The organism is Sphingobium sp. KCTC 72723 (assembly GCF_014280435.1).
Classification (GTDB): domain Bacteria; phylum Pseudomonadota; class Alphaproteobacteria; order Sphingomonadales; family Sphingomonadaceae; genus Sphingobium.
Genome location: NZ_CP060388.1, coordinates 3,746,324 through 3,801,812 on the forward strand (window position 1 = coordinate 3,746,324; position 55,489 = coordinate 3,801,812).

The following is a 55,489-nucleotide window of genomic DNA, read 5'->3' on the forward strand; positions in this document are numbered from 1 at the left end:
ACAAGGTTGGCTGCGTCAGCGGGCTTGGCGCCTATGCTACGCACCGGATCGTCGCGGCCGACCGGCTGGTCCGCATAGCCGATGGCGTATCGACGCAGGAAGCCGCCGCGATGATGCTGAAAGGCATGACCGCCTGCTATCTGGCGGAGGACACAGCCACGCTGCGCCCCGGTCAGGTGGCGCTGGTTCATGCGGCGGCGGGCGGGGTCGGGTCCGTTCTGGTGCCATGGCTGCGCGACAAGGGCGTGATCGTCATCGCCCATTGCGGGTCGGCGGAAAAGGCGTCGCGCGTCGATGCCGACCATAGCCTGCATGGCAGCTTTGACGGACTGGCCGAAACCGTGCGCGGACTGACCGGCGGCAGGGGCGTGGATATCGTCTATGACGGAGTCGGCAAGGATAGCTGGTCCGCGTCGTTGGCCAGCCTGAAACGGCGCGGGCTGATGGTCAGTTTCGGCAATGCATCGGGCGCGGTGCCGCCAGTCAGCCTGCTCGACCTGAGCAAGGGCGGGTCGCTGTTCGTGACGCGCCCTACCCTGTTCGATTATATCGCAACGGCCGACGAACTGGCGCACACGGCCGACCGCCTGTTCGACCGGATGCAGCGCGGCGTGGTGAAGGCCGTGATCGGGCAGCGGTTCGCGCTGAGCGACGCGGCCCAGGCGCATCGCGCGCTGGAAGCGCGGGCCACGACCGGGGCGACGGTGCTGGTGGTATAGTCCCGAAGGGCAAAGCCGCCTGACAGCAAAAAAAGGGGGCGGAACCTGTGTGGTTCCGCCCCCTTTTTTGTCGTGCGATGCGGCCCGGATCAGCCGAACAGCGTCAATATCCCGACATTATGATCCACAAAGCCCTCATAGATCATCTTGACCGCGACATAGACGATGACGGCCAAGCCGATATAGGCGATCCAGCGGAACCGTTCGATATATTTGGCGATGATGTTGGCCGCGATGCCCATCAGAGCGACCGACAGGATCAGCCCGATGATGAGGATGCCCGGATGGTCTTTCGCCGCACCAGCGACCGCCAGGACGTTGTCCAGGCTCATGCTGACGTCGGCGACGGCGACGGCCCATGCGGCGGCGGCAAAGCTCTTGGCCGGGCGCAGGCCCGACACATCATCATCGCTGGTGTCGCCCGGCGTTTCCCCGCCCCGCTTGGGGTGCAGCTCGCGCCACATCTTGAAGCTGACCCACAGCAGCAGCAGGCCACCGGCCAGAATCAGGCCGACAATCTGCATCAACTGGCTGACCACCAGCGCAAAGGCGATGCGCAGGACCAGCGCAGCGATGATGCCGATCAGGATCACCTTCTGACGCTGCGCAGCGGGCAGGCCCGCCGCCAGCGCGCCGACGACGATGGCGTTGTCACCGGCCAGCAATATGTCGATCATCAGCACCTGCCCAAAGGCGGCAAGCGCGCTGGGCGAGGTTATATTGCTGAAATCATTGACGATGTGGCCCCAGATATCGGCGGGCGAACCCAGCCCCTGAGCGGCAGCGGCGGCGGTTGTGAGAAGGTCGAACATAGAGGCGCAGTCCCGCTTACTGGTTCATCGAATCGAAGAAATCTTCGTTGGTCTTGGAATCCTTCATCTTGTCGAGCAGGAATTCCATCGCGTCGATCGTACCCATCTGCATCAGGATACGGCGCAGCACCCACATCTTGGACAGCTTGGCCTTGTCGACCAGCAATTCTTCCTTGCGGGTGCCGGATTTGCCAACGTCCAGCGCCGGGAAGATGCGCTTGTCCGCGACCTTGCGGTCCAGCACGATTTCCGAATTGCCGGTGCCTTTGAACTCTTCGAAGATGACTTCGTCCATGCGGCTGCCCGTGTCGATCAGGGCTGTGGCGATGATCGAGAGCGAACCGCCTTCCTCGATATTGCGCGCCGCGCCGAAGAAGCGCTTGGGCCGCTGGAGCGCGTTGGCGTCCACACCGCCGGTCAGCACCTTGCCCGACGAAGGGACGACAGTGTTGTAGGCGCGGCCAAGGCGCGTGATCGAATCGAGCAGGATGACGACATCCTTCTTATGCTCGACCAAACGCTTGGCCTTTTCGATCACCATTTCGGCGACCTGGACGTGGCGGGTGGCCGGTTCGTCGAAGGTGGAGGAGACGACTTCGCCCTTCACGCTGCGCTGCATGTCGGTAACTTCTTCGGGCCGCTCGTCGATCAACAGGACGATCAGGAACACTTCAGGATGATTGTCGGTGATGGCCTTGGCGATGTTTTGCAGCATCACCGTCTTGCCGACGCGCGGCGGCGCGACGATCAGCGTGCGCTGGCCCTTGCCCTGCGGCGACACGATATCGATGACGCGCGCCGACTTGTCCTTCTGGGTCGGATCATAGGGGTCCAGCGTCAGCTTCTGCTCAGGATAGAGCGGCGTCAGATTGTCGAAATTCACGCGATGGCGGACCACATCGGGATCGTCGAAATTGACCGTGTTGAGCTTTACCAGCGCGAAATAGCGCTCGCCATCCTTGGGCGCGCGGATTTCACCGTCCACCGTGTCGCCGGTGCGCAGGCCAAAGCGGCGCACCTGATTGGGCGAAACATAAATATCGTCGGGACCGGCCAGGAAGTTGGCCTCCGGGCTGCGCAGGAAGCCGAAGCCGTCGGGCAGCACCTCGATCGTGCCTTCGCCCATGATCTGTTCGCCATTTTCGGCCTCCGCCTTCAAAATCGCGAACATCAGATCCTGTTTGCGCAGGGTCGATGCACCCTCCACGCCCAGTTCTTCGGCAAGCTGCACGAGGTCTGCGGGCGCTGTCTTTTTAAGATCTTTCAGGTGCATTGCGAGTCGGTCCGATGGCGAGAGGAGGAGAATAGCCGGAAAAGGAATATATTGCCCGGTCAGGATACCGGGAAAGCCTTGGCCCAGGACGGGCTAGGGTTGATTATTTGGCGTTTAGCGATCCGCAACCCGCCAAGTCAAGGCGTGACAGGCAATATCGGGCAGTAAAAGGCCGGTTTCCGGGCGATATGGGACGATGCGCGGCATTGATGCGGCAGGACAAGCTTCATGATATAAGGATCGCCATAATATAGGAAGGATGCGGATATGGGACGGGCGCGCGCGCTGCTGGGCATGGCCCTGATGCTGCCTGCCGTCATGGCCCATCCCCCCGGCGTGGCGCAGGATGCGCTGGACCCTGCGACCCCGCCGGTGGTGGTGCGCACCGGCCCCGACCCCGATGATCGCGTGACGATCCCCATCCGCATCGGCGGCAAGGGACCATGGCATTTCATCATCGACACCGGATCACAACGCACCGTCATCGCCAGCGATCTGGCGCGTGAGCTGGCGCTGGTGCCGGGGCGCAGCGTGACGATAGTGTCGATGACCGGGCGCAGCGAGGCAGGGACCGTGGCCGTCCCCCGGCTGGATTTCGCCGGCAGCGCGATCGACGATATCGAAGCGCCGGTGCTGGACGGCGAACATCTGGGCGCGCCGGGGTTGCTGGGGCTGGACAGCCTGCACGCCAAACGGGTGACGCTGGATTTCCGCAAAGGCCAGATGGCGATCAGCGACAGCCGCCCCAACCGCCGCGCCGCGACCGATCCCGATGCGATCGTGGTGGAAGCGCGTCGGCGTAAAGGGCAGTTGATCCTGCTCGATTCCGAAGTGAACGGGATGCGAGTCGCCATCATGCTGGATACCGGCAGCAATATCAGCATCGGCAATCTGGCGCTGCGCGACCGGCTGACCGCGAAAAAGCGCGCGCCCGCGATGGTGGAAGCGACGCTGACCAGCGTGACCGGCGGGCAGTTGACGGGACAGGTCGGGCGGATCGGGTCGGTGCGGATGGGCCGGGTCAACCTGACGCAGGTGCCGGTATTGTTCGCCGACGCCAGCCCCTTTGCCGAACTGGGGATGCAGGACAAACCGGCGCTGCTGCTGGGAATCAGCGCGCTGCGCATTTTCGACCGGGTGGCGATCGACTTCGGGCGGGGCAAGGTGGACTTCCTGCTGCCCGATGCCAGCGCGGGGGCAATGACGCAGCTGGCAGCGCTCCCCTAAGGGCTTGCCCTTCACGGCGTGGGGCGTGTCGCCGGGGGCTGGCGCTGGCGGTCGCGGCCCAGCACATTGTCGATCCACTGCTGGTCGATCCGCTGCGGCGGCGCACGTTCCTCAGGATCGACTTCCAGTTCCGGGTCGTCCTGGCCCTGCGGCTCCTCAGCGCGGGGCCGTTCGATCGGCAGGCCGTTTTCATCGACCATCATGCCGCCCTCGCTCGTGCCGTCGGGGGTGCCATAATAGGCTTCCTCGTCCGGTTCCAACTGCCATTCGGGCAGAGTCACTTGCGTTTCAAACTGTTCCACCGGGCGTTTGGCGACCGCGACCTTCATATAATCGGCAAAGGCGCGGGCGGGCGCGCGACCACCCTGTAGCACGCCGACGGCGCGCGCATCGTCGCGGCCCATCCAGACGCCTGTGGTGATGCCGCTGGAAAAGCCCAGGAACCAGCCATCCTTGTTGCTGCTGGTCGTGCCGGTCTTGCCCGCCACGGGGCGGCCGATCTGCGCCGCCTTGCCAGTGCCAGTGGACACAGCGGTCTGCATCAGGTCAGTCATCCCCGCCGCGACCCATGGGGCGACGAGGACGCGGCTGGTATCGTCCTGATGCTCATAAAGCAGGCGACCGTCCGCCGTCGTTACCTTGGTAATGCCATAAGGCACAACGGCGATCCCCTTGCGCGCGATCGAGGCGAAAGCGCGCGTCATGTCGATCAGGCGGACGTCCGACGTCCCCAGCACCATCGACGGATGCGTGTTGATAGGCGTGGTCACGCCGAAACGGCGGGCCATGTCGGCAACGGTGGGGAAGCCCACTTCCACACCCAGCTTCGCTGCGACCGTGTTGATCGAATAGGCAAAGGCCGTGCGGATATCGATATCGCCCGAAAAACGCCCCGAACTGTTGCGCGGTTTCCAACCGTTGATGTCGACCGGCTCGTCGGTAACGCCGGTATCGGGCGTATAGCCCCCCTCCAGCGCGGCCATGTAGACGAAGATTTTCCACGCCGATCCCGGCTGGCGCGTGGCGGTGGTGGCGCGGTTATAGTTGGAACTGACATAGTCCAGCCCGCCGACCATCGCGCGCACTGCCCCATCACGGTCGAGCGACACCAGCGCACCCTGCGTATTGGATGGCACATTGGCCTGAATCGCCGCCGTCGCCGCCTTCTGCATGTTGAGGTCGATGGTGGTATAGACTTCCAGCGGTTCGTTGGGTTCATCGACCAGCACATCGATCTGCGGCAATGCCCAGTCCGTGAAATAACGCACGCTGTTCTGCGGCGGTTCGGGGGCCAGCTTGACGCCTTGCACATCGGCAGCGGCGCGATCCGCCGCGCTGATGACGCCATTGTCGCGCATCAGGTCCAGCACCACGCCCGCCCGACCCAACGCTGCTTCGGCGTCGGCGGTGGGCGAGTAGCTGGATGGTGCCTTGACCAGTCCCGCGATAATCGCAGCTTCGGGCAGGTCCAGCGTGGTCGCGCTATGGCCGAAAAATTTGCGGCTGGCCGCGTCGATGCCATAGGCACCGCCGCCGAAATACACCTTGTTGAGGTAGAGTTCGAGGATCTGCCGCTTGGAGAATTTACGCTCCAGCGCCATTGCCAGCACCATTTCACGGACCTTGCGGCCCCAGCTATAGCTGTTGTTGAGGAAGATGTTGCGCGTCACCTGCTGGGTGATGGTCGATGCGCCCTGCCAGCGACGCCCCTTGCCCCGGTTTTCCAGCGCGACCCAGGCCGCTCGCGCCATGCCGACCGGATCGACGCCGGGATGCAGGTAGAAACGCTTGTCCTCGGTCGAAACCATCGCATCGACCATGACGGTCGGAATCTGGCCATAGTCCAGCCAGCGCCCGAAACTTGGCCCCAGCGATACGATGACGCTGCCGTCAGCGGCATGAACGCGGATCATCTGGCCGTTCGGGGAGGATTTGAGGGAGGCATAGTCAGGCAAAGACTGCATCGCCACCACCACGGCGATGACGACCGCGATCAGCCCCGCGACGCTTGCCGCCACGCCGATCTTCAGACCGCGCATCAGCCACTTCTTCACCCCGACGGGCTTGTCCTTGCTCTTGCCTGATCGTGCCATCTGTGCCGCCCCGGATACCCGCTAATCCCGGCGCGGGCCAGCGCAAATACTGCGCGGCCCCGTCAAAAAGCCGGGATAGCCTCCATGATGATCAGCGGTTTACCGGCGATGAACGCGGGCTTTCATTCCGCTTCGTCGCGCGGCTTGAAATCGAGCGAGGCACTGTTCATGCAATAACGCAGGCCGCCGACGCCCGGACCATCGGGGAAGACATGGCCCAGATGCCCTTCGCAGGTGGCACAGCGCACTTCGGTACGGACCATGCCATGGCTGGCGTCGCGGATTTCCTCCACCGCGTCGATGTCCACCGGCGCGGTGAAGCTAGGCCAGCCCGAACCGCTGTCATATTTTTCGTCGGCGTCGAACAATTCCGTGCCGCACCCGGCGCAAAAATAGACGCCGTCGGCCTTATTGGCGTTATATTTGCCGGTGAAAGCGCGTTCGGTGCCGGCTTCACGCAGCATATGATATTGTTCGGGGGAAAGGCGGTCGCGCCATTCCGCGTCGGTCAGGTTGATCTTGTCCATGGCCGCAATATGGGCGCGCATGGCCCGCCGATCAAGCGTCCGCAATGCGCGTCAGCCGCATCGCCAGCCGCGCCGCCCCCGGTGTCGCCGCCAGCGCCCTAAGCAACCCCGGATAGCGTCCCAGCGCCCGGAACCCCGCCGCCGCACGCAGCGGCGATGCCGCCCGGCGGGCGAAATCGTGCTGATAACGCGCCGCGCCGTCGCGTCCGTGCGCCTGCCAGCGATCCACTGCCGCCGCCGCGCTGGCCAGCGCGATGCCGATCCCCTCCCCCGCCAGCGACGGGATGACGGCGGCCTGATCGCCCAGCCGGTAAAGCCCCGGCCATGTCGTCGTCGCGCGCCAGCCATAGGGTATATCGCCAATCGCATCGACATGCGCGTCGGCAGGCAGATCGCCCAGCCGGTCGGCCAGCGCAGGCGAACGATCCGCCAGCGCGGCGATCAGTGCCAGCGGACGGCCCCCCGCTGCGCTCAACGCACTTTTGCGCACCGCCATACACAGGTTCGCGCTGCCATCCTCCTGCAACAACAGGCCGACATAGCCACCATCGACCCAGTGCAGCTCGATCCGCCCGCCGATCAGGCGATGACGCGCAGCGCTGGCGGGCAGGCGCAGGCGCAGGCCCAGTTCCGGGTCGCCGCCGCCATGGGGACGCGCCACACCGCGCAGGTCATGCTTGCCCGTCGCCAGAAACAGCGCGTCCCAGTCGATCGCGTCGCCATCGTCCATCGTGACGGCGGTGGGGGAAAGGCTGCGCACGCTATGGCCCAGCCGGAACGCCACGCCCGCCTGTTCGGCGGCAGCGCGCAATACCGTGTCGAGCCGGTGTCGCGACAGGCCCATGCCCGGCGCGGGCAGCGGCAGGACAATCTCCCGCCCGCCCGCAAACAGCGCTAGGGTGTGAATCGCATGGCCACCCAGCGCCTGCACCTCGATGCCCAGCGCGCCAATCTGCGCCAGTGTCGCCCAGCTGAGGAAACCACCGCACAGCGCATCGCCCGGCTCGACCTGCCGGTCGATCAGCAACGGCTGCGCCCCGCCCTGTGCCAGCCGTAGCGCGGCGGCAGCACCCGCCGGCCCTGCGCCGATGATTATCGGCACCTTGAAACACACAGGCGAAACGGAAAAGCGCGTGCGATCCGCGCATCGCCGATCCCCGCCGCTGCCAGCATGTCACGCCATTCTTCGGCCACGAAACTGCGCGCGATCGACAATTGCCCGTCCTGCCGGACGATGCGATGCACACCCAGTAACCGCGCGAGTAGCGGATAGCCCCGATAGGCAAAACCATGCCGGTGCAAATCATTGACGAACCAGCCCATGCGCGCCCGATCCTCCATGAAGCGCAGGAACGCCAGCCGTTCCGCATCATCCATATGGTGGGTGACCAGGCTGGAAACGATGATGTCCCATGGTTCATGCACCAGCGCCGCATAGTCGCCGGTGCGATAGTCGATGCCCAGCGTCGGGTCAGTCCGCGCCTGCGCCACCGCTGCGCTACGGGCGTTCAGGTCGATACCCACGAGTTCGCAGGCAATGCCCCGACGCTGCGCCCAATGCGCGATCCGCCGCAACATTCCGCCATCGCCATAGCCCACATCCAGCAGCCGGAACGGTCCCGTTACTGCCCGGTCGAGAAAGGCCAGCGTGGGCCGCGCCGCCAGCGTCACCCGGTTGACCCGGTCGAGATCGTTCAGAACCCGCGCATAGACGGCGTCCGGCAGGTCGGCGGCATCCATCTGTTCTTGCGCCAGCGCACGTTTCATGGCGCGGCGCGGTGAAAGGCCAGCCCCTCCGCCGCCAGCCCCGGCCCGAACGCCATCGCAATGCCCTGCCCGCTCTGTTCCCCCGCCAATATCCGCGCCAGCACGAACATCAGCGTGGCAGAGGACATATTGCCGAACGCGCGCAGCACCGCCCGGCTATGGTCCAACGCATCCGGGGACAGATCAAGCGCGCGTGCCACCGCGTCCAAAATGGAGCGCCCCCCGGCATGAACCGCCCACAAGTCGACGCTGTCGGCCGGCACCGGCAGGCTGATCGTCCCCGCCAGTGCCTGCGCGATCGCGCCCGGCACTTCGCCCGACAAATGCATCGCAAAGCCATGATCGCCCAGATCCCAGCGAATGAGGTCCGCCGTGTCCGGCACCGTCATGGCAAAGGGCTGGCCCAATGCTATCCCGCCCGGCGCTCCGCTGACCAATGCCGCCGCCGCGCCATCACCAAATTGCAGCATCGCCAGCAGCGGCTCGACGCGCGCATCCTCCTGCAAATGCAGGCTGCTGAGTTCCACGCAGATCACCAGCACCCGCGCATCGGGTTCCGACCGCACGATATGGCGGGCGGATCGCAACGCGACGATCGCGGCATAGCAGCCCATATAACCGACCATCAGCCGCTCGACCGAGGGTGACAGTCCCAGCATCGTGACAAGCCGCTGGTCGATGCCCGGCGCGGTGAAGCCAGTGCAACTGGCCACTACCAGATGCGTGATGCCGTCGATGGCGGCCTGCTCCCCCAGCCCCGCAACGGCGCGCGCAGCCAGGATCGGCGCTTGCTCTGCATAGACGCCCATGCGCTGCGCCGTGGTGGGCCATGCCGCGCCATAAAATCCCGTTGGCGCGGTCGGCGCATCCAGCACCGACCAGCGGTGGTCGATGCCGCTGCGCTGCGCCATCCGGGTGAACAGCGCCCGGTCGCGCGGATCGGCGATGCGGGCGCTGGCCCAATCGACAAAGGCCGGATGAATATCCGTGTCGGGAACGGCAGTGCCGATGGCGTGGATGAAAGCGGTGGAAATGATGCGCTGCCTTTATTGCGACCTGTTTGGCGATGAAAGCGCGCGGGGCGGGATTATCGTTCCCGTGCCGCCTGCCGGGCGATGGTCAGCAATTCATGGCGGACCAGCAGCTCGCCGGTCCCCCGCCCCGACCGGGTGGCGCGTTCCGCCTGCGACAGCCGCTGGATCACGCGGGCCACGCCGGGCGCGTCCCACAACCGCACCTGCCGGGTGACGACGCCCTTGTCCTTCCAGAACACGGCCTTGCCCGCTGCCTCGACTGCCCCGTCCAGCCGCCCGCTGGCGTCGAATTCGGCGCGGATATTGGCGATCAGCATCGCACGGGTCAACAACGGGCGAATGACCGCCGCCATCGCCGTACCGCTTTGCGCCAGCGATCCCAGTTCATGATGCATGGATTTCAGGTCGCCACCCAGCACCGCATTGACCAGCGGGCCGACCTCCGTATCGGGATTGTCGGCGGACAGCGCATCCAAAGCCTCTGCCGTCGCGTCGCGCGGCCGGTCGAGCGCAGCGTCCAGATAGAGGATCAGCTTTTCGATCTCTCCCGCCATCAGCGCACGGTCGCCATTGGCCAGGTCCACGATCCGCCGGGCGAGGTCCGATGGCAGGCGCAAGCCCCCTTCCCGCGCGATGCCGACGGCAATCTGTTCCGATTCGCGCGCATCGGGCTGGTAGGAAATAAACGCCATGGCCCGCTTATGGTCCAGCGCCAGCTTCACCAGTTTCGACGTCGCCTTGAGCGCACCCGCCACCGCAATCACCGGATTGCCCGCCGCTTCCCCATCCAGCAGCGCGCTCAGTGCGGGCAGCGATTCATCGCCCATGCCATGAATGCGAATCCAGCGTTTGTCGCCGAACATGGAAAAGGACGCCGCTTCGTCCGACAGCCGGGCCGGGTCGTCGCGCAGCGTCGGCGCGTCCAGGTCGATGCGCTCCGCATCCGGTCCCATCGCCCGTTCCAGCCGCCTGGCCAGCGCGCTGCTGCCCGCTTCGTCGGGACCGTAGAGCAGGAAGAAACGCAGGTCAGCCGATGCCCCCTGCCCCGGCGCATCCAGCGCCTTTTCGATCTGGCCCCGATTAGCCTTCAAGGATTGCGGTCCGCGCTGGCGAACAGGGCCAGCCGCGCGACGATCTGATCCGCGACCGTCTGCGACAGCCGTTCGAGCGCGGTATCCTCCGCCGCGATCGTCGCAAATTCGCTGGACGTGACGTCGATGCCCGCGTCGGACCCGGCGCTGTCGTCCAGCACCTGCGCGCCAGTCGCTTCGTCGACCAGTTGATAGCGGGCGCGCAACGTGCGGCGTTCGCGGGTGATGGCGGCATCGGCGCGAAGGCCGAAACCGGCAATCTGGTCGTCCAGTTTCACCACCAGCTTGTAACGCGGACCCGACCCGCCCTTCATCGCGGCCAGCCGGTCGCTCAGCGCATTGTGCATCAGCCAGCCGGCCTTGCCCTCGATCGGCTGCACTTCGACATTGCCCAGCGCCTGGGCGACTGCGCCATGGCTGCCCCCGCCATAGACCGGGCGCAGGCCGCAGCCGGTCAGGATCAGCGAAAGGGCGATGATAGAAATTATGCGCTTCATGCCCAGACCCTTAAACCCTCCGTCGTTCCCGCGAAAGCAGGAACGACGATGGTGTCAGATAACGATATTCACCAGACGATCCGGCACGACGATGATCTTCTTGGGTGCCGCCCCGTCCAATATCCGAACCACATTGGGCGCGGCCAGCGCCAGCCGTTCCAGCTCGTCTTTCGCAGTTCCCTTGGCGACCGTGATGGTATCGCGCAGCTTGCCCATCACCTGACAGGCAATGGTGACTTCATCATCGACCAGCAACGCCGGATCGACCACCGGCCATGCCGCGTCGGCGATCAGGCCGGTTTCGCCCATATCGGCCCATGCCTCTTCTGCGAGATGCGGGGTCATCGGCGCGACCAGCAGCGCCAGCGCGCGGATGGCGGCGTTGCGCGATGCGGACGGCGCGGCCTTTTCCACGGCATTGGCCAGTTCGTAAATCTTGGCGACCGCCTTATTGAAGGACAGCGCCTCGATGTCCTTCGCAATCCCGTCGATCGTCTGGTGCAGCTTGCGGTCGAGCGGCTTGTCCTGCCCCTCCGCGCCTGCCTCGATCTGGCCGAACAGGCGCCAGAGCCGGTTGACGAAGCGCCACGACCCTTCGATCCCGCTTTCGGTCCAGGGCAGGTCGCGTTCGGGCGGGCTGTCCGACAGCATGAACCATCGCACCGCGTCCGCGCCATATTGGGCGATGATGTCATCGGGATCGACGACATTCTTCTTGGACTTGGACATTTTCTCGACCCGGCCGACTTTGACTTTAAGGCCAGTTTCGCGGTCGAACAAACCTCCGTCAGTTCTAACAACTTGATCTGGTGAGCGCCACTCGATGATACCGTCATCGCCGGGTGGATACCAACCAAAATGCTCTCGCTCTTGTTCGGTTGGCGGCCGTCGTACTGTATACGTCTCATGCGTCACCATCCCCTGCGTGAACAGGCCGGTGAAGGGTTCGGCAAAGCCCAATTGCCCCATATGCTGCAACGCGCGCGTCCAGAAACGGGCATAGAGCAGGTGCAGGATCGCATGTTCGACCCCGCCAATATATTGCCCGACCGGCAGCCATTTCTCCACCGTCTCCCGGTCGAATGGCTTGTCCTTGGGCTGGCTGGCGAAGCGGATGAAATACCAGCTTGAGTCCGCAAACGTATCGAGCGTATCGGTTTCCCGCACCGCCGCCTTGCCGCAGGACGGGCAGTCCACATGCTTCCATGTCGGATGGCGATCCAGCGGGTTGCCCGGAATGTCGAACGTCACGTCTTCGGGCAGAACGACCGGCAATTGCGCTTTTGGCACCGGCACCGGGCCGCAATCCGCGCAATGGATCACCGGGATCGGCGTTCCCCAATAACGCTGACGCGACACGCCCCAGTCGCGCAGGCGGAATACGGTCGTCCCGGTCCCCCATCCTTCCGCCTCGGCGCGGGCGATCACTTCCGCCTTGGCTTCTTCAACGGTCATGCCATCAAGGAAGCGCGAATTTACCAGCCGACCCGGCGCGCTATAGGCTTCGTTGTGGATCGGCGCGCTTTCATCGCCCTCCGCCGCAACCACCCGCTCGACCGGCAGCATATATTTGCGCGCAAAGTCCAGGTCGCGCTGGTCATGTGCAGGCACGCCCATGACCGCCCCGGTGCCATAGTCCATTAGCACGAAATTGGCGATGAACACGGGCAACTGCCATTCCGGGTCGAACGGATGAGTGACGGTCAGCCCGGTGTCGAAGCCCAGTTTCTCCGCCGTTTCCAGTTCCGCCGCCGTGGTGCCGCCCGCCTTGCACAGCGCGATGAAATCAGCCGCTTCCCCATTGCCCGCCGCCACAGCCTGCGCCACCGGATGATCCGCCGCGATCGCCACGAAGCTGGCCCCGAAAATCGTGTCGGGGCGCGTCGAATAGACCTCTATCTGCGTGTCGAACGGCGCGACCGGCTTGAAGTGGAATTGCAGCCCCTTGGACCGCCCGATCCAGTTTTCCTGCATCGTGCGCACCTTGTCGGGCCACTGGTCCAGCGATTTCAGGCCATCAAGCAGATCGTCGCCAAATTGCGTGATTTTCAGGAACCACTGGCTCAGCTTGCGCTTCTCGACCGGCGCGCCGGATCGCCATCCCTTGCCGTCGATCACCTGTTCATTGGCCAGCACGGTCATGTCGACCGGATCCCAATTGACCGCGCTTTCCTTGCGATAGACCAGGCCCGCTTCCAGCATGTCCAAAAACAATGCCTGTTCATGGCCATAATAGTCCGGCTCGCAGGTGGCGAGTTCCCGGCTCCAGTCGATCGCAAAACCCAGCTTCTTCAACTGCGCGCGCATGTTGGCTATGTTGTCGCGGGTCCAGTTGCCTGGATGCACCTTCTTTTCCATCGCCGCATTTTCGGCCGGCATCCCGAACGCATCCCACCCCATCGGGTGCAAGACTTCATGGCCCGTCATCCGGCGGAACCGCGCCAGCACGTCGCCCATCGAATAGTTGCGGACATGGCCGATATGGATGCGCCCGGACGGATAGGGGAACATCTCCAGCACATAGCTGCGCGGCTTTTCGCTGGCGTCGTCCGCGCGAAAGCTCTGCTTATCGTCCCAGATCGCCTGCCAGCGAGCGTCAGCCTCCAGCGGATTGAAGCGCCTTTGCATGTCCTGTCCTACCCAAAATGCGAGCGGGCTGGACCTTGTTCAAGCCCAGCCCCGATATTGCAGAAAATCATCAAGCCGCGCCGATGCGCAGCCCGAACGGAATGGCTTTAGCCCGCAATCGCCGTGCGGCGCAGGTCGCGGGCCTTGGTGAGGATGATTTCCTCCAGCTTCTGGACCGTGGCGGCGGCGACCGGCGCGTCGACCCACTGGCCACCCTGGCTGACCTGACGGCTGGCCGCAACGCGCAGCGCGTCTGCGCGCAGATCCTGGTCCAGAATCGACACGGTCAGCTTCATCCGTTCGTTCGGGCTGTTGGGGCTGGCATACCAGTCGGTGACGATGACGCCGCCATTGGAATCGGTCTGCACCAGCGGCATGAATGAAATCGTGTCCAGGCTGGCGCGCCACAGATAGGCGTTGACGCCGATGGTCGTAACCTTCGACGCGGCCATATCCGCCTTCGGGCGGTCCTTGGCACCGCCGCCACAGGCAGCAAGCGGCACAAGCGCGGCCAGCAGCAGACCGGCGGAAACGGAACGGGAAAGGCGGCTGGCCATCAGGCATGTCCTAGCTGGAAAAAGACGAAAAACGCTTGCGCTTCTATAGTGGACCCGCGCCAAGGAGCAAGGGGCGGCGCGCGGTGCTGCATATGACCGTGCATCGCGCACCTGTCCCACCATGTGGCCCGTTGTGTGTTCCATGCAACAGACGGGATAAAAAGGCGTTGAGGCACTAGCCAGTAGCGGCTTGCGCGGTGTAATACGTTACCAATATTAGAATTCAGGGGGAAAGAATCAGGTCATGCGTGCTTACAGGGGACATTTTGCAGTAGCAGGCGCGGCAGTAGCCGTCGCTGGCTTCATGCTGTCTCCTGCGATCGGCGCTGCGACCGATCTGGTCACCGTGCGCGCGGAAACCCCGGTTTCGCTCGGCGCTCTGGGTAGTATCTCCTCCTTCACGCCCACCACCAAAGACCCGCGCCTTGCCGCGGCCTATGCCCGCATCGCGGCATCGGCCGGTCGTCAGGGTCTGCGCTTCACACCCACCAGCGGTTCGCTGAGCGGGCAGCGCGCCGTGACGGTCATGGTCCGCGCCGAAGGCAGCGACCGCGTCGCCGCCGTGCGCACGCTCGATCCGGTCGACATCAAACCCGTCGCGTTCAGCCTGAACAATGCGCATGGCTGGCGCAAGTTCGCCCTGCCCGAATCGCTGGGCCGCAAGGCGCTCGATCCGGTTGCGGTCGAAACCATGGTCGATGCGAAGAATTTCTCGCTGGAAGACGGCGCCAAGGATCGTTTCAGCACCAAGGTGCTGATCGAAAGCCGCCGCGACGCCGGTGCGACTGTCCGCAACCCCAGCGCGGACAAGGATTATTCGCTGGATCTCGCCAGCTCCTATTCGCTGACGCGCAACCTGAACGTCACCGCTGGCGTGCGTTACAACAACAGCGTCGCGGGTCGCCTGACCCCGATGACCGACGACCGGCAGGACAGCCAGGCCGTCTATCTCGGCACCGTCTTTAAATTCTGATCGGCTGAACTGTCGGCAATCCGCACACGCGGGTAGCGGGTAAGCCATTTCTTGTCTGCGATCCGCTGGTCGAAGATTGCCCGTCTGGCCGATGAGAAACGTGGCGTCGGTCGCAAAAGCAACCCAAACAGATCGTCCAGCCCCAGCGGCGCATTAATCTCCAGCGCATCGCCCGACAGGCGCACGGCAACGGCCGTCGCCGTCTCTGGCCAGAATCGCATCGCGTCCGCCACAAAATCATAGGGTGCATCGCCATTGCGCAGGTGCATCCGCGCCTGATTCTTGACCGACCATGCCATGCCCGGCTCACGCGCCTGCAACACAGCCTCTATCGCCCGGTCATGGCGCGCATGGCTGCGCGCCCGATCGAACCATATGATATCCACGTCGCCGGTCGGCATCGCGACGGACCGCCCATGCAAATGATCCCAGATGGTATCGCGCACAAATCCGGCACCGATCCAGCAATCAGGCAGGTCCAGCGACTCGACATGCTGCAAGGCACGGCGTCGCAACGGATGCTGAAGGATGATGCTGCGCAGATCGGCTGCGAAATCCACATTCCCCCCGTTCACCCGGCCAACCCGTCGATCGCAGCCCAGCCACCCGCACCAATCCCGCGCAACATCCGCCGATGGCACGCCCGCACCCCGCCCAGCGCCATCGCGGGCATCGCCGCGCCCCGCGCCAGCGCGGCAAAGCGCACACGGCCAAGCGTGCGCGCACCGGGGTGGGATCGGGTGGGGAACAAAGGCGAGAGAAAGACAAGGTCCGCGCGCACCCGCTGCGCGGCGATTCTTTCGCGTAAGTCATGAACCGGCGCGCTGTGAAGCATTGGCCGCGCGACTCTGCCCCGCCCATCGCGCCCATGCCATCCATCCGCCCGCCACGCCGCCGCCATGCGCGCGTCCCCCGCGATCATCAGCACCAGCCGCCGCCGCCGCGCGATCGCCCGCACCGCGTCGAACAACGCCCGCCGCGCGCCCGGCGGCGTGCGATAATGGCGAAATACGACGCCCCCCTGTCCCTTGGGCAAGCGCGCCACCGCCGCCAGCAGCGCCGCATCGCCGATCCGCTCGTCGGTCATCAGCCAGATGGTCGGCATATTTTTGCGGTGGCGGCGGGTCATGACCCTGCCCTATAGCAGCCCGCATGACGACAGACAGCATCGAAGCCGCAGCGCGCCTGTCCGCCCTGCGCACCAGCATAGACCGCGCCGCCAGCCTGACCGGGCGCAGCGCCGACGACATCAGCCTGATCGCTGTGTCCAAGACGAAAGGGGCCGACGCGATCCGCCCGTTGATCGACGCGGGGCAGCGGATATTCGGTGAAAATCGCGTGCAGGAAAGCCAGGACAAATGGCCCGCCCTGCGCGAAGAATATCCCGACGTCGCCCTGCACCTCGTCGGCCAGTTGCAATCGAACAAGGCGGCGGACGCCATCGCGCTGTTCGATGTGATCCACAGTCTGGACCGCCCGTCGTTGCTCAACGCGCTCGCCAAAGCGATGGACGCAGCGGGCAAGCGCATCCCCTGCCATATTCAGGTCAATATCGGGGCGGAAGCGCAGAAGGGCGGCTGCGCCATTGCCGATGTCCCCGCGCTGATCGCCGCCGCGCGGGATGCGGACATTTCGCTGCTCGGCCTGATGGCCGTGCCACCGTCGACGCAAGAACCTGCCCCCTATTTCGCGCTGCTCGCAAAAATGGCGCGGGAGGAGGGTCTCCCGCGCCTGTCGATGGGCATGTCCAGCGATTATCAGACCGCGATCATGCTGGGCGCGACCGACATTCGCGTCGGCACCGCTTTGTTCGGGGAACGCCCGGCCGCTGCCCGGCCCGTGCCGGGCAGCGGCCGGGGGATGATCAGAAACTCCCCCGCAACGTGATGCCATAGGTGCGCGGTTCGGCGAGGTAGGAGGAGATCAGCTGGTTGGCCATCGGCGCGCCCTGTGCGAACTGGCCGGTGGTCGATGTCGCCGGGCTGCTCGACTGAAGCGGGCTGGAGAAGGACACCTGGGTATAATCCTGGTTGAAGATATTCTGGCCCCAGAATTCGATCGCCCAACGCTGGTCGGGTCCGCGCAAGCCCACGCGCGCATTGAAGATGGCATAGCCGTCCTGCCGCTTTTCGGGGAACAGGTCCGACCCGGTATTATAGTCGCTGGTCATGCGACCATCGACATAGAATAGCGCCGACAGTCCGCCCGTTCCGATGTCGGGCGTCCATGCCATGCTGGCGGTCGTCACCATCTTGGGCGCGTTGCTGTTGATGGATCCGGGCAGCAGGAACAAGGCCGGGTCCAGAGGCACCGCGCCATTGCCGCTACCCACCAGACGGTTGGCGAATTTCGCCTCCGCATAGGTGAAGCCGCCAGTGACGCGGAAATTGCGCGCCGGGGTGGCCGTCAGTTCCAGCTCGACACCCTGGCTGGTCAGCCCCGGCCCGACATCGTCCGCCGCGCAGGTGCGCGTGGCCGTCAGCGCGCCGTCGCAACCGTTGATATTCTGCACGACGAAGCTGGTGCCGTTAAAGGTGTTCAGCTGGAAATTCTTGAACTCCTGGCGGAAGGCAGCGACGTTCGCACTCCATTTGGGCTGGCTATATTTCAGGCCGACTTCGAAGGAATCCACCTTTTCGGCGGCAAAGCGCAGGCTGGTGACGTCGGCATTGGTGCGCGGCGCGAACACGGCAGGAACCGCGTTCAACCCGGTCGATCCCAACTGGAACCGGTCGAGGTTGAAGCCACCCGCCTTATAGCCCTTGGAATAGCTGCCATAGACCATCAACGGATCGGTCGGCTTCCACGACAGGACAGCCGTGCCGGAAAATTCCCCGTCGCTGATCTTGTCGTTGAGGTCGAGCGCGTTGAGACCCGTGGACGCATTGCCCAGGCACCCCAGCGTCAATATCCCGCCCGCCAGCGCCGCTGCGCTGCCCAATGCGGCATTGGTGGCGATGGGTGCCAAAGCAGGCTGCAACGCCGCGCAGGTCGCGTTATTATTGTTGAAATCGGCGGAAAAACGCTTGCTTTCATGGGTATAACGCAGCCCCAGCGTCAGATCGAGCGTCTTGGTCACATGGATGATATTGTGCGTGAACAGCGCCCAATTCTCGCTCTTTTGCCGATAAATGGACGCAATGTCGCCGGTGCCGGACGGAATGGCGGACAAAGCGCGCAGGCCATTGCCAAGCCCGGTGGAGATCGCCCCGGCCTGCCCGTTGGCGATGGCAGTCGCCTGCGCGGCGGGAACGCCCTGCGCGATCAGGCTGGCGCGGATCGCCGGGGCAAGGCCCGCATTCAGGTTCGCCTGCGTCCCGCTAATCAGTGCAGAGGTCGCAAGCCCGCTGCCACAGGCGGAAAGCTGCGCGGCAGAGAAGTTGCTGTTCGCACCCGCCCCGGCCATCAGGCGGCAGGCAGCAAAGCGGCCATAATCCGCGCCGAAACGGATATTATCCTGCAACGTCAGCCGTTCATTGGCATAATAGCCACCGACGAGCCAGTCGAGGGCGTCGCCAAAGGCCGAACCCTGTGCGCGCAATTCCTGCGTAAAGGTCTTGAACTGGCGATAGGTGTTGGGATCGCGGTAGAGCAGGTCGGCGCGATTATAGTCATAATCGCCATAGTCGCTGGACTTGTAATCGCGATAGGCAGTGATGCTGGTCAGCTTCACACCGCCCAGATCATAATTGACCTCGCCCGACACGCCCCAGTCCTTGAGCTTGCTGACATAGTCGCGGCCCGGCGTGGTTGTCAGGTTGCGGTCATAGGGGTCGGCGGCGATGACGCTGCCCTGCCCTGCCAGGATCGCGGCGATGCGGTTGAAATTGGCGCTATTATATCCGCCGCCCGCAGCCGGAGTCCGTTCCCGCGCCTCGGTATAGGCCGCGCCGCAGCAGCTTTCGTCGCGATTGGTATAATCGCCGATCAGCCGGATGGACAGGTCGTCATTCGGTTCGATCAGCGCCTGACCACGCACGAAATAACGGTCGCGGTCGTTGGTGTCGCCAATCTTGTTACCCGCCGTATCGACCAACGTGTAGAAACCGTCCCGCTTGGACCATACACCATCCAGGCTCAGCGCCACTCCTTGCGCTACTGGCCCGGTGACTCGGCCCGACAGCCGCCAATAATCATAATTGCCGTAAGTCATCTCACCCTTGGCACTGAACGTCTGTTCGGGGGCCTTGCTGATGATGTTGATCAGGCCCGCCGACGCATTGCGGCCAAACAATGTCCCTTGCGGCCCGCGCAGCACTTCGACGCGCTCGATCTCGCCCAGTTCATTGAGGCCCGCGCCGGTGCGCGAACGATACACCCCATCGATGAATACCGCGACGGAGCTTTCCAGACCCGGATTGTCGCCCACGGTGCCGATGCCGCGAATACGCGCCGACGCATTGGCTTCCGACCCGGTCGATGACACCAGCAGCGATGGCGCAAGCTGGTTGAGGGTGCGGATGTCGCTGGCGCCGCTATTCTGCATCGCGACTGCGCCCACCGCCGATACCGCGATCGGCACGTCGGACAGGGGGCTGGCGCGGCGCGTGGCGGTGACGATGATTTCGCTGCCGTCCGTGTCGGTCGCGGCCTGGGGTGCTGCGCTGTCCTGCGCAAAGGCAACCGGCGCGCCCATGCTGAGGGCAATCACACCTGCGGTCGTCAGCCAAAGGCTCTTGTCTGTCATGATCGTCTTATCCTCTCCTGGCCCGCACGGCTTTTGCTGCGTCGGGAACTGTTGTTGATTATGCTGCCACAGCAGGGCGAAGGCAAGAGAGCCTAGTTTTTCTGCGCTTTTTTGTGATGTGGGCAGCATGATCTTCACACCATGTTGCCTAAAGGCGACACCTTAAATTCCGGTTTCCGTTACGTCGCCTTACGATAACGGAAAGCGCAGCATCCGGTCCGCGACCGGCACCATGGCCGCCGCCCCCGGTCCCATCACCCGGCGAATGGCCCCATGACCGGCATCCAGCCCCCCGGTCAGCGCGCCCAGCGCGGGAAGAATCAATTTAGTGGCCGATCCCACGAAGCAGCGGCGCGACACGGCACGACCGCGCAGCGACAGGCGCAGCTTGGGGTGGAAGTGACCGGAAATTTCGGGGCTGGGGTCGTCCGCCTCCGCCTCATGCCGCAACCATATGCCTGCAACCTGCGCTTCATAGACGTGGCGGCCACCGGGCATGGCGGCCATACCAACATCATGATTGCCAGTGATCCAGGTCCATTGCAGCCGGTCGGTCAGTGCGTCCAGCCTAGCGCGCGCATCGCGGTCCAGCCGCGCCGCGCCGTCGGCATCGTGGAAACTGTCGCCCAGTGACCAGACCGCCTGCGCCCCCGTCCGCGCCACCAGCGCCTCGATCACGTCCAGCGTCGCTGCGCTGTCATGGGGGGGCAGGAACTGGCCGAAACGCGCATACCAGCTCGCTTTTTCGAAATGCAGGTCGGCAACCAGCAACGCGCGCTGCGCGGGCCAGAATAATGCCGCTTCAGGCATTGCCAGAAACTCGTGACCTGCGAACGAAAGGGGAACCATCGCACGGCTATGCGCCCATGTGTCCCGGCTTTCAAGCAGGGGCATAAGCGATTATAGGCGCACCATGTCCAGCTACACCGTCGCCGCCCTCTATCGCTTTGCCCGTTTCGCCGATCCGCACGCGCTGGCCGCCGACCTGCGCCCGCTCTGTGCCGACCTGCATATCTGCGGCACGCTGTTGCTGGCGGGGGAAGGGATCAACGGCACGGTCGCGGGCGGGGCGGATGCCATCGCCACGCTGATCGCCCATATCCGCACCCTGCCCGACTGCGCCGAACTGGACGTCAAATATGCGTTTGCGCACAGCGCGCCCTTTGCCCGGATGAAAGTGAAGGTGAAGGCGGAAATCGTCACGCTGGGCGTGGGCGATCTCGACCCCGTCAGCAATGCAGGGGCGCATCTCGACCCGGCCGAATGGAACGCGCTGATTGCCGATCCCGACACGGTCGTCATCGACACGCGCAATGCCTATGAAGTCGCGATCGGCACCTTCGACCGGGCAATCGACCCCGGCACCCGCGCCTTCAGGGATTTTCCCGACTGGTTCGATGGCTTCGCCGCCGACCTGAAGGCACAGGGCCGCACACCCAAGATCGCGATGTTCTGCACCGGCGGCATCCGCTGCGAAAAATCGACCGCGCTGGTGAAAGCGCGCGGCTTTGACGATGTCTATCATCTCAAGGGCGGCATATTGCGCTATCTGGAAGAAATGCCGGAAAGCGACAGCCGCTGGCAGGGCGATTGCTATGTATTCGATGAACGGGTGGCGGTGGGCCATGGCCTGACGCCGGGCGATTACAGCACCTGCCGCTCCTGCGGCCTGCCCTATCGCAACGACGCCCCCCATGACTGCCCCGCCGATGCGTCAGGCGCGTGGCCGCACCGTAGTTAGCATCAAAACCATCCTCCCCTACAAGGGGAGGATGCCATTACTACTCCACATTTCAACCAACATAGCGATGCAGCCCCGCCCCATGCGCGCGCAGCCAGGCGCGCGCGGACTTGGGATCCGCGCCATAGATGCGGGCATGGGCCGCGTGAAAGGCGGGGCTATGGTCCATGTGCAGCAAATGGGCCAGTTCATGCGCCACCGTCGCCCGGCGCACGGACGGCGGGGACAGGATCAGCCGCCAGCTATAGCGGATCACCCCCGACGACGTGCAACTGCCCCAGCGGCTGCGCGGATCGCCAACGCCCACCGACGCGACGATCAGGCCGTTGTCCCGCGCCATTTCATGCGTGTCCGTGTCCAGCACCGCTTTCGCCCGACCCTTCAGCCAGCGCAAGACCCGCGCAGGCACAGATTCCGCCGCCCCACCCAGCAGCAGCCTGTCGCCCTCCAGCCTGATCGTCCGGGTCGCCCCCGCCTGCCAGCAGATGCGCACGTCGCGTCCCTCCAGCGGAAAGACCGCGCCATCGTTCAGCATCGTGACAGCAGGCTGCCTGGCCATCTGGTCGCGCACCCAGGCTTCATGATCCTGCGCCCAACCCAGCGCGCGTTTTAGGCTGGCACGCACCGGCATCGACAGGCGCAACTCCCCGCGCGCCCCGTCGATCGTCAGGCGGTAGGCCCGCGCCCGCGCCGACCGGCGCACCCGCACCGGCATCGCGACGCCATCGATCAGGATCGCAGCGTCAGGATCAGATATCGCGGTCGACAAGATGATTTTCCAGATCGCCCGCTTCGGCTTCGGCGACGGTCCAGCCGCGCACCGATTCCTGCGCGCGATGCACCGCTTCCCGGTCGCCGCTGACCAGATAATGCCAATCGGGCAGGGGCTTGCCTTCTTCGCGCAGGCGATAGGCGCAGGTGCGCGGCAGCCAGCCGATCTGCTTGACCTTCGCCGGGGTCAGCCGCACGCAATCGGGGACGAATTTGCGCCGGTTCTTGTAACTGGTGCATTGCCCGCTGTGCCGGTCGAGCAGGCGGCAGGCGACGTTGGTGGGGTATATTCGCCCCGTATCCTCATCCTCCGCCTTGTGCAGGCAGCATTTGCCGCACCCGTCGCACAAGGCTTCCCATTGTGCGGCGTCCAGCGTGTGGAGCGGCTTTTCCCAGAAGTTCAAGCCACTCACCTGACCCATTTTTCGAGGAAGGCGAGAATCTTGTCCGGCGCACCTTCGTCCACGTCCGGCGTGCCGGGGTCGTCCACAGGCACCAGCGCCACCGGCTTGCCATCGCCATCGAACAGATAGGGGGTGCGGCTGTGGCTGACCAGATAGTCGCTGGCGCCCGGCTTGCCCTCGATATTGTAGAGGACGACGAAATCCTTGGCGACCCTGGCGATCTGTTCGGGCGTGCCGGTCAGGCCGATGAGGCGCGGATGGAAGGCCGCGACATAGGTTTTAAGGACAGCGGGGGTATCGCGCTTGGGATCGACGCTGATCAGCATCGGCTGCACCTTTGCCGCGCGGTCGGGCGCGGCTTTCTCGAACCGGGCAAAGGCCTGCATGATGCGTTGCAGGTCTACCGGGCAAACATCGGGGCAATAGGTATAGCCGAAATAGACGAGGCGGTATTTGCCCTTATAATCGTCCCAGCGCACGGGCTGGCCATCCTGCCCCGTCAGGGTGAAAGGCGCGCCGATGCGCGCACCGGCCAGTTCGCCCAGCGCGCTGTCGCCGCTTGATGCGTTGCCGTCCGCCCCCATATTGCAGGCAGCCAGCAGGGCCAGCAGCGGCAGGACGAGCGCGAGAGATGCTTTGTTCATGGTGCCACCAGCCATGCCTTGCTATGGGCGGATTTGCAAATGCAACGGGGCGCAGAATGATGAAGAGGCTTGTTTCCGCTTTTCTTGGGTCGATGGCACTGGCGCTGCTGGTTCCCGGCCCTGCGCAGGCGCAGTTTTCCGACAATTATAATTTTCTCAAAGCGATCAAGGACAAGGACGGGCAGAAAGTCACTGACCTGATCCAGAAACCCGGATCCACCGTGATCAACAGCCGCGACGTGTCCACCGGGCAAAATGCGCTGCATATCGTCATTGCCCGGCGCGATGCGACATGGCTGTCCTTCTTGCTGGGGAAGGGGGCCAATCCCAATCTGGCCGACAATGCGGGCAACACGCCATTGATGAACGCGGTGCAAAATCGGTTCGAGGAAGGCGTGCAGACTCTGCTTTTGGGCGGGGCGCAGGTGGACAAGGTCAATGGCAGCGGCGAAACCCCGCTGATCCGCGCGGTGCAACTGCGCGATCTTACCCTTGTCCGCCTGCTGGTGGCCAAGGGGGCCAATCCCGACAGGCGTGACACGATCGCGGGCATGTCCGCCCGCGACTATGCCACCCGCGACGGCCGCACCCCCGGCCTGGTCGAAGCGCTGGCTGCGGCCAAGAGCAGCAGCGCGCCCAAGGGGCCTGTGCAGGGTCCGACATTCTGATCCGCTGACCCCTACCACCCCAGCTCGGCAGCATGATCCGGGTCGGACAGCGCGGTCAGCCGCCGCGCGGCCCGGCGCGCGAAACGCAGCGTCTCTGCCTTGCGCCGGGCGGCGGCCAGCGGTTCGACCGGGGCAGGGCGGACCAGTTCGGCATCATATTGGTCCGCCACGATCAATCCGGTGCGCGTCGGCCATAATGATTCGCTGTCGAACAGGCCAATGTCGAACCCGGCTGGCACCGCCCAGAAGAAACGGTCGCAATAATCGAAATAGTCGGGCCATTTCTGGTCCCCCAGCAAGTCCGCCCGGCTGCACTTGATTTCCACGATGGTCAGCCGCCCAGCCGCGTCGATCGCCATGATGTCGGCGCGGCGGCCATTGGGCAGCGGCACTTCCAATATCCCGCTCATGTCGTGGCGATAGAATAGCCGCAACGTCCCCCGCGCCACCGCCAATGCAGTGCCATCGGTCAGCGGCGAACAGGTTTGGGCAGCATCACTCATGCCCCGACATTAGAACATGTCAGGAACAAAAGAAAAGGCCGATTCGGACAATCCCGAACCGGCCTTTGTATTTTGTCTTTCGCCGTGGCGCGCATCACGCGCGCTAATATTCAGCGATAAAAGATATGATTGTCGATCATGGCCAGCTTGGCCTTGCCCCAACCCGGCGAAACGCGGCGGGCGTGGAAGAACAATGCGCCTTCGGCCCGGCTGTCCCAGCCGTCGTTCATCGCGATCTGGGCGATGGCAACGGCTTCGCGCCAGCTTTCGCTCTGCGCGCGCACCGGCGGCATGGCCCGCCCCCGCACGAAACTGAACTGGCTGGGCTGATAGACGACACCGCACAGGCTGTCGGCGAAACGGCCCGACTTCGCCCGGTTGATGATCACCCGCGCGACGGCCAGCTGGCCTTCCAGGCTTTCGCCCTTGGATTCGAAATAGACGGCCCCGGCCAGGCACTGCATGTCGCCGTCGAGCGATTCGGGCGCGCCATGGGCATCGACCAGAGCCGCGAGGCTGCTTGCTGCAAAATTGGAAGAGGTGGGGAAATCGGAACCGGCATTGGGCGCGGAAACCAGCGGCTGCACGATTTCGCGCGGCGCGGAGAAAGTGACGGCGGGCTTTGCCTCGGCCGCAGGCGCTGTCATGGTCAGCGCAGTATCCCTGGGAAGGGAAGCTGCCGACGGGATCGTTTCACCAGCGATCGACATGTCGGAAGCAGAAACCGCCGCAGCGGCCGATAAGGTAAATGCCGCGAAGATGGCGGCTTTCAGACGGAAACTCATTATAACTCAAAAACATGCGGTTCTTGGCCGGAAACGTTGTTTTGTAACCCATATTCGCCAACGTCTGGCCGCCCCCCGTCTGCGTGTTTACCGCGTCCGCCCCCCTTGGACGACTGCGGCAACCTGCGCGTTCAGCGTGGGCGGCGCTTTGCACAACACGTTGCGATGAGTCAACGATCAGCAGATCGTTTCAGCGGCGAACCGTTCCGCTTCCGGGATGTCGAGTTCGATTATCCACAGGTCGGGGTCCGACTTGCGGCGGCGCGCAACATAATGTGCCATCGCCTCCGGCCCCTCCTCCGGGGAAGGACCACAGCGCATCAACGCATAACCGCCGGCAAAGTTCGATACCCGCTCGAAAAGGCCGACATCCTGCCCCTTGTCGACCGCCTGGACCAGAATCACGCCGCTGATTTCGTCGCCCTTCGCCAAAATCGTGGCAAAGCCGCCAGCCGCATTCACGCGCCGCCGCAGCGCACCGACCAGCATGGCGGTGGTAAGGCGGGCCGGCTCGGTCAGGCTAGTCGCCCTGCTCCGGCGCCTGTTCCGGCGCACGTCGCGGCCCATATCCCGGCAAAGACGCCAGCGGAAATTGGGACCGCATGAACGTGCCGGTGCCGCGCCCGACTTCCTCGCCATCCTGATCGATCAGGCTGGCTTCGGCAACATAGACGCGGCGCTTGCCGCTGATCCAGCGTCCCTCGGCCCGGATGCGCCCCGGACCGATCGGCCGGGTAAACAACAGGTTGAAGGCGGTGGTCAGCAGGAATCGGTCGCTGACCAGGCTATTGGCGGCATAGAAAGCCGCATCGTCCAGCATCTTGAAATAGATGGTGCCATGCACCGCGCCTGCCGCGTGAAACTGATTTTCGTCCACGTCGAAATCGATGACCGAACGCCCCGGTTCGGTGATGGTCAGGGCAGAGGGGAACAGGCGATTGATCGGCGCGGACCGATAGAGATTTTCCAGCGCGCGGAAATGCGCCGTTTCGCCGCTCGCCGGGACCATGGTCTCAGGCTGCGTCACGCGCCCCGCCACCGGCCAGCAGGGCGTGCAGCGCTGCGGTCGATTTGGCACCGCGCAAACGCGCCACCTGCGCCTCGTCGCGCAGATAGCGGGACACCCGCGCCAGCGTCTTGAGATGTTCAGCCCCGCTATCGACTGGCGAAAGCAGCGCAAACACGACATCGACCGGCGCATCGTCCACCGCGTCGAACGCCACGGCCGGTTCCAGCAGCACGACGACGCCGCACATCCGGTCCAGCCCGGCAATCTTGGCATGGGGAATGGCAACGCCGCCGCCAAAGCCGGTCGACCCCAGACGTTCGCGTTCGAACAGGGCGTCACCCACCATGTCCGCTTCCAGATCATAGGCGCAGGCGGCCAGCGCCGCGATCTTCTGGAACAACTGCTTCTTGCCGTTGACCGACAGGCTCGTGGCCAGCGCGTCAGCGGAAACGATGTCGTGGAAATCAACCATGGGCAATCCGAACCGGCCGAGCCGCGCCCAGCCTTGGAAGTCTTATGCGCGATGCTCTGGGAATAACAAGTCCGGCCCCATAAGCCGCCTGCACCATCAGGTCAACAGGCGGCCCGTGGCGGGCGGGGTCCGTTCAGCGGTTCCGAACGTCCCCACCCATCTCGTCAGACACGGGGTTCTACCCAACCAATCGTGCCGTCATGGCGACGATAGACCATATTATAGGCCGCCGTTCCGGCATTGACGAACAACAGCGCATTGGTGTTGCGCAGGTCCAGCATCATCACCGCGTCCGACACGCTCGCTTCGGGAATATCGACGCGCGTTTCCGCGACGATCAGCGGCGCATCGGCCATTTCCTCTTCTTCCGCAGCAGCAGCAGCGAAGATGGTGTAGCCCGCGCCGTCGATGTCATCGACGCTGTAACTGCTCACCCGCTGCGCTTCGGCGGCGGCGGACTGGGTATGACGGTCTTTCAGGCGACGCATATAACGGCGCAATTGCTTTTCGATGCGGTCGGCCGCCTGGTCGAATGCGGGATGCGCCTCCTGCGCCTCGCCCGATCCTTTCAGGATCAGACCGGCCATGACATGGCACACAATGTCGCAGTGAAAGGCACCATGGGGGGCGGTGCGGAAGGTCACCTGAGCGGAGATCGCGCGCGAGAAATATTTCTCGGCGATCGCTTCGAGCCGGTCGGCGACATGACTTTTGAGCGCTTCGCCCGTGTCGACCTGATGCCCGGAAACACGAATATCCATATGCCTTCTCCTTATTTTTGCCCGACCGCCAGGAAAACGGCCGGGTTGCCATGGAGGCGACAAGCGGCCTGTTCAGCCCGTCTGCGCCTCCTCCAGCCAAAGCGGCTTGTCGAGCGTCGCGACGAACGCTCCATGCCGTTCCAGCTCCGCCGCGCTCGCCGCAAAGACGCGCGCGGGACGAACAGGGCGAACCTGCGTCATTGCCGCATGTTCCGCCCCGCCACTCTCTTTTGCTTCCTCCCGTGCAAGACCAAGGCCGATCTGACGGCCCCCGGTCAGTTCGATGTAAAGCTGCGCCAGCAATTCGGCGTCGAGCAACGCGCCATGCTTGACGCGATGGCTGCGGTCGATGCCGTATCGGGTGCAAAGCGCGTCCAGGCTATGCTTGGCGCCGGGGTGCAGCGTGCGGGCGATCGCCACAGTGTCGATCATCCGGTCCATCGACACCGGCGGCCGCCCGCACAGCTTCAATTCATGGTTGAGGAAGCCGAAATCGAACCGCGCATTATGCGCCACCAGCGGGCTGTCCTCCAGAAAGGCCAGCAATGGCTCTACCCCGGCGGCGAACAGCGGCTTGTCTTTCAGGAAATTGGTGGACAGGCCATGCACGGCCTCGGCGGCGGGCGGCATGTCGCGCTGGGGATTATAATAAGCGTGGAACGTGCGCCCGCTGGCCACGCGGTTGATGAGTTCGATACAGCCGATCTCGACCATCCTGTCACCGGATGCCGGGTCGAACCCTGTCGTTTCGGTATCGAAAATAATCTCGCGCATCGCCCTCTTCATATCGACTCTTGGGCCAACCCTTATCGACCTGTCTTTGCGCTAAGGCAAGCGACCAGACGCCTGACCTGCGCGCGCGTGTCGGTAAAGGTGGTGCCGGTGTGGATGATATGGTCCGCGCGCCGCCGCTTTTCCGCGTCGGGAGTTTGCAAGCCTCTGATCTGGCGGAATTTCGCGACGCTCATCCCCGGTCGCGCCAGCACCCGCTTGCGCTGTTTCCACGCCGGCGCGCTCACCACGATCACGCCGGTCAGCCGTTTCTGCCCGCCCGTCTCGAACAATAATGGAATGTCCAGAATAATGAACTTGCGCGCCCGGTGCCGCCGCAGGAACGCGCTGCGTGCGTCCCGCACCGCCGGGTGGACGATCGCTTCGAGCGCGCGCCGTTCGTGCGGATGACCAAACACCGCCGCGCCCAGCTTCGCCCGGTCGACCCCCTGCGGCCCGGTGGTGCCGGGAAAACGCGCCTCGATTCGCGCGAGCAACGCACCGCCCGGTCCCTGCAACCGATGCACTTCCGCGTCCGCGTCGAACAGCGGCACGCCTTCGCGCCGGAACATCGCGGCCACGGCGGATTTGCCCATGCCGATCGACCCGGTCAGGCCATAGACCTTCATTCAGTCCGCCGACAGCAGCAGCGCGCGTAGATCCGCGTCCAATTCACGCGGCGCCTGCGCATCGAAGAATATATCGAACGCCAGCGCCGCCTGCCCGATCAGCATTTCCAGCCCATCGAGCGTTTTCAGACCGCGATCCCGCGCCGCTTTCAACAACCCTGTCTCCAGCGGCGTATAGACGATGTCATAGACGGTCGCGCTGGCGGGCAGGGGGGTCAGGTCCAGGTCCAGCACCGGCTGCCCCACCATGCCCAGCGACGTGCCGTTCACCAGCAGGTCGCAGGCAGGCAGCGCCGCGTCCATGCCGATCACCTGTCCCTTGACGCCCGCATGGTCCAGCATCGCTTGGCCCCGCGCCACGTCGCGCGCCATGATGGTGATGTTCGGCACGCCCAGGCTGGTCAGCGCGAACAATATCGCCCGCGCCGCGCCGCCCGCGCCAATGATCGTGGCGCTGCGCCCCTTCCACTTGTCACGCAGCAACGGCTGGAGGAATCCGCCCGCATCGGTATTGGTGCCGATCAGCGGCCCCCCGGTTTCGCTGGCGATCGTGTTCATCGCGCCGATGCGTGTCCGCACCCCGCCCGGATCATCGGTAAAATCCATCACCGCTATCTTGTGCGGAATCGTGACATTGCACCCCAGCCAGTCGGGATCGGCGCGCCGTTGCAGAAAATAGGCCGCCAAACCGTCTGGCGTCACATGGGTCTTGCGATATTCCGCCTCGATATTCAGCGCTTGCAGCCAGAAATTATGAATCAGCGGCGATTTGCTATGGCCGATCGGGTCGCCGATCACTTCGGCGTAGGGGAGGGCGTCACTCATGCCGCCAAAACGCCACGCACACGCAAAAAGTCAAGCAGCGGCAATAGCGGCAAGCCCTGAATCGCAAACTGGCTGCCCTCGACCTTGCTGAACAATTGCGCGCCCGGTCCCTCGATCCGGTAACAGCCCACGCACCAGCGCAATGCGTCCCAGTCGCTGTCCAGATAGGCGGCAATAAACGCCTCGCTCAAAGGCCGCACATGCATCCGCACCCGCTCGACATGCCGCCAGATCGCTTCGCCATTCAGGCTGATGACCGCCGCACTGTGCAGATGATGCACGCGCCCCGACAGCAGGCGCAAAATGCGCGCCGCATCCTCCCGGTCCACGGCCTTGTCGATCATGCTCCCGTCATCGAGCGACAATGTCTGGTCGCACCCCAGCACCAGCGCGCCCGGCACCCGGCGCGATACTTTGAGCGCCTTCAATTCCGCCAGCGCATCGGCCAATGCCCGCGCGTCCAGCCCGTCGGCGCGCAACGCATCCTTCGCCGCGTCCTCGTCCACGCCGGGCGACATCGCCTCGAACGGCACCTGCGCGGCGGTCAGCATGGCGCGCCGACTGGCGCTTTGCGACGCCAGCACGATCATAGCGATGCTCCACTTTTCAACGCATGATCGTTGAACAGATTGATGATCGCGGCGGCCGCTTCCTCGATCGACCGGCGCGTCATGTCGATCACCGGCCAGCCATTGTCGGCGAACAGACGCCGGGCAAAGGACAATTCCTCCTGTACCTTGTCATTGTCGACATAGGCCGTCTCCGGCGCCTGATTGAGCGAGAGCAGCCGGTTGCGGCGAATCTGGATCAACCGTTCGGGACTGACGGTCAGCCCCACGACCATGGGATGTTTCAGGCTGTAGAGGTTCCGGGGCGGCGGCGATTCCGGCACCAGCGGGATATTGGCGGTCTTGTATCCGCGATTGGCAAGATAGATCGACGTCGGCGTCTTGGACGCACGCGACACGCCTGCCAGCACGATGTCGGCTTCCTCCCAATTTTCATGGCCCACCCCGTCATCATGGGCAATGGTGAACTGGATCGCTTCGATCCGCGCGAAATAGGCTTCGTCGAGAATATGTTTGCGCCCCGGCCGGGTTCGGGTTTCCTGCCCCAATATGTTGGACAGCGCGTCCGCCACGCTGTCGAGCGCCGCGACATGGGGCAGGCCCAGCGCCCGGCACCGCGTTTCCAGCCGCTTGCGCAACGGATGGTTGGTCAGCGTGAACAGCACCAGCCCCGGATTGGCGGCAATATCCTCCATGATCCGGTCGAGATGCACTTCGGACCGCACCATCGGCCAGAAATGCCGGATCGCCTCGACATTTTCGAACAGGCCGATCGCGGCCTTGGCGATATTTTCCAGCGTTTCGCCGGTAGAGTCCGAAAGGAGGTGGAGATGGATGCGCGCCATGGGCATATCTGTGTGGGCAGGCTGTGGATAAAGCAAGGGATGAAATTGGGGATAAAAAGCCCGCTTTCCCGTGTCCCCGCTCCCTCAAAACTTGTCCACAGTCCCCCAACAGGCCCGTATTTTCATCCACATCCTGTGGATAACGGGGATAAGGGAACGGACTCGCACCGCCCGGCATAGCCCGATGGGAGTCAAGCTGTTGGCAAATCGGGGCATAGCGCATAAACCCCGGCACTCACGCCCCTACTATCTCCCACTCCTTTTCTAAATATATATTAAGAGAGAATAGATGAGCTTCGACGCGCCGACGGATATGCCTATCAAGCCGCTTCTGGCCGTCCTCCACGGGGCCGTCGCACCCGTGCCGCCGATGTGGCTGATGCGGCAGGCCGGGCGCTATCTGCCCGAATATCGCGCGCTGCGGGCGGACAAGGGCGGCTTTCTCGAACTGGTCTATGACAGCGCGGCAGCAGCCGAAGTCACCGTCCAGCCGCTGCGCCGCTTCGGCTTCGACGGCGCGATCCTCTTTTCCGACATTTTGATCGTCCCCTACGCCATGGGGCAGCATCTGTGGTTCGAAACCGGCGAAGGCCCGCGCCTCGCCCCGATCCTGTCCGAAACCGACCTGTCGGCGCTGAAACCCGATTTTCAACGGTTCGAGGCCGTCTATGAAACAGTGCGGCAGGTAAAGGCGATGCTCGACCCCGCCGTCACCTTTCTGGGCTTTGCGGGCAGCCCCTGGACCATCGCGACCTATATGGTGGCGGGACAGGGCAGCAAGGATCAGGGCGCAGCGCGACGGCTGGCCTATGGCGATCCGACCCGCTTTGCCGCACTGATCGACGCCATCATCGACGCCACCGTCACTTATCTGTCGGGCCAGATTCAGGCGGGCGTGGAAGCGGTGCAACTGTTCGACAGCTGGGCCGGCAGCCTCTCCCCGCTCCAGTTCGAACGGTGGGTGATTGCCCCCAACGCTGCGATCGTGCGCAAGCTGAAGGCGCTCCATCCCGCCATCCCCGTCATTGGCTTTCCCAAGGGCGCAGGCGCGAAACTGGCCGATTATGCCGCTGGCACCGGGGTCGATGCGATCGGCGTCGATGAAACGGTCGATCCCCACTGGGCCAACCGCGTGCTGCCCGCTGGCCTTCCGGTGCAGGGCAATCTCGATCCGCTGGCGCTGATCGCCGGGGGGCAGGCCGTGCGCGACGCGGTGGACAATATCCGCGCCGCCTTTGCCGACCGGCCCCATATCATGAACCTTGGCCATGGCATCCTGCCCGACACGCCGATCGCGCATGTCGAAGCCTTGCTGGCCTATGTGCGAGAGGGGGAGACTATCTGATGGCCTATCTGGGTGCAGCCTATCTGTGGGTGAAGGCGGCCCATGTCATCTTCGTCATCTTCCTGATGGCGGGACTGTTCATGATGCCGCGCTTCTTCGTCTATCATCAGGAAGCGGCCGTGGGTTCTGACGAGGACCGCAAATGGATCGACCGGGAACAGCGGCTGCTCAAGATCATCCTCAACCCTTCGATCGTCCTGACCTGGCTGTTCGGGCTGATGCTGATGGTCGAAATCGGCGCATGGAGCTTTGGCTGGTTCCACCTGAAACTTTTGTTCGTGCTGGCGCTGTCGGGCTATCATGGCTGGATCGCCAGCTACGCCAAAAAACTCTCGCGTGGTCAGCGGACGATGACCGACCGCCAGCTTCGCCTGTTCAACGAAGTCCCCGGCATCGCCGCCGCTGTCATCGTCATCGCCGTGATCGTAAAGCCGTTCTGACGCTGAAATCCTCCCGCTGTGGGGGAGGTGGCTGGCCGCAGGCCAGACGGAGGGGTGTCACCCCCTCGATCAGCAGTGCAAAACCCGAAACTAGATAGTTAGCTAACTATCCAAATCACCGAACCGGCGCCACTGCGATATTGTCGATCAACCGGGTCTTGCCCAGCTTCGCCGCCCCCAGCAACCGGGCCGGACGGTCCAGCACCGTCATTTCCTCCAGCGTCTCAGCGTCGCACAACGTCACATAGTCGATCGGACCAAAGCCATGATTTTCCAGTAATATTCTGGCCTTCTCCGTCGCCGACGCGATGCTGGCACCCTTCTCCATCTGCCGCTTGGCTTCCCCCAAGGCACGCGGCAACGCCAGCGCCGCCTTGCGCTCGGCTTCGCTCAGATAGGCATTGCGGGAGGAAAGGGCGAGGCCGTCCTCGGCCCTTTGGGTCGGCATTCCGACGATTTCGATATCATTGTCCATGTCGCTGTTCATCCGGCGGATCACGGCCAGTTGCTGATAGTCCTTCTCGCCGAAAATCGCGACATCGGGCTGCACCTGGTTGAACAGTTTCAGGACCACCGTGGCGACCCCGTTGAAATGGCCGGGCCGCGCTGCCCCGTCCAGCCCGTCGCTCACTCCCGTCACGCTGACATTGGTGGCAAAGCCTGCCGGATACATGACCGCGACCGTGGGCATCCACAAAATATCCACCCCCGCCGCGCCCAGCATCTGCGCATCCTTGGCCTCCCGCCGGGGATAGGCGTCCAGATCCTCGTTCGGCCCGAACTGTTTGGGATTGACGAAGATCGACACCACCACATGCCGCCCATGCCGCCGCGCTTCTTCCACCAGCGCCATATGCCCGTCATGCAAAGCGCCCATGGTCGGCACCAACACCAACGGCTTTCCGTCGCTTTTGAGCGCCTGGACAGCGGCGCGAAGGGCGGGCAGATCAGACAGGGTTTGCACGTTAGGAACGGCTCCGATAAGGGCAGGGGGACAAGGGGACGACCTGCTAGGCTGCGGCCTTTGCGACCGTCAAGAATCATTGCGACAATCAACGGGGTTATCAAGGTCCAATGGCCAATACGCAGCCGCATCTCATCGTTTTCGCCAATGAAAAGGGCGGCACCGGCAAATCCACCACGGCGGTCCACACTGCCATTGCGTTGACGGCGCTGGGCCATCGCGTCGGCATGATCGACCTCGACCCGCGCCAGCGCACCGTCACCCGCTATCTGGAAAACCGCGCCGAAACCGCGCGTCGGCGGGACATCGAACTGGTCGCCCCGGACTTTGCCGTGCTGAAGGGCGACAGCATCGACGCGCTGGAAAGCGAAGTGGCGGCCGTGTCGGAGGGCAAGGATTTCCTCGTCGTCGACACCCCCGGCCGCGACGATGCCTTCGCCCGCCACATGGCCGCCCGCGCCAACACGCTGGTCACGCCGATGAACGACAGTTTCGTCGATTTCGACCTGATCGGTCAGGTCGACGCCGAAACCTTCAAGGTGCGCCGCCTGTCCTTCTATTCCGAACTCATCTTTGAAGCGCGCAAGACCCGCGCAAAGGCCGACGGCGTGTCGATCGACTGGGTCGTGCTGCGCAACCGCGTCCAGCATCATGACGCCCGCAACAAGAAGCGGGTCGGCGACGCGCTGATGGAACTCTCGCGCCGGGTCGGCTTCCGCGTCATTCCAGGCTTGTCGGAGCGCGTCATCTTCCGCGAATTGTTCCCGTCCGGCCTGACCTTGCTCGACAAGGGCCATCTGGGCGACCTGGGCGTCAGCCACATCGCCGCGCGGCAGGAATTGCGCGAAATGGTGGCCGGCCTCGCCTTGCCCGAACGGGCGGGTGCAGGCTCGATGGACCTGATCGGCGCGGCCTGATGGGCTGGCTTGCGCTGCTGCTCGCTGGCCTTGCCGGCTGGCTTATCTGGACAGGAAGGCTGCAACGCATGACGGCAAAGGATGGCATGGCGCTCGGTATCGCGCTGGTCGGCGCGGTGCTGGCGGCCAAGGGCAAGCCGGTTATCGGCGCGCCGCTGCTGGTCGGCACGGCGCTATTCTTCCTGCGCCAGGGCAATGCCAAGGCCAAGGCGCGGGCCAGCCGCCGGACCGCGAAACCTGCCGCGCCGCGCGCCGATGACGTGGCGCGCGCGCGGGCAACGCTGGGCGTCGCACCCGATGCCGACGCAGGCGCGATCCGTGCCGCCCATCGCCGCCTGATCGCCTCGGTCCACCCCGACAAGGGCGGGACGGAGGCATTGGCGGCGCAGATCAATGCCGCGCGCGACCTGCTGATCGCCGATCAGGCCGACCGGCAGGCCTGACCGCCCCGCCATGACCCATAGCTTCCACCCCAGCCTGCTGCGCGACTATGATGTGCGCGGCACGGTGGGGCGGACGCTGGGGGAGGGGGATGCTTTCGCGCTGGGACGCAGTTTCGGCACCGTCATTCTGCGCGACGGCGGCTCAAAAGTCGCGGTCGGCTATGACGGGCGGCTCAGTTCGCCGATGCTGGAAACCCCGCTGGTCGCGGGCCTTGTCGCCACTGGCATCACCGTGTCGCGCATCGGCCTTGGTCCCACGCCCATGCTCTACCATGCCGAAGCGACTGGCGAAGTCGATGGCGCCATTCAGGTAACTGGCAGCCATAATCCCCGCGACGATAATGGCTTCAAGCTGGTGAAGGGCCATGCGCCTTTTTTCGGCGCCGACCTTGCCCGGCTGGGCGTCATGGCGGCGGCGGGCGATTGGGAATCGGGGCAGGGCAGGGTCAGGCAAGCGCCTGCCATGGACGCCTATGTCGCCCGGCTGCTCGCCGGATTCGATGGCCCCGCCTGCCACATCGGCTGGGACGCGGGCAATGGCGCGGCCGGTCCCGTGGTCGATCAACTGGTGCAGCGCCTGCCCGGCGAGCATCATTTGTTGTTCACCGATATAGACGGCAATTTTCCCAACCATCATCCCGATCCTTCGCAGGACGCCAATCTGGCCGACCTGCGCGCGCTCGTCCTTGCCAAGTCGCTCGATTTCGGCGTGGCTTTCGATGGCGATGGCGACCGGATCGGCGTGATCGACGGGTTGGGCCGGACCATTGCGGGCGACGAACTGATCGGCCTGTTCGCGCAGGATGTACTGCTAAACCGGCCAGGTGCCACGATCGTCGCCGACGTCAAGACCAGCCAGGCCGTGTTCGACCGCATCATCGAACTGGGCGGCAAAGCCGACATGGCAAAAACCGGCCACAGCCATATCAAGTCCAGAATGAAGCAGATTGATGCCGCGCTGGGCGGCGAAATGACCGGGCATCTGTTCTTCGCCGACGATTATTACGGGTTCGACGATGGCCTCTACGCCGCGATACGCCTGATCCGCGCGGTCGGAACGCTGGGCCGCAGCGTGATCGCCATGCGTGACGCCATGCCGCAACGGACCAACACCCCCGAATTCCGCTTCCCGGTCGCGGAAGACCGCAAATTCGCGGTGATCGGCGAGATACAGGCCCGGCTGCGCGCGCAAAATGCCGACGTCAACGCGATCGACGGCGTCCGCGTGCGCACGGCGGACGGATGGTGGCTGCTACGCGCCTCCAATACCGAGGCTGCACTGGTCGCGCGAGCGGAGGCGGACGATCCGCCCGGCCTGACCCGGCTTTTGGCGCAGATCGATTCGCAACTGCGCGAATCCGGCATAAAACGGAGCTGAACCCGCGTCGCGCAGAAAAAATGATATCGTTGTCATCCTGATCGCCGCATCATTCCCTTACGGAAAGCGAGATATGGGCGAACGATTGCAGAAAACGCAATCGCCGGTCCATCTTTCGCATTTGGCAGGTCGCGCATTGCACCGCAAAAGGAGCGGGCCTTTCAGGCATCCTCTCCTAAAACTTTCAAGGCCGTCCCATCTGGGGCGGCTTTTTTTTGGCCTGCGACTTACCCGGCCTGTTCCCTTCCTGCCGTAGCGTTCCCGCGCCCGATAACCATCTGCCGCACCGAAAATGCGATGAATCGGGCCGCTATGACACTGGAAATTAACCACAAGGCTGATATGCGCCCTGCCCGAACAATAGAGCCGCGCCAGTAATCGCTGCCGACAAGGGTCGCCAAAATTTACCGTAGAGGATTTGCCATGTTGCCTGACCGTCGCCTTCTCACCTTCCTGCTTGCGACCGCTGCGCTGGCGGCGCCTGTCCCGGCGCTGGCCGGGGGCTTCTATCTTCAGGAACAATCGCCCAAGGAAACCGGGCGTGCGCTGTCGGGCGGCGCGGCGGCAGGCGACGATCCCTCGACCATCTATTTCAATCCCGCCGCCATGACGCAATTGTCGGGCATCCAGACCTCGATCGGCGGCATTGCCCTGCTGGCGGAAGCGCGGCAGACCAATCGGGGCAGCAGCCGCACCATTCCGGGTGTCGCAACCCGCGTGCCGGTCACTGGCAATGACGGCGGCAATGCGTTCGAAAAAGTCATTCCCATCCCCAGCTTCTACGCCAGCGCGCAGGTCAATGACCGGCTCTGGCTGGGCCTGGGCGTCAACGCGCCCTTTGGCCTGAAACTGGAATATGATGACGGCTTTTTCGGTCGCTATGACTCGCTCTACACCGACCTTAAAACCTATAATATCCAGCCGTCTGCCGCCTATAAGCTGAGCGACAGCCTGTCGGTCGGTGGCGGAGTGGACGTGCAATATGTCAAGGTCACACTGACCAACGCCCTGCCGCAACTCTCGCCGCTGCTGGCCGATGGCCATGCCTCGGTCGAGGGAGACGACTGGTCGGTCGGCTGGAACGCCGGGCTGTTCTATACGCTGGGCGACACCAATTTCGGCGTCCATTATCGCTCGCGCATGAAGCACGGGCTTCAGGGCGAACAGGTGATTTCCGGCCTGCTGGGACCGCTGGCCGGTGCGAACGGGACCTTCGCCGCCACCGCGCCACTGACTCTGCCCGACATCGTGACCGTCAGCATGACGCACAAGCTGACGCCGCAATTGCGCGCGATGCTGACCGCGCGCTGGTACAACTGGTCGGTGTTCAAAAGCATCACGATCAACACCGCCACCAGCAGCTCGGTCAAGGAACTGGACTATCGCGACAGTTTCAGCGTCAGCGCTGGCGGCGAATATGACGTCAATGATCGTCTGACCCTGCGCGCCGGCACGATGTTCGACCGCACCCCCACCAACCCGCAGCATCTGACCACCCGCGTCCCCGATGGCGACCGCGTCTGGCTGACCGGCGGCGCGACCTGGAACCTGTCGGACGCCTTCGCCCTCAACATGAGCTACGCCCATACTTTCGTGGCAAAGGCGAACATCATCCGCCCGGACAGCTATTTCCCCGCACCCGCCACCGTGACCGCAACCACTTTGTCGCAGACCAGCGGCAATGCGGACCAGATCGCCGCTTCCCTTACGATGCGTTTCTGACTGTCGCCGCACCGGCCCACACCCCCACCCGGCCGCCCATTCAGGATATTCTGTGGGCGGCCGGGTGGGGGTGTGGGCCGGTGCGGGCTGAAACGACAAACGCCAACGCTTCTAACCGTCACCAAACATCCCTATAGGGGCTTCGTAACCACGGAGCCTCTTTTTCATGTCCGACCATAATCCCGGCCTGCGTCCCTGGCGCGACATTGCCCGCCGTCAGAGCCGCCAGATCATGGTCGGCAATGTGCCGGTGGGTGGCGGCGCGCCGGTCACGGTCCAGACGATGACCAACACGCTGACCCATGACATCAAAGGCACGATCGACCAGATCCGCCGGTGCGAGGATGCGGGCGTGGACATCATCCGCGTGTCCTGCCCGGACGAGGAATCGACCGCCGCGCTGAAACAGATCGTCCGCGCCGCCCGCGTGCCGATCGTCGCGGACATTCATTTCCACTATAAACGCGCGCTCGAAGCGGCCGATGCCGGCGCGGCCTGCCTGCGCATCAATCCGGGCAATATCGGGTCGGCGGCACGGGTGAAGGAAGTGGTCGACGCGGCCAAGGCGAACAATTGCGCCATCCGCATCGGCGTGAATGGCGGCAGCCTCGAAAAAGACCTGCTCGAAAAATATGGCGAACCCTGCCCCGAAGCGCTGGTCGAAAGCGCGCTCGACCATATCAAGCTGCTGCAGGATCAGGATTTCCATGCATATAAGGTCGCGGTAAAGGCCAGCGACGTGTTCCTCGCCGTCGCGGCCTATATGCAACTGGCCGAAGCGGTCGATTGCCCGCTCCATCTGGGTATTACCGAAGCAGGCGGCCTGATCGGCGGCACGGTGAAAAGCGCGATCGGCATCGGCAACCTGCTCTGGGCCGGGATCGGCGACACGATCCGCGTGTCCCTCTCCGCCGAACCGGAGGAAGAAGTGCGGGTCGGCTATGAAATCCTGAAATCCCTGGGCATCCGCACGCGCGGCGTAAAAGTGATTAGCTGCCCGTCCTGCGCGCGGCAGGGCTTCGACGTCATCCGCACCGTGCAGGCGCTGGAAGAACGGCTCCAGCATATCCACACGCCGCTCTCGCTGTCCGTCCTGGGCTGCGTCGTCAACGGTCCCGGCGAAGCGCGCGAAACCGACATCGGCCTGACCGGCGGCGGCAATGGCAAGCATATGGTCTATCTGTCTGGCATCACCGACCACACCGTGCAGGACGAAGGCGTGGTCGACCATATCGTCCGCCTGGTCGAAGCCAAGGCCGCCGAAATAGAGGCCGCCAGCGCCGAAGCCGACATGACCGACGCGGGCAAGGCGGAAGCGGCGGAGTGAGGCGCAGCAAGGATGCGCCTTCTGCTATAGCCTTTGCCATCCCCTTTGCCGTCTGCTGCGCCGGTGTGGCGCTGTTTTCGGTGATGGACGCCGCGATGAAGGGGTTGAGCCTCGCCATCGGCCTCTACAACGCCCTGTTCTGGCGCGCGGTGACGGGGACGGTGCTGGGCCTGTGCCTGATGCTGGTCACGCGCCAGCGCTGGCCCGGTCGCGCGGTGCTGCGCATCCATCTGCTGCGCGGGACCGTCGTGGCGATCATGGCGTTGCTGTTCTTCTGGGCGCTCATGCGGATGCCGCTCGCCGAAGCGATTGCCTTGTCCTTCATCGCGCCGCTGATCGCGCTCTACCTCGCCGCGCTGCTGCTGCATGAACGGGTCGGGCGGCAGGCGATCGGCGCGTCGCTGCTGGGGCTGGTGGGTGTCGGCATCATCCTGTCGGGGCGCTTGCAGGGGCATTATGATGCCGACGCGCTGCTGGGCGCGCTGGCGGTGCTTGGCTCTGCGGTGCTGTTCGCCTGGAACCTCATCATCCAGCGGCAACAGGCGCAGGTCGCTTCCCCGATAGAGGTCGCTTTCTTCCAGCACCTCGTCATGCTGGGCGTGTTCGCGACTGGCGCGCCCTTCCTGCTGGCTGCACCACCGCTGCACGCCCTGCCGCTGGTGGTGCTGGCCGCAACCCTTGCCTTCACCTCGCTCGCCGCCCTGTCATGGGCCTATGCGCGGGCGGAGGCGCAGCGGCTCATCCCGGTGGAATATAGCGCCTTCGTCTGGGCCGCGATCGTCGGCTGGCTGGCGTTCGGGGAGCGTGTGACGCTGACCACGGTAGCAGGCGCCTTGCTGATCGTGGTCGCCTGCCTTATCGCCGCGCGCACGAAACGGCCCGAACTGGCGCATGTGGAGGCAGGAACGGCATGATCAGTATCCGCGCGGCGGAACCCGCCGACATCGCCGTGATCGAGGAATTTATCCACGCTCTCGCCGAATATGAAAAGCTCGCTCATGCCGTAAAGGCCGACCGCGAAACGCTGGCCCACTACCTGTTCGGCCCGCGCCCGATGGCCGAGGTGTTGATCGCGGACCGGCACGGCACGCCGGTCGGCTTTGCGCTTTTCTTCCATAATTTCTCTACCTTCGAAGGACGACCGGGCCTCTATCTAGAGGATTTGTTCGTCCGGCCGGAAGCGCGCGGCGCGGGCGCGGGCAGGGCGCTGCTCGCGCGGCTGGCGCAACTGGCAATCGAACGGGACTGCGCCCGGCTGGAATGGTCGGTGCTGGACTGGAACGAACCGGCCATTGCCGTCTATCGCGCGATCGGCGCGGTGCCGATGGACGAATGGACGGTTCAGCGGCTCGACGGCGACGCGCTGCGGGCGCTGGCCGCCAGCTAGAGCGGTTTCTAATCAGATGGAATCATCTGATGACTCGGAAACCGCGTCAAAACAAAATCCTAGAGTGGTTGATCCGATGCAATCGGATCAACCACTCTAGTCCTTCAGCCGGTCCTTGACGCGGACTCGCTGCAAAGGGCATTGTGCCATAACGGAACATTTGGGGGACATGGAAGTCAATGGCTGTCAGCCGCACGGTCAAACGCACGCCGGAATGGCGCGAAATGCTCAAGCGCAGCTTGTTGCGCAGCGGCGCGCTGATCGGCGCGATCATGCTGATGCTGGCGACCCTGTTTCTGGCGCTGGCGCTGCTCAGCTATGCGCCCAGCGATCCGTCGATGAACACGGTGGCGGGCGATCAGGTTGCCAACATCATGCAGTCGCCCGGCGCATGGGTCGCCGATTTCCTGCTCTGGCTGCTGGGCGTGCCGGTCGCGCTGATCCTGCCGCTGATGGCGGTTACCGCGCGGCGGTTGTGGGGCGATCATGACATGGCCGGGTGGAAGGGGCAGTTTGGCCAATGCCTGCTGGGCATCGTGCTGGTCGGCATTGCCCTTGCCCTGTTTCAGAGCGAGCCGCTGGTCGGCCTGCCCGCCGGATGGGGCGGAGTCATCGGTCTGGTGAGCGCCAGGGGCATTGCCAGCCTGACGGCGCAGGTGCCGGTCGCTGCGCCCTGGATCAAGGGCGCGCTGGTCGTCATAACGCTGATCGGGGGGGTGCTGGCCTGCTATCGCAGTCTGGCGCTGGAAAAGCCGATCCTGTCCTTGCGCCGCCCGACCCTGCCCCGGCTCAGCCTGCCGCGCCCCACGCTTGGCTTTGCGGGCAGCGCGCCGGTGGACGAGGATGATGACGAGGATGAACTGCCCGCCGGGCGCGTCATCGCCCCGCGCAAGACGGTGTCGAACGAACCCAAGCCGCCGATCACCATCCAGTCACCCAAGCCTGCCCCGGCACAGCGGCAGATGGCCCCGATTTCGCAGGACGACCTGTTCGGCCATAGCTCGCTGCCGTCCGCCGACCTGCTCAACCCCATCCCCGCCAGTCAGGGTGGCAAGATCGACAAGGCGGCGCTGGAACGCAACGCCCGCCTGCTCGAATCGGTGCTGGACGACTTCCATGTGAAGGGCAATATCGTCGAGGTCCGGCCCGGCCCGGTCGTCACCATGTATGAACTGGAACCCGCGCCGGGGATCAAGGCAAGCCGCGTGATCGCGCTGGCCGACGACATCGCGCGCAACATGTCGGCGCTCTCGGCCCGTGTCGCTACGATTCCGGGCCGCACCGTCATTGGCATCGAACTGCCCAACGCCAATCGCGAAGGCGTGTCGTTCCGCGAACTCATCACGTCCGAACAATTTGGCGCGGAAGCGACGCTGCCGATCATATTGGGCAAGAATATCTCCGGCGAACCGATCATCGCCGATCTGGCCCCCATGCCGCATCTGCTGATCGCGGGGACCACCGGGTCGGGCAAGTCCGTCGGCCTGAACGCGATGATCCTGTCGCTGCTCTACCGCATGACGCCTGACCAGCTGCGCCTCATCATGATCGATCCCAAGATGCTGGAACTGTCGACCTATGACGACATTCCCCATCTCCTCTCCCCGGTCGTCACCGAACCGCAAAAGGCGATCCGCGCGCTCAAATGGGCCGTCGAACAGATGGAGGACCGTTATCGTATGATGGCGTCCATATCCGTCCGTAACCTTGCCAATTACAACGAAAAAGTGCGCGCCGCAAAGGTCAAGGGCAAGCCGCTGGGTCGTCGTGTCCAGACCGGCTACGACCCTGAAAACGGCAAGCCCATCTATGAGGAGGAGCAGCTCGATTTCCAGCCGCTGCCCCAGATCGTCATCGTGGTGGACGAACTGGCCGACCTGATGATGACGGCGGGCAAGGAAGTGGAATTCCTGATCCAGCGGTTGGCGCAAAAGGCGCGCGCGGCGGGCATCCACCTCATCCTCGCGACCCAGCGCCCTTCCGTCGACGTCATCACCGGCGTCATCAAGGCGAACCTGCCGACCCGCATCAGCTTCTTCGTCACGTCAAAGATCGACAGCCGCACCATCCTTGGCGAACAGGGCGCGGAACAATTGCTGGGCAAGGGCGACATGCTCTACATGCACGGCGGCAAGGGGCTGATGCGCGTCCACGGACCCTTCGTGTCCGACGATGAAGTCCGCGTCGTTGCCGATCACTGGCGCGCGCAGGGCCAGCCCGACTATATCCAGGCCGTCACCGAAGAACCCGAAGAAGGCAGCTTCGCCCTCGACGGCGTGGACCTTGGCGATGACAGCCCCGACGCCCAACTGTTCCGCAAGGCGTGCCAGCTGGTGTTCGAAAACCAGAAGGCATCGACCAGCTGGCTGCAACGCCAACTGCGCGTCGGCTATAACAGCGCTGCCCGCCTAATCGAAAAGATGGAGGAAGAAGGACTGGTCGGCGCCCCCAACCATGTCGGCCGCCGCGAAGTGCTGCGCGACGAAAACGGCAATCCGCTCTGACCTGACTCTTTTGGCGCATCGTTGCGCAACCGATTGCAGTTTGTGCAACCGTCTTTGCGTCCTTCGCATTTGCAGCATCGGCGCGACGCCAGCATAAGGATCGGGCCTTTCAGGCATCCTCTCCTAAACTTTCAAGGGCCGGTCGTAAGATCGGCCTTTTTTTTGTCACCGAATGGGTCTAGGGAATCGCTGCTGCTGCCGCGCCGATAACATAATTGGAGCGGTGCCGCCGGCAAGACCGGCATGGCGAGGCGGGAGCATGGGGGATTGAGCTGTCCCGCGCCCGGACGCTCTCCCCCATATCCTTTCATTTTCAAAACGCGCAGGTTCACAGCGGGTTCAAGCCACGCTGCCTAATCACGACCGACTGAACAACCGGAGTTGAACGCCATGAAGCGCATGATTGCGCCCCCGATGCTGGTTCTTGCCCTGGCAATTGCCCTCGTCCCCGTCGCCCTGCCGACCACTGCCGCCATTGCGCAGCAGGACCAGTCCGACCTCAGCCGGGTCAACGCCTATGTCCGCGCGGTCACCACGCTGACCGCCGATTTCACCCAGACCGACCGCAATGGCCAATCGCTCACGGGCCAGCTGACATTGAAGCAGCCGGGCAAAATCCGCTTTCAATATCAAAAGGGCGTGCCGCTGCTGATCGTGGGCGATGGCAAGGCGCTGACCATGATCGATTATGAAGTGCGCCAGGTGCAGCGCTGGCCGATCGGCAGCTCGCCGCTGGGCGCGTTGCTCGACCCGTCGAAGGATTTGTCGAAATTCGGTAAGGTGGTGCCGACCGGCGATCCTTCGATCCTGAGCATTCAGGCGCGCGATGTGAAACGGCCCGAATTCGGCACCATCACCATGATCTTCAAACGCGATGCCGCCAGTCCTGCGGGCTTGCAGCTATATGGCTGGGTCGCGCTCGATTCGCAGAATAACCGTACCGCCGTGCGCCTCACCAACCAGCGTTACGGGGTGCCAGTTGCCGATTCGGCCTTCCGCTGGACCGACCCCCGGCCAAAAGGGCGCTCTGCGGGCGGTTGATCCGAACGGGATATGCGACGGAATGAAAAATGTCCGTTTCCGTTCATCTGCCGCTCATATGGCGGACGCTAATTCAGACTCAAGGCGAGAGACAAACCGGGATTTCCCCCCTGTTATCCGGTCCACTCTCCCGCCGCGAAGCGCTTCAAGGGCGCGATCGAGACCCCCGTTCCACGCCCCCGGAGCGGGGGTCTTACTTTGTGCGCGGCATATTGCGCAGGGCGACGGACCCTCCTAGTGCCGTGCAATGGTTCAGACTCTTTCCATCGCATCCTGGAACATCAACAGCGTGCGCGCGCGCATCGACATCGTCGAACAATTCCTGCGCCAGGAAGCGCCCGACATATTGTGCCTGCAAGAAACCAAGGTGATGAACGACATCTTCCCCGCCGACATGTTCCGGCGGCTGGGCTATGTCCATCAGGTGCTGAATGGTCAGCGGATGCACCATGGCGTGGCGATCATGAGCAAGGTGCCGATTTACGAGGATGACCGTTTCGACTGGCAGGCCAATGGCGAAGCACGCCATGTCGGCATCCGGCTCGACAATGGCGTGCGGATCGAAAATGTCTATGTGCCGGCTGGTGGCGATGTTCCCGACCGGGACGTGAACCCCAAATTCGGCCAGAAACTCGATTTCCTCGAACGCATGATCGCATGGTCCGCTGCGCTGGACAAAAAACCCACGATCCTGACCGGCGATTTCAACATCGCGCCGCTGGAATGTGACGTGTGGAGCCACAAGCAGTTGCTCAACGTGGTCAGCCATACCGCGATCGAATGTGAGATTCTCGCCCGGTTGCAGGCGTCGCACGACTGGGTCGACATTGGCCGCCATTTCTATCCCGCGCCGCAACGGCTCTACACCTGGTGGAGCTATCGCGCGAAGGACTGGGCGGAATCGGATCGTGGCCGTCGGCTCGACCATATGTGGATGAGCCGCGATGTCGCGGAAAAGGCGGTCAGCCACCGCGTCGTGGAACCGGCGCGCAACTGGGGCAAGCCGTCCGACCATATCCCGATCATCACGGAATTTGCCTTCTGATGGCCAATGGCAAGGATGCGGCGCGCGCGATCGACGCCTTGCGGCGTGGCTGGGTGGTGCGCCTGTCCGCCGATGATGGCGCGATCCGCCTGATGGCGATCGAGGGGGCGGACGCCGTGACGCTGGCCGGGTTCGACCCCGATGGCCAGGCCGACATCCTGATTTCGGCGGCGCGGGGCGAAACGCTCAAACTCGCCAATCAGATCGCGGCGGCCGACCCGGACATGCCAGTGCTGATCGAACGCGCGCCATGGATCGACGCGGACGTTGCGACCAGCATCGCCGATCCGGTGCTGGACCTAGCCTCCCCGCTCAAGGGACCGTTCCGCGCCCGCACGCTGCCCGCGCCAAAGGCTGCAAAGGCTGCGCTGCGCCTCGCCCGCCTCGCCGGCATCCTGCCCGCCTATTTCGCGATGGATGGCGCAGGCGATTGTGACGTGGACATAGCGGCAGGCGCGATCGACGCTTATGACGATGCCGTCCACCTTGCCGTTGCCACCCGCGCGCGCCTGCCCGTATCGGCCAGCGAAAGCGCGGAAATCATTGCCTTTCGCAGCCGCGACGAACCGCGCGAGCATGTCGCTCTGGTCGTCGGCCAACGCGACGCATCGCCGCCGGTCATTCGCCTGCACAGCGAATGTCTGACCGGCGACGTGCTGGGCAGCCTGAAATGCGATTGCGGCCCGCAACTGCACGAAGCGTTGCACCAGATCGCCGACGCGCCATGGGGCATATTGCTCTATCTGCGGCAGGAAGGACGCGGCATCGGCCTCGTCAACAAATTGCGCGCCTATGCGTTGCAGGATCAGGGTTTCGACACGGTCGATGCCAATGTCCGTCTGGGCTTTGCGATCGACGCGCGCGATTTTTCGGTCGCGGCGCGGATGCTCGACCTGCTGGGCGTGGGGGCGGTGCGGCTGCTGACCAACAATCTGAACAAAGTCGCCGGGCTGGAAGCGGCGGGCATCAGGGTCGTGGAGCGCCTGCCGATCATCCTGCCGACCAATCCGCATAATGAACGCTATCTGGCGACCAAGCGCGACCGGACCGGCCACCAGCTATGAGCCTGATCCGCGTCGATACCGGCGCGGGTCGCCTCACCCTCGGCGCGCTGACGACCATGGCCTGCACCATCGGCCGCAGCGGCGCGTGCCTGGCCGAAGCCAAGCGCGAAGGCGATGGCTGCACGCCGCTGGGTATCTGGCCGATCCGGGGGGTGCTGCTGCGACCGGGCAAGGTCGTGGTGACGGGACTGCGCCTGCCCTGGCGGTGGGTGCGACCAGGCGATGGCTGGTCGGATGACCCTGCCGATCCCGCCTATAACCGCCCGGTTCGCCTGCCGCGCGCCTATTCCGCCGAAAAGCTGCTCCGCGCCGACGATGCCTATGACATCATCGTCATATTGGGCCATAATGACGCGCCGCCGGTGCCGGGCCGGGGCAGCGCCATTTTCTTCCACCTGTCCGAAGGTCGCCCTACCGCAGGCTGTATCGCGGTCGATCGCGCCGACATGCTGCGCCTGCTCCCGCTGCTGGCACCGGGCGATCGCATGGAAATCCTGTAAGGCTAGGCGGCCCCGCCCAATATCTCCCGCGCGCGCGGGGCCAGCCGCTGCGTCGCGGCGGCATGGATGCCCGGCGCGGCGCACAGCAATCCGAACGCCGTGGGCTGTGGCCGGTTGAACAGCAGCGCGTCGCCCAGCGCATCGGTCACGGTCGCGCCCGCCTCCTGGCAGATGATCGCGGCGGCAGCGACATCCCATTCATTGCCCCACCGCACCGTGGCGACCAGATCGGCTTCGTCCGCCGCCACCATCGCCATGCGCAGCGCGATGCTGTTGGGCTTTTCCACCGTCACCAGATCGCGGTCGATACGCGGCAACTGCTCGGCCGGCACTCGCGCCCCGGCCAGCGTCGTGCGCTCGCCCGCGCGCAGCACCAACCCGTTGCGGGTCGCGCCCTTGCCTGCCTGCGCAATCCATAATTCATTGCGCGCGGGGGCCGCCAATATGCCCAGCCGCACTGCGCCATCCTCGACTAATGCCACCGACACGGCCCAGCCCGGCCGCCCGCGCAGATAGTCGCGCGTGCCGTCGATCGGGTCCACCACCCACACGCGCGGCACGCCCAGCCGATGGACGGTGTCCGCCGTTTCCTCCGACAGCCATCCCGCCCCCGGGTCGATGGCGGAAAGCCGCGCGCGCAGCATTGCGTCCACTTCCAGATCGGCTTCGCACACCGGATGCCCCGGCACCTTTTCCCACTGGCGCACGCGCGTTTCGCCGCCCGCCCACAGCGTCAGCGCATGGTCGGCCGCGTCCGACACGGCAGACACGATCGCGCGGAGCAGAGGCGCGGGGAGAGAGGCGTCATCCCCCGGCAACGGTCATCCCGTCGACGCGCATCGTCGGCACGTTCATCGCATAGCGGAAATGCAGGTCGTTGGCGGGGACCAGCGATCGGAACATCGCCTTCAAATTGCTGGCGATCGTGATTTCCGAAACGGCATGGGCAACCGCACCATTTTCGATCAGAAAACCCGCCGCGCCCCGGCTATAATCGCCGGTCACGCCATTCACGCCCATGCCGATCAGTTCGGTGACATACAGGCCGCGCTGCACATCCTTCATCAGGTCGCCCGGCGATATGCTGCCCGCTTCCATATGGACGTTGGTGATGCTGGCACCCGGCGCGCCGCTGCCGCCCCGGCTGGCATGGCCGGTGGGTTCCAGGCCCAGTTGCCGGGCCGAAGCGCTGTCCATCAACCAGCCGGTCAGCACCCCCCGGTCGATCAGCGCGCGCCGCGCCACCGGCAGCCCTTCGCCATCGAACGGGCGTGACCGTAACCCGCGCACCAGCAACGGATCGTCGACGATGGTGACTCCTGCGTCGAACAAAGCCTCACCCAGCGATTCCAGCAAAAAGCTCGATCGCCGGGCAATTGCCGGGCCGACCATCCCGCCGATCAGATGGCCCAGCAGGCTGGATCCGATACGCGGATCGAAGATCACGGGCATGACGCCGCTGTCCACCTTGACCGGGTTCAGCCGCGCGACGGCCCGCTGGCCTGCGCGCACGCCGATCGCCTCGGCATCGTCCAGATCCTCCAGATGGCGCACGCTATGGCTGGCATGGTCGCGCTGCATGTCCGAACCCGCGCCTGCCAATACGCTGGCCCAGGTCGAATGGCTGGTCCCGGCATAGGCACCGGCAAAGCCATGGCTGGTGGCCAGCGCCATCTGGCTGCGGCCGTTGGATGCGCCGCCGCCCTCGCTATTGGTGACGCCCGGCACGCTGCGCGCCGCTTCCTCCGCCATCAAAGCCCGTTCGCGCAATGCGGCCGGTTCCGGCTCCTCGCTGTCGGTCAGGTCGAGCGCGGGCGCGCGCTTTTTCATCAGCCGGTCTTCAGGTGCCAGCCCCGCATAGGGATCCTCCGGTGCCTCGCGCGCCATCGCGACCGCCCGGTCGACCAGCGTGGCCAGCGTCGCGGGGTTCATGTCGGACGCCGAAATGCTCGCCGACCGGCTGCCGATGAACACGCGCAGGCCGATTTCCTCGCCCTCGGACCGCTCGACATCCTCCAGCGCACCCAGCCGCACCGACACATTGGTCGATGCGTTGCAGGCATAGATGGCATCGGAAGCATCCGCCCCTGCCTTGCGCGCGGCGCTGACCAGATCCTGCGCGCGCGACTGGGCTTCTTCTAGGCTGAGCATGGAGGCAAGCTATTCCGTATATGTAAAATGGATGGGTCGGCCTTACGCGCTTGGCTGGCGCGGGGCAACGCCCGCCAGCCAATGGTCCAGCAGATGCCAGGCGACGGCCATGTGCGGCGGGGCCAAAAACCGCGCATCCGCGTCCCCGGCCATCGCCGCGCGCACGCCGTCGGCATCGCACCAGAATGCGTCCTCGATCTCGGTCGCGTCCAGCGTCAGCGCGTCGTCGTCCGCCTGCGCGATGCACGCGATCATCAGCGACGATGGAAAGGGCCAGGGCTGGCTCATCACATAACGGACCGAATGCACGCGCACGCCCGCTTCCTCGAACAATTCGCGCGCCACCGCTTCCTCGATCGTCTCGCCCGGTTCGACAAAGCCCGCCAGCGCCGAATAGCGCCCCTGCGGCCAGACATGCTGTCGCCCCAGCAATATCCGCCCCTGATGCTCGGCCAGCATGATGACGACCGGGTCGGTGCGTGGGAAATGCTCCGCTTTGCAGGCATCGCACTGACGCGCCCAGCCGGCCTTGACCGGATGGGTCGTCCCGCCGCACACCGCACAAAAGCCATGCCGCGCGTGCCAGTGGAGCAGGCTGCGCGCCGTGCCATAAAGCGCCAGGTCGCTGGCCGAAACCTGCCCCGCCAGCGCCCGGCTGCGCGGCGTCGCGCCCGCCCCGCCGGTCAGTTCCGTCAGCAACCGCGCAAAGATCGCCCGCCCCGCCGGATCGACACCCAGCAGCACATGGTCCTCCACCCGCGCATCCGGCGCGATCGGTTCCAGCACCAGTGCGCCGTCCACCTCCACCGGCTCCAGCCCGTCCAGCACCAGCCGCCGCGCAGCCGGATCGGCAAAACAGCCTGCCACCAATGTCGGGCTGTTGCGGATATGATCGACTCGGTCGATCGTGCTGCCGACAAAGCCGGGCGGTGCCTGTCGCATGGGTTCAGTGCCGTGCATCGCCAATTCCTTCCTTCATCGCCATCTGCGCCGCCTTGGCGAACAAGGTGGGCAATCCCGCATCGTCCAGCGCGGCAATCGGCCACCATTCGCCATCGCCCGGCGGGCTATCGTCCAACCCCACATGGCCAATACCCACATGGGTAGCATGAACCCGCAGCGCCAGGGAGAAATGGGTAAACACATGCGCCACCGGCTCCGCCAGCGTCGTCCAGCGCGCGGCAAAAGGCGGCGTCGGGTCGGGATCGTCGCTCCACGCGCCGCTCGGCAAAGCGCGCATACCGCCCAGCAATCCCTTGTCGGGACGGCGCACCAGCCAGACATGACCATCGCTCCGTTCGATCCACCAGGCGTCGCCCATCCGGTGCGGCCTGACCTTCTTCGCGGCCTTGACCGGATAAGCGGCCGGATCGGCGGTCCACACCGCATCGCAATCCTGTCGTAACGGGCATATGCCGCACGCGGGATTGCGCGACGTGCAGATCGTCGCGCCCAGATCCATCATCGCCTGCGCAAAATCGCCTGCCCGTGCGTCCGGCGTGATACTGTCCGCCGCCGCGCGGATTGCCGGGCGCGCTGCGGGCAGGGGCGTCGCAATCGCAAACAGCCGCGCCACCACCCGCTCGACATTGGCATCGACCACCACCGCGCGCCGCCCGAACGCAATCGCCGCCACCGCCGCCGCCGTATAGGCACCCACGCCGGGCAGCGCGCGCAACCCCTCCTCAGTGTCAGGAAACCGCCCGCCATGGCCGTTCGCCACCGCCCGCGCACAGGCCAGCAAATTGCGCGCACGGGCATAATAGCCCAGCCCCGCCCATGCCGCCATCAGGTCCGCGTCCTGCGTCGCCGCCAGCGCCTCGACCGTGGGCCAGCGCGCAGTAAAGGCCGCGAAATAGGGACCGACCGCCGCCACGGTCGTCTGCTGCAACATCACTTCGGACAGCCAGACCCGGTAGGGGTCGGTCGCATTGCTGCCCGGTGGCGCGCGCCAGGGCAGGCGACGGGCATGAACGTCATAATGGGCCAGCAGGCGCTGCGCGATTTTTGACTCTCTACCCTCGACGCGCATGGCGACCCTATGCCATTAAGTGCGCCATGACGGAACGCCCCCCGACACCGAAAATCAAACCGCGCGCGATTCCCGCCGCCGACCGCCCGCGCGTCGGCGCGCCGCGCCGCATCGCCGACCTGATGCCCGACATCGGCCGCGCCGCCTTCCGCAAATTCGGTTTCGTGCAATCCAGCGTCGTCACGCGCTGGGCCGAAATCGTCGGCACCCATTATGCCAGCATTTCCGCCCCCGAATCGATCCGTTTTCCGGTCGGGCAAAAGGCGGGCGGCACGCTGCAACTGACCGTGACCAGCGGCCATGGCCCGATGATCCAGCATATGCTGCCCGACATCGTCGAACGGGTGAATCGCTTTTTCGGCTATGCCGCCGTGGCGAAAGTCGCGATCCGGCAGGGGGACATCATGCCCACCCCCGCCGAACGCCGCCCGCCGCCCCGCAACCTCAAACCCATTCCCATGGAGCTGGGCGATTCGCTGCGCGACATTGGCGACCCTGAACTGCGCACCGTGCTGGAATCACTGGCGCAGGGTATCGCCAACAGCAGCGGCATCCCCCGGATCAGTTGAATATTGGACCGCGCCATGAAGAAAATCCTCGCTCTCTCCCTGCTCGTCCTCCCCGCCGCACTGGTCGCCGCGCCCGCCGTCAACTGGGTCAGCCGCGTCACCATCTCGGCGATGGGCGGCCATGCGATGGGCAATCCGCAGGCGCCCACGAAGCTGGTCGAATATGTCAGCTACACCTGTTCGCACTGCGCCCAGTTCGTCGGCGAAGCCAGCGCCCCGCTCAAGACCAGCTATGTGAAGGGCGGCAAGGTCAGCGTCGAAGTGCGCAACGCCGTGCGCGACAAATATGACCTGACCGCCGCCTTGCTCGCCCGCTGCGGCGGCCCGGCGCGCTTCATGGGCAATCATGAGGCGCTGTTCGCCAATCAGGACGCCTGGATGGAACAGATTCAGGCTTATGACAGCACAGCGACCAAGCCGACCGAACAGATCGCCTCGCTGCGCGACATCGGCCAGAAAACCGGCCTCTACACGCTGATGGGCAAGCGCGGCTTCAAACCCGCGCAGCTCGACGCCTGCGTCGCCAGCCCGATGGCAATGAAGCAGATATTGGCGATGACCGACGAAGCGTGGAACAAGGTGAAGATCGGCGGCACCCCCGGCTTCACCGTCAACGGCACGCGGGTCGAAGGATCGACCTGGACCATCGTTCAGGCCGCATTGCCCCCCGCCGCGCGCTGATCTAAAAACCTCTACATCCTTCCATCATCGGAGCCTTGCCCGTCGTGAAAGCCTTTTCCGGTATCGCCCTTCTCGCCCTCAGCCTGACGCTCGCCGCCTGCGGCAAGAGCGAGGGAGGGGCCAAGCCCAGTGGCGAATCCGTCGCCGCCGTCGCCCCGCCCGCTGGCGCAAGCTGGTCGGAAACGGTCGCTGAAACGCCCGAAGGCTATTACCGCATGGGCAATCCGTCGGCGGCGGTGAAGCTGGTCGAATATGGCTCCTACACATGCAGCCATTGCCGCGACTTTTCGACCGAAGCGTCGGAGGAGATCAGGAAGCTGGTCGACAGCGGCAAGATGAGCTTCGAATTCCGCACCTATGTCCGCGACCCGATCGATATTTCGACGGCGCTGCTGGCGCGCTGCGGCGGCAAGGACATTTACTATCCGCTGTCCGAACAATTTTTCACCAACCAGAACGCCATGTTTGAAAAGGCGCAGGCGCTGGGCGACCAGCGCTATCAGGCGTTGATGAGCGCTCCCCCGGCGCAGCGTTTCGGCCAGCTTGCCGACGCGCTTGGCCTTGTGGAATTCGCGCAGCAACGCGGCATCGCCGCCGATCAGGCGAAAATGTGCCTGGCCGACACCGCATCGGCGGAAAAACTGGCCAAGGGCGTCGAAACCGCCAACAGCCAATATCAGATCAGCGGCACCCCCAGCTTCCTGCTGAACGGCGTGCTGGTGGACAATGCCGCCAACTGGGCCGCGCTCCAGCCAAAACTGAAAGCCGCCGGACTCTGACAGGTCGGCCGGGGCGCCTTATCAGCGTGAAACCATCATCATGCAGATAAAGCGCCTCAAACTTTCCGGCTTCAAAAGCTTCGTCGACGCCACCGAATTGCGGATCGAACCGGGCCTGACGGGCATCGTCGGTCCCAATGGCTGCGGCAAGTCCAACCTGCTCGAAGCGATCCGTTGGGTGATGGGCGAATCCAGCGCCCGTTCCATGCGCGGCGCGGGCATGGAAGACGTGATCTTCGCCGGCACCGCCACCCGCCCGCAACGCGACTTTGCCGAAGTCTCGCTGCTCACCGTGCAGGAACAGGGCGAATTGTTCAGCGCGGTCGATGTCGGCGCGGACGGCGAGCTGGAAGTCACGCGCCGGATCGAGCGCGGCGCAGGCAGCGCCTATCGCGCCAATGGCCGCGATGTCCGCGCCAAGGACGTGTCGCTGATCTTCGCCGACGCCGCCACTGGCCCGCATAGTCCGGCGCTGGTCAGTCAGGGGCGCATTGCCGCCGTCATCGCCGCCCGGCCGCAGGAGCGACGCGCCATGCTGGAGGAAGCGGCGGGAATTGCCGGGCTGCATGTCCGGCGCAAGGACGCGGAACAAAAATTGCGCGCCGCCGAAACCAATCTCGCCCGGCTGGACGAAATCCTGGCGGACATGGACGCCCGCGCCGCTGCGTTGCGCCGTCAGGCCAAGGCGGCCGAACGCTATATCCGCCTGTCCGACCAGATTCGCGTGGCGCAGGCCCGCACCCTGTTCGCCCGCTGGCGCGAAGCCGACGCCAGCGCACAGGCCGCCCGCGCACAAGCGAAGGAAGCCGATACCGCCGTCGCTGCCGCGCAGGACGCACAGACCGCTGCCGCCACAACTGTCCAGCGTGCCGTCGCGGATCTTGCCGAAAAACGTACAGCCGCCCAGACCGCGCGCGACAATGCCAGCGAAGCGGGCCATCGCCTCACCAGCCTGCGCGCCGAACGCGACGCCATCGTCCGCCGCCTCGCCGACCTTGCCCAGCAGGACGAGCGCCTGGTCGAGGATCGCGCCCGCGAAGGCACGCTCGCCAATGACGCGGCCGATGCGATCGCTCGCCTGACCGCTGAAATCGCCACGCTGAAAGGCCGCGTCGCCGACACCGACAAGCGCCGCCCCGATTTCGCCGCCCGCATCGCCAGTGCAGAGGATGCCGCCCGCGACGCCGAACTGGACCTTGCCAAAGCGATGGCGAAACAGGCCGGCGAACAGGCCGAACTGCGCGTCGCCGAAGCCGCGCTGGTCGCCGCCCGCAACCGTCTGGAACGCACGCAACGCGACGTGCAAAGGCTGGATGCGGAAGCCGCCGCACTCCCCGCCGCCGCCCCACTGGAAGCCCAGCGCGATGCCGCCCGCGCCAGCCAGCATCAGGCCAGCGCCGATCGCGACGCCGCCGACGCCGCCATCCACGCCGCCGATGCCGACCGCCAGAGCGCCAGCGAAGCCCGCGCTGCCGCACAAACCGCACTCGCCGCCGCCCGTGCCGCGCTCGCCGCACTCGACAGCGAAGCCAGCGCCCTCAAACGCGCCGTAGAAAGCGGCGGCGGCACGCGCGCGCTGGACCGGATCAAGGCCGCGCCCGGCTATGAACATGCCCTCGCCGCCGCGCTGGGCGACGATCTCGAAGCGCCCATCGCCACGACAGGCAAGCGCCACTGGGCCGGGGCGGCACCGCTCGCTAACGACCCGCCGCTCCCCGATGATTGCACGCCACTTTCCGCCCATGTCACGGCCCCGCCCGAACTCGCCCGGCGACTGGCGCAGGTCGCTATGGTCGAACGCGACACGGGCCAGCCCCTCGCCGTGGGCCAGCGTCTCGTCACCCGTGATGGCCAGTTGCGCCGCTGGGACGGCTATATCGCGACCGAAGGCGGCGCAGCAGCGGCACAACGGCTGATC

At 64.7% G+C, this 55,489-nt stretch carries 59 protein-coding genes (2 of these 59 cut by a window edge); 25 read left to right on the forward strand and 34 right to left on the reverse strand.

Annotated features, from left to right (window positions below; translation table 11 throughout):
• Window positions 1-719, forward strand: partial view of a quinone oxidoreductase family protein gene (locus tag SPBM01_RS18060; RefSeq protein WP_188065810.1) — the 3' portion only. Its footprint begins 232 nt before the window's first position; the window shows 719 of its 951 coding nt (coding positions 233-951); its start codon lies off the left edge, out of view; its stop codon occupies window positions 717-719.
• 89 nt (window positions 720-808) lie between these two features.
• On the opposite strand, the gene SPBM01_RS18065 is transcribed toward SPBM01_RS18060, so the two are convergent.
• Together SPBM01_RS18065 and rho are read right to left on the reverse strand one after the other, a co-directional pair.
• Window positions 809-1,531 carry a YjbE family putative metal transport protein gene (locus SPBM01_RS18065; protein WP_188062895.1) on the reverse strand — a complete coding sequence of 241 codons (723 nt, stop codon included), beginning with the start codon at window positions 1,529-1,531 and terminating at the stop codon, window positions 809-811.
• A gap of 16 nt (window positions 1,532-1,547) precedes the next feature.
• Window positions 1,548-2,804 (reverse strand): transcription termination factor Rho, encoded by a 1,257-nt coding sequence (gene rho, locus SPBM01_RS18070; RefSeq protein ID WP_188062896.1) that lies wholly within the window; start codon window positions 2,802-2,804, stop codon window positions 1,548-1,550.
• 267 nt (window positions 2,805-3,071) lie between these two features.
• Here rho and SPBM01_RS18075 point away from each other — a divergent pair, with 267 nt between their 5' ends.
• Complete coding sequence (locus tag SPBM01_RS18075; protein ID WP_188062897.1) at window positions 3,072-4,031, forward strand: retroviral-like aspartic protease family protein; 960 nt, start codon at window positions 3,072-3,074, stop codon at window positions 4,029-4,031.
• Window positions 4,032-4,042: 11 nt separating this feature from the next.
• Here SPBM01_RS18075 and SPBM01_RS18080 read toward each other — a convergent pair whose 3' ends face one another.
• From SPBM01_RS18080 to SPBM01_RS18120, 9 genes are all read right to left on the reverse strand, one after another.
• Window positions 4,043-6,124 carry a transglycosylase domain-containing protein gene (locus tag SPBM01_RS18080; protein WP_188062898.1) on the reverse strand — a complete coding sequence of 694 codons (2,082 nt, stop codon included), beginning with the start codon at window positions 6,122-6,124 and terminating at the stop codon, window positions 4,043-4,045.
• A gap of 122 nt (window positions 6,125-6,246) precedes the next feature.
• Window positions 6,247-6,651, reverse strand: a complete 405-nt coding sequence (gene msrB, locus SPBM01_RS18085; protein WP_188065811.1) for a peptide-methionine (R)-S-oxide reductase MsrB — start codon at window positions 6,649-6,651, stop codon at window positions 6,247-6,249.
• A gap of 31 nt (window positions 6,652-6,682) precedes the next feature.
• Window positions 6,683-7,753: an NAD(P)/FAD-dependent oxidoreductase gene (locus SPBM01_RS18090; protein WP_262504253.1), complete on the reverse strand. Its 1,071-nt coding sequence runs from the start codon at window positions 7,751-7,753 to the stop codon at window positions 6,683-6,685.
• On the reverse strand, window positions 7,744-8,418 hold the full coding sequence (locus SPBM01_RS18095) for a methyltransferase domain-containing protein (protein ID WP_188062900.1): 675 nt from the start codon (window positions 8,416-8,418) through the stop codon (window positions 7,744-7,746). Before SPBM01_RS18095 ends, SPBM01_RS18090 begins: the two co-directional genes overlap by 10 nt.
• Window positions 8,415-9,455, reverse strand: a complete 1,041-nt coding sequence (locus SPBM01_RS18100; protein ID WP_188065812.1) for a type III polyketide synthase — start codon at window positions 9,453-9,455, stop codon at window positions 8,415-8,417. The genes SPBM01_RS18095 and SPBM01_RS18100 overlap by 4 nt, the downstream gene beginning before the upstream one ends.
• Window positions 9,456-9,505: 50 nt before the next feature.
• Window positions 9,506-10,543, reverse strand: coding sequence for a DNA polymerase III subunit delta (gene holA, locus SPBM01_RS18105; RefSeq protein WP_188062901.1), 1,038 nt, complete (start codon window positions 10,541-10,543; stop codon window positions 9,506-9,508).
• Window positions 10,540-11,040 (reverse strand): LPS assembly lipoprotein LptE, encoded by a 501-nt coding sequence (gene lptE / locus SPBM01_RS18110; RefSeq protein ID WP_188062902.1) that lies wholly within the window; start codon window positions 11,038-11,040, stop codon window positions 10,540-10,542. The genes holA and lptE overlap by 4 nt, the downstream gene beginning before the upstream one ends.
• Before the next feature lie 54 nt (window positions 11,041-11,094).
• Window positions 11,095-13,668 (reverse strand): leucine--tRNA ligase, encoded by a 2,574-nt coding sequence (gene leuS / locus SPBM01_RS18115; RefSeq protein ID WP_188062903.1) that lies wholly within the window; start codon window positions 13,666-13,668, stop codon window positions 11,095-11,097.
• A gap of 107 nt (window positions 13,669-13,775) precedes the next feature.
• A complete protein-coding gene (locus tag SPBM01_RS18120; RefSeq protein ID WP_188062904.1) occupies window positions 13,776-14,225 on the reverse strand; it encodes a DUF3576 domain-containing protein in 450 nt (149 codons plus the stop codon).
• 244 nt (window positions 14,226-14,469) lie between these two features.
• Between SPBM01_RS18120 and SPBM01_RS18125 the strand changes: the two genes are divergently transcribed.
• Window positions 14,470-15,198 carry a hypothetical protein gene (locus SPBM01_RS18125; protein WP_188062905.1) on the forward strand — a complete coding sequence of 243 codons (729 nt, stop codon included), beginning with the start codon at window positions 14,470-14,472 and terminating at the stop codon, window positions 15,196-15,198.
• Here the strand turns inward: SPBM01_RS18125 and SPBM01_RS18130 are convergent.
• Window positions 15,171-15,758: a nucleotidyltransferase family protein gene (locus SPBM01_RS18130; protein ID WP_188062906.1), complete on the reverse strand. Its 588-nt coding sequence runs from the start codon at window positions 15,756-15,758 to the stop codon at window positions 15,171-15,173. The two genes, SPBM01_RS18125 and SPBM01_RS18130, sit on opposite strands and share 28 nt — an antisense overlap.
• An 11-nt stretch (window positions 15,759-15,769) precedes the next feature.
• Window positions 15,770-16,327 carry a thiamine phosphate synthase gene (locus tag SPBM01_RS18135; protein WP_188062907.1) on the reverse strand — a complete coding sequence of 186 codons (558 nt, stop codon included), beginning with the start codon at window positions 16,325-16,327 and terminating at the stop codon, window positions 15,770-15,772.
• Window positions 16,328-16,350: 23 nt separating this feature from the next.
• On the opposite strand from SPBM01_RS18135, the gene SPBM01_RS18140 reads away from it, so the two are divergent.
• Window positions 16,351-17,085 carry a YggS family pyridoxal phosphate-dependent enzyme gene (locus SPBM01_RS18140; protein ID WP_188062908.1) on the forward strand — a complete coding sequence of 245 codons (735 nt, stop codon included), beginning with the start codon at window positions 16,351-16,353 and terminating at the stop codon, window positions 17,083-17,085.
• Here the strand turns inward: SPBM01_RS18140 and SPBM01_RS18145 are convergent.
• A complete protein-coding gene (locus SPBM01_RS18145; RefSeq protein ID WP_188062909.1) occupies window positions 17,063-19,885 on the reverse strand; it encodes a TonB-dependent receptor in 2,823 nt (940 codons plus the stop codon). The two genes, SPBM01_RS18140 and SPBM01_RS18145, sit on opposite strands and share 23 nt — an antisense overlap.
• A 189-nt stretch (window positions 19,886-20,074) precedes the next feature.
• On the reverse strand, window positions 20,075-20,734 hold the full coding sequence (gene pdeM / locus SPBM01_RS18150) for a ligase-associated DNA damage response endonuclease PdeM (protein ID WP_188062910.1): 660 nt from the start codon (window positions 20,732-20,734) through the stop codon (window positions 20,075-20,077).
• A 64-nt stretch (window positions 20,735-20,798) separates the two neighbouring features.
• Here pdeM and SPBM01_RS18155 point away from each other — a divergent pair, with 64 nt between their 5' ends.
• Window positions 20,799-21,626, forward strand: coding sequence for a rhodanese-related sulfurtransferase (locus tag SPBM01_RS18155; protein ID WP_188062911.1), 828 nt, complete (start codon window positions 20,799-20,801; stop codon window positions 21,624-21,626).
• Window positions 21,627-21,678: 52 nt separating this feature from the next.
• On the opposite strand, the gene SPBM01_RS18160 is transcribed toward SPBM01_RS18155, so the two are convergent.
• Genes SPBM01_RS18160 through SPBM01_RS18170 form a run of 3 tightly spaced genes read right to left on the reverse strand, consistent with a single transcriptional unit; the run spans window position 21,679 to window position 23,460 of the window.
• Window positions 21,679-22,341 (reverse strand): M48 family metallopeptidase, encoded by a 663-nt coding sequence (locus tag SPBM01_RS18160; RefSeq protein WP_410483064.1) that lies wholly within the window; start codon window positions 22,339-22,341, stop codon window positions 21,679-21,681.
• A 34-nt stretch (window positions 22,342-22,375) separates the two neighbouring features.
• A complete protein-coding gene (locus SPBM01_RS18165) occupies window positions 22,376-22,801 on the reverse strand; it encodes a YcgN family cysteine cluster protein (RefSeq protein ID WP_188062913.1) in 426 nt (141 codons plus the stop codon).
• A 5-nt stretch (window positions 22,802-22,806) separates the two neighbouring features.
• Window positions 22,807-23,460 (reverse strand): SCO family protein, encoded by a 654-nt coding sequence (locus SPBM01_RS18170; protein ID WP_188062914.1) that lies wholly within the window; start codon window positions 23,458-23,460, stop codon window positions 22,807-22,809.
• A gap of 41 nt (window positions 23,461-23,501) precedes the next feature.
• On the opposite strand from SPBM01_RS18170, the gene SPBM01_RS18175 reads away from it, so the two are divergent.
• Window positions 23,502-24,113, forward strand: coding sequence for an ankyrin repeat domain-containing protein (locus SPBM01_RS18175; RefSeq protein WP_410483008.1), 612 nt, complete (start codon window positions 23,502-23,504; stop codon window positions 24,111-24,113).
• Window positions 24,114-24,124: 11 nt separating this feature from the next.
• On the opposite strand, the gene SPBM01_RS18180 is transcribed toward SPBM01_RS18175, so the two are convergent.
• Entirely contained in the window at window positions 24,125-24,616 is a 492-nt protein-coding gene (locus SPBM01_RS18180; protein WP_188062915.1) for an MmcB family DNA repair protein, read from the reverse strand.
• A 110-nt stretch (window positions 24,617-24,726) separates the two neighbouring features.
• Window positions 24,727-25,326 carry a cell wall hydrolase gene (locus SPBM01_RS18185; protein ID WP_262504456.1) on the reverse strand — a complete coding sequence of 200 codons (600 nt, stop codon included), beginning with the start codon at window positions 25,324-25,326 and terminating at the stop codon, window positions 24,727-24,729.
• On the opposite strand from SPBM01_RS18185, the gene SPBM01_RS22025 reads away from it, so the two are divergent.
• Window positions 25,262-25,570, forward strand: coding sequence for a hypothetical protein (locus tag SPBM01_RS22025; protein WP_262504467.1), 309 nt, complete (start codon window positions 25,262-25,264; stop codon window positions 25,568-25,570). The two genes, SPBM01_RS18185 and SPBM01_RS22025, sit on opposite strands and share 65 nt — an antisense overlap.
• An 8-nt stretch (window positions 25,571-25,578) precedes the next feature.
• Here SPBM01_RS22025 and SPBM01_RS18190 read toward each other — a convergent pair whose 3' ends face one another.
• The 9 genes from SPBM01_RS18190 to SPBM01_RS18230 all read right to left on the reverse strand — a co-directional run bounded on the left by SPBM01_RS18190 (window position 25,579) and on the right by SPBM01_RS18230 (window position 31,282).
• Window positions 25,579-25,890: a DUF1491 family protein gene (locus tag SPBM01_RS18190; RefSeq protein WP_188062917.1), complete on the reverse strand. Its 312-nt coding sequence runs from the start codon at window positions 25,888-25,890 to the stop codon at window positions 25,579-25,581.
• 31 nt (window positions 25,891-25,921) lie between these two features.
• Window positions 25,922-26,410, reverse strand: coding sequence for a PaaI family thioesterase (locus SPBM01_RS18195; protein ID WP_188065814.1), 489 nt, complete (start codon window positions 26,408-26,410; stop codon window positions 25,922-25,924).
• Between the two features lie 4 nt (window positions 26,411-26,414).
• A complete protein-coding gene (locus tag SPBM01_RS18200; RefSeq protein ID WP_188062918.1) occupies window positions 26,415-26,882 on the reverse strand; it encodes a PTS sugar transporter subunit IIA in 468 nt (155 codons plus the stop codon).
• 164 nt (window positions 26,883-27,046) lie between these two features.
• Window positions 27,047-27,643: a ribosome hibernation-promoting factor, HPF/YfiA family gene (gene hpf, locus SPBM01_RS18205; protein WP_188062919.1), complete on the reverse strand. Its 597-nt coding sequence runs from the start codon at window positions 27,641-27,643 to the stop codon at window positions 27,047-27,049.
• Between the two features lie 72 nt (window positions 27,644-27,715).
• Entirely contained in the window at window positions 27,716-28,417 is a 702-nt protein-coding gene (gene dnaQ / locus SPBM01_RS18210; RefSeq protein WP_188062920.1) for a DNA polymerase III subunit epsilon, read from the reverse strand.
• Between the two features lie 32 nt (window positions 28,418-28,449).
• On the reverse strand, window positions 28,450-29,043 hold the full coding sequence (gene coaE, locus SPBM01_RS18215) for a dephospho-CoA kinase (RefSeq protein ID WP_188062921.1): 594 nt from the start codon (window positions 29,041-29,043) through the stop codon (window positions 28,450-28,452).
• The gene (aroE, locus tag SPBM01_RS18220; protein ID WP_188062922.1) at window positions 29,044-29,868 is read right to left on the reverse strand and encodes a shikimate dehydrogenase; all 825 of its coding nucleotides are present in this window, start codon (window positions 29,866-29,868) and stop codon (window positions 29,044-29,046) included.
• On the reverse strand, window positions 29,865-30,458 hold the full coding sequence (locus SPBM01_RS18225; protein WP_188062923.1) for a Maf family protein: 594 nt from the start codon (window positions 30,456-30,458) through the stop codon (window positions 29,865-29,867). Before SPBM01_RS18225 ends, aroE begins: the two co-directional genes overlap by 4 nt.
• A complete protein-coding gene (locus tag SPBM01_RS18230) occupies window positions 30,455-31,282 on the reverse strand; it encodes a pyruvate, water dikinase regulatory protein (protein ID WP_188062924.1) in 828 nt (275 codons plus the stop codon). Before SPBM01_RS18230 ends, SPBM01_RS18225 begins: the two co-directional genes overlap by 4 nt.
• A gap of 289 nt (window positions 31,283-31,571) precedes the next feature.
• On the opposite strand from SPBM01_RS18230, the gene hemE reads away from it, so the two are divergent.
• Together hemE and SPBM01_RS18240 are read left to right on the forward strand one after the other, a co-directional pair.
• Window positions 31,572-32,627, forward strand: coding sequence for a uroporphyrinogen decarboxylase (gene hemE / locus SPBM01_RS18235; RefSeq protein ID WP_188062925.1), 1,056 nt, complete (start codon window positions 31,572-31,574; stop codon window positions 32,625-32,627).
• A complete protein-coding gene (locus SPBM01_RS18240) occupies window positions 32,627-33,067 on the forward strand; it encodes a CopD family protein (protein WP_188062926.1) in 441 nt (146 codons plus the stop codon). Before hemE ends, SPBM01_RS18240 begins: the two co-directional genes overlap by 1 nt.
• A 115-nt stretch (window positions 33,068-33,182) precedes the next feature.
• Here SPBM01_RS18240 and panC read toward each other — a convergent pair whose 3' ends face one another.
• Window positions 33,183-34,031 carry a pantoate--beta-alanine ligase gene (gene panC / locus SPBM01_RS18245; RefSeq protein ID WP_188062927.1) on the reverse strand — a complete coding sequence of 283 codons (849 nt, stop codon included), beginning with the start codon at window positions 34,029-34,031 and terminating at the stop codon, window positions 33,183-33,185.
• 110 nt (window positions 34,032-34,141) lie between these two features.
• Between panC and SPBM01_RS18250 the strand changes: the two genes are divergently transcribed.
• The 12 genes from SPBM01_RS18250 (at window position 34,142) to SPBM01_RS18305 (ending at window position 47,359) form a co-directional block, all read left to right on the forward strand.
• Window positions 34,142-34,948 carry a division plane positioning ATPase MipZ gene (locus tag SPBM01_RS18250; protein ID WP_188062928.1) on the forward strand — a complete coding sequence of 269 codons (807 nt, stop codon included), beginning with the start codon at window positions 34,142-34,144 and terminating at the stop codon, window positions 34,946-34,948.
• Window positions 34,948-35,391, forward strand: a complete 444-nt coding sequence (locus SPBM01_RS18255; protein WP_188062929.1) for a molecular chaperone DnaJ — start codon at window positions 34,948-34,950, stop codon at window positions 35,389-35,391. The genes SPBM01_RS18250 and SPBM01_RS18255 overlap by 1 nt, the downstream gene beginning before the upstream one ends.
• A 10-nt stretch (window positions 35,392-35,401) precedes the next feature.
• Window positions 35,402-36,769: a phosphoglucomutase/phosphomannomutase PgmG gene (gene pgmG, locus SPBM01_RS18260; RefSeq protein ID WP_188062930.1), complete on the forward strand. Its 1,368-nt coding sequence runs from the start codon at window positions 35,402-35,404 to the stop codon at window positions 36,767-36,769.
• Window positions 36,770-37,192: 423 nt separating this feature from the next.
• On the forward strand, window positions 37,193-38,491 hold the full coding sequence (locus tag SPBM01_RS18265; protein WP_188062931.1) for an OmpP1/FadL family transporter: 1,299 nt from the start codon (window positions 37,193-37,195) through the stop codon (window positions 38,489-38,491).
• Window positions 38,492-38,657: 166 nt separating this feature from the next.
• Entirely contained in the window at window positions 38,658-39,818 is a 1,161-nt protein-coding gene (gene ispG / locus SPBM01_RS18270) for a flavodoxin-dependent (E)-4-hydroxy-3-methylbut-2-enyl-diphosphate synthase (RefSeq protein ID WP_188062932.1), read from the forward strand.
• Window positions 39,819-39,901: 83 nt separating this feature from the next.
• Window positions 39,902-40,732: a DMT family transporter gene (locus SPBM01_RS18275; protein ID WP_262504457.1), complete on the forward strand. Its 831-nt coding sequence runs from the start codon at window positions 39,902-39,904 to the stop codon at window positions 40,730-40,732.
• A complete protein-coding gene (locus SPBM01_RS18280; protein ID WP_188062934.1) occupies window positions 40,729-41,205 on the forward strand; it encodes a GNAT family N-acetyltransferase in 477 nt (158 codons plus the stop codon). The genes SPBM01_RS18275 and SPBM01_RS18280 overlap by 4 nt, the downstream gene beginning before the upstream one ends.
• A gap of 179 nt (window positions 41,206-41,384) precedes the next feature.
• Window positions 41,385-43,709, forward strand: a complete 2,325-nt coding sequence (locus tag SPBM01_RS18285; protein ID WP_188062935.1) for an FtsK/SpoIIIE family DNA translocase — start codon at window positions 41,385-41,387, stop codon at window positions 43,707-43,709.
• 390 nt (window positions 43,710-44,099) lie between these two features.
• Window positions 44,100-44,750 carry a LolA family protein gene (locus tag SPBM01_RS18290; protein WP_188062936.1) on the forward strand — a complete coding sequence of 217 codons (651 nt, stop codon included), beginning with the start codon at window positions 44,100-44,102 and terminating at the stop codon, window positions 44,748-44,750.
• Window positions 44,751-44,997: 247 nt separating this feature from the next.
• Entirely contained in the window at window positions 44,998-45,795 is a 798-nt protein-coding gene (gene xth / locus SPBM01_RS18295; RefSeq protein ID WP_188062937.1) for an exodeoxyribonuclease III, read from the forward strand.
• Window positions 45,795-46,859 (forward strand): GTP cyclohydrolase II, encoded by a 1,065-nt coding sequence (ribA, locus tag SPBM01_RS18300; RefSeq protein WP_188062938.1) that lies wholly within the window; start codon window positions 45,795-45,797, stop codon window positions 46,857-46,859. The genes xth and ribA overlap by 1 nt, the downstream gene beginning before the upstream one ends.
• Window positions 46,856-47,359, forward strand: a complete 504-nt coding sequence (locus SPBM01_RS18305; protein ID WP_188062939.1) for a L,D-transpeptidase — start codon at window positions 46,856-46,858, stop codon at window positions 47,357-47,359. Before ribA ends, SPBM01_RS18305 begins: the two co-directional genes overlap by 4 nt.
• A gap of 2 nt (window positions 47,360-47,361) precedes the next feature.
• Here the strand turns inward: SPBM01_RS18305 and SPBM01_RS18310 are convergent, their stop codons facing one another.
• Genes SPBM01_RS18310 through SPBM01_RS18325 form a run of 4 tightly spaced genes read right to left on the reverse strand, consistent with a single transcriptional unit; the run spans window position 47,362 to window position 51,542 of the window.
• Window positions 47,362-48,177, reverse strand: coding sequence for an inositol monophosphatase family protein (locus tag SPBM01_RS18310; RefSeq protein WP_188062940.1), 816 nt, complete (start codon window positions 48,175-48,177; stop codon window positions 47,362-47,364).
• The gene (locus SPBM01_RS18315) at window positions 48,164-49,510 is read right to left on the reverse strand and encodes a TldD/PmbA family protein (protein ID WP_188062941.1); all 1,347 of its coding nucleotides are present in this window, start codon (window positions 49,508-49,510) and stop codon (window positions 48,164-48,166) included. The genes SPBM01_RS18310 and SPBM01_RS18315 overlap by 14 nt, the downstream gene beginning before the upstream one ends.
• Window positions 49,511-49,552: 42 nt before the next feature.
• On the reverse strand, window positions 49,553-50,470 hold the full coding sequence (nudC, locus tag SPBM01_RS18320) for an NAD(+) diphosphatase (RefSeq protein ID WP_188062942.1): 918 nt from the start codon (window positions 50,468-50,470) through the stop codon (window positions 49,553-49,555).
• Window positions 50,457-51,542 (reverse strand): A/G-specific adenine glycosylase, encoded by a 1,086-nt coding sequence (locus SPBM01_RS18325; RefSeq protein WP_188062943.1) that lies wholly within the window; start codon window positions 51,540-51,542, stop codon window positions 50,457-50,459. The genes nudC and SPBM01_RS18325 overlap by 14 nt, the downstream gene beginning before the upstream one ends.
• 26 nt (window positions 51,543-51,568) lie before the next feature.
• Between SPBM01_RS18325 and SPBM01_RS18330 the strand changes: the two genes are divergently transcribed.
• The 4 genes in view from SPBM01_RS18330 to smc are tightly spaced (at most 44 nt apart) and all read left to right on the forward strand, a layout consistent with a single transcriptional unit that may run on beyond the window.
• A complete protein-coding gene (locus SPBM01_RS18330) occupies window positions 51,569-52,111 on the forward strand; it encodes a DUF721 domain-containing protein (RefSeq protein ID WP_188062944.1) in 543 nt (180 codons plus the stop codon).
• Window positions 52,112-52,126: 15 nt separating this feature from the next.
• Window positions 52,127-52,792 (forward strand): thioredoxin domain-containing protein, encoded by a 666-nt coding sequence (locus tag SPBM01_RS18335; RefSeq protein ID WP_188062945.1) that lies wholly within the window; start codon window positions 52,127-52,129, stop codon window positions 52,790-52,792.
• Between the two features lie 44 nt (window positions 52,793-52,836).
• Entirely contained in the window at window positions 52,837-53,571 is a 735-nt protein-coding gene (locus SPBM01_RS18340) for a thioredoxin domain-containing protein (RefSeq protein ID WP_188062946.1), read from the forward strand.
• Between the two features lie 40 nt (window positions 53,572-53,611).
• Window positions 53,612-55,489, forward strand: the 5' portion of a protein-coding gene (gene smc / locus SPBM01_RS18345) for a chromosome segregation protein SMC (RefSeq protein WP_188062947.1). 1,560 nt of this gene lie beyond the right edge of the window; only the first 1,878 of its 3,438 coding nucleotides appear in the window; it begins with the start codon at window positions 53,612-53,614; its stop codon lies off the right edge, out of view.

Coding starts and splice junctions, on each gene's coding strand:
- SPBM01_RS18065 (WP_188062895.1), bottom strand. CDS start 1,531: ATGTTCGACCTTCTCACAACCGCCGCCGCTGCCGCTCAGGGGCTGGGT.
- rho (WP_188062896.1), bottom strand. CDS start 2,804: ATGCACCTGAAAGATCTTAAAAAGACAGCGCCCGCAGACCTCGTGCAG.
- SPBM01_RS18075 (WP_188062897.1), top strand. CDS start 3,072: ATGGGACGGGCGCGCGCGCTGCTGGGCATGGCCCTGATGCTGCCTGCC.
- SPBM01_RS18080 (WP_188062898.1), bottom strand. CDS start 6,124: ATGGCACGATCAGGCAAGAGCAAGGACAAGCCCGTCGGGGTGAAGAAG.
- msrB (WP_188065811.1), bottom strand. CDS start 6,651: ATGGACAAGATCAACCTGACCGACGCGGAATGGCGCGACCGCCTTTCC.
- SPBM01_RS18095 (WP_188062900.1), bottom strand. CDS start 8,418: ATGAAACGTGCGCTGGCGCAAGAACAGATGGATGCCGCCGACCTGCCG.
- lptE (WP_188062902.1), bottom strand. CDS start 11,040: ATGAAGCGCATAATTTCTATCATCGCCCTTTCGCTGATCCTGACCGGC.
- leuS (WP_188062903.1), bottom strand. CDS start 13,668: ATGCAAAGGCGCTTCAATCCGCTGGAGGCTGACGCTCGCTGGCAGGCG.
- SPBM01_RS18120 (WP_188062904.1), bottom strand. CDS start 14,225: ATGGCCAGCCGCCTTTCCCGTTCCGTTTCCGCCGGTCTGCTGCTGGCC.
- SPBM01_RS18125 (WP_188062905.1), top strand. CDS start 14,470: ATGCGTGCTTACAGGGGACATTTTGCAGTAGCAGGCGCGGCAGTAGCC.
- SPBM01_RS18135 (WP_188062907.1), bottom strand. CDS start 16,327: ATGACCCGCCGCCACCGCAAAAATATGCCGACCATCTGGCTGATGACC.
- SPBM01_RS18140 (WP_188062908.1), top strand. CDS start 16,351: ATGACGACAGACAGCATCGAAGCCGCAGCGCGCCTGTCCGCCCTGCGC.
- SPBM01_RS18145 (WP_188062909.1), bottom strand. CDS start 19,885: ATGACAGACAAGAGCCTTTGGCTGACGACCGCAGGTGTGATTGCCCTC.
- pdeM (WP_188062910.1), bottom strand. CDS start 20,734: ATGGTTCCCCTTTCGTTCGCAGGTCACGAGTTTCTGGCAATGCCTGAA.
- SPBM01_RS18155 (WP_188062911.1), top strand. CDS start 20,799: ATGTCCAGCTACACCGTCGCCGCCCTCTATCGCTTTGCCCGTTTCGCC.
- SPBM01_RS18160 (WP_410483064.1), bottom strand. CDS start 22,341: ATGCCGGTGCGGGTGCGCCGGTCGGCGCGGGCGCGGGCCTACCGCCTG.
- SPBM01_RS18170 (WP_188062914.1), bottom strand. CDS start 23,460: ATGGCTGGTGGCACCATGAACAAAGCATCTCTCGCGCTCGTCCTGCCG.
- SPBM01_RS18175 (WP_410483008.1), top strand. CDS start 23,502: ATGATGAAGAGGCTTGTTTCCGCTTTTCTTGGGTCGATGGCACTGGCG.
- SPBM01_RS18180 (WP_188062915.1), bottom strand. CDS start 24,616: ATGAGTGATGCTGCCCAAACCTGTTCGCCGCTGACCGATGGCACTGCA.
- SPBM01_RS22025 (WP_262504467.1), top strand. CDS start 25,262: ATGGTCAGCGCAGTATCCCTGGGAAGGGAAGCTGCCGACGGGATCGTT.
- SPBM01_RS18185 (WP_262504456.1), bottom strand. CDS start 25,326: ATGTCGATCGCTGGTGAAACGATCCCGTCGGCAGCTTCCCTTCCCAGG.
- SPBM01_RS18190 (WP_188062917.1), bottom strand. CDS start 25,890: ATGCTGGTCGGTGCGCTGCGGCGGCGCGTGAATGCGGCTGGCGGCTTT.
- SPBM01_RS18195 (WP_188065814.1), bottom strand. CDS start 26,410: ATGGTCCCGGCGAGCGGCGAAACGGCGCATTTCCGCGCGCTGGAAAAT.
- SPBM01_RS18200 (WP_188062918.1), bottom strand. CDS start 26,882: ATGGTTGATTTCCACGACATCGTTTCCGCTGACGCGCTGGCCACGAGC.
- hpf (WP_188062919.1), bottom strand. CDS start 27,643: ATGGATATTCGTGTTTCCGGGCATCAGGTCGACACGGGCGAAGCGCTC.
- dnaQ (WP_188062920.1), bottom strand. CDS start 28,417: ATGCGCGAGATTATTTTCGATACCGAAACGACAGGGTTCGACCCGGCA.
- coaE (WP_188062921.1), bottom strand. CDS start 29,043: ATGAAGGTCTATGGCCTGACCGGGTCGATCGGCATGGGCAAATCCGCC.
- aroE (WP_188062922.1), bottom strand. CDS start 29,868: ATGAGTGACGCCCTCCCCTACGCCGAAGTGATCGGCGACCCGATCGGC.
- SPBM01_RS18225 (WP_188062923.1), bottom strand. CDS start 30,458: ATGATCGTGCTGGCGTCGCAAAGCGCCAGTCGGCGCGCCATGCTGACC.
- SPBM01_RS18230 (WP_188062924.1), bottom strand. CDS start 31,282: ATGGCGCGCATCCATCTCCACCTCCTTTCGGACTCTACCGGCGAAACG.
- hemE (WP_188062925.1), top strand. CDS start 31,572: ATGAGCTTCGACGCGCCGACGGATATGCCTATCAAGCCGCTTCTGGCC.
- SPBM01_RS18240 (WP_188062926.1), top strand. CDS start 32,627: ATGGCCTATCTGGGTGCAGCCTATCTGTGGGTGAAGGCGGCCCATGTC.
- SPBM01_RS18250 (WP_188062928.1), top strand. CDS start 34,142: ATGGCCAATACGCAGCCGCATCTCATCGTTTTCGCCAATGAAAAGGGC.
- SPBM01_RS18255 (WP_188062929.1), top strand. CDS start 34,948: ATGGGCTGGCTTGCGCTGCTGCTCGCTGGCCTTGCCGGCTGGCTTATC.
- pgmG (WP_188062930.1), top strand. CDS start 35,402: ATGACCCATAGCTTCCACCCCAGCCTGCTGCGCGACTATGATGTGCGC.
- SPBM01_RS18265 (WP_188062931.1), top strand. CDS start 37,193: ATGTTGCCTGACCGTCGCCTTCTCACCTTCCTGCTTGCGACCGCTGCG.
- ispG (WP_188062932.1), top strand. CDS start 38,658: ATGTCCGACCATAATCCCGGCCTGCGTCCCTGGCGCGACATTGCCCGC.
- SPBM01_RS18275 (WP_262504457.1), top strand. CDS start 39,902: ATGGACGCCGCGATGAAGGGGTTGAGCCTCGCCATCGGCCTCTACAAC.
- SPBM01_RS18280 (WP_188062934.1), top strand. CDS start 40,729: ATGATCAGTATCCGCGCGGCGGAACCCGCCGACATCGCCGTGATCGAG.
- SPBM01_RS18285 (WP_188062935.1), top strand. CDS start 41,385: ATGGCTGTCAGCCGCACGGTCAAACGCACGCCGGAATGGCGCGAAATG.
- SPBM01_RS18290 (WP_188062936.1), top strand. CDS start 44,100: ATGAAGCGCATGATTGCGCCCCCGATGCTGGTTCTTGCCCTGGCAATT.
- xth (WP_188062937.1), top strand. CDS start 44,998: ATGGTTCAGACTCTTTCCATCGCATCCTGGAACATCAACAGCGTGCGC.
- ribA (WP_188062938.1), top strand. CDS start 45,795: ATGGCCAATGGCAAGGATGCGGCGCGCGCGATCGACGCCTTGCGGCGT.
- SPBM01_RS18305 (WP_188062939.1), top strand. CDS start 46,856: ATGAGCCTGATCCGCGTCGATACCGGCGCGGGTCGCCTCACCCTCGGC.
- SPBM01_RS18315 (WP_188062941.1), bottom strand. CDS start 49,510: ATGCTCAGCCTAGAAGAAGCCCAGTCGCGCGCGCAGGATCTGGTCAGC.
- nudC (WP_188062942.1), bottom strand. CDS start 50,470: ATGCACGGCACTGAACCCATGCGACAGGCACCGCCCGGCTTTGTCGGC.
- SPBM01_RS18325 (WP_188062943.1), bottom strand. CDS start 51,542: ATGCGCGTCGAGGGTAGAGAGTCAAAAATCGCGCAGCGCCTGCTGGCC.
- SPBM01_RS18330 (WP_188062944.1), top strand. CDS start 51,569: ATGACGGAACGCCCCCCGACACCGAAAATCAAACCGCGCGCGATTCCC.
- SPBM01_RS18335 (WP_188062945.1), top strand. CDS start 52,127: ATGAAGAAAATCCTCGCTCTCTCCCTGCTCGTCCTCCCCGCCGCACTG.